The sequence below is a fragment of the Peribacillus sp. N1 genome (assembly GCF_054600815.1).
The window spans coordinates 1-56286 of the sequence record NZ_BAAHZO010000012.1; the positions used below are offsets into that span (position 1 = coordinate 1).

Annotated in this window: 72 protein-coding genes, 1 pseudogene and 2 other annotated features (1 of these 75 only partly in view); of the genes and pseudogenes, 3 read left to right on the forward strand and 70 right to left on the reverse strand. The window is 41.1% G+C overall.

Annotation, left to right across the window (positions count from 1 at the left end; all coding sequences use genetic code 11):
* Window positions 1-255: 255 nt before the first annotated feature.
* On the reverse strand, window positions 256-492 hold the full coding sequence (locus ACYP5M_RS25405) for a hypothetical protein (RefSeq protein ID WP_101225888.1): 237 nt from the start codon (window positions 490-492) through the stop codon (window positions 256-258).
* A gap of 132 nt (window positions 493-624) precedes the next feature.
* Here ACYP5M_RS25405 and pdaB point away from each other — a divergent pair, with 132 nt between their 5' ends.
* Complete coding sequence (pdaB, locus tag ACYP5M_RS25410) at window positions 625-1377, forward strand: polysaccharide deacetylase family sporulation protein PdaB (RefSeq protein ID WP_101225887.1); 753 nt, start codon at window positions 625-627, stop codon at window positions 1375-1377.
* A gap of 93 nt (window positions 1378-1470) precedes the next feature.
* Here pdaB and ACYP5M_RS25415 read toward each other — a convergent pair whose 3' ends face one another.
* Window positions 1471-2151 (reverse strand): KinB-signaling pathway activation protein, encoded by a 681-nt coding sequence (locus tag ACYP5M_RS25415; protein WP_459735690.1) that lies wholly within the window; start codon window positions 2149-2151, stop codon window positions 1471-1473.
* 137 nt (window positions 2152-2288) lie between these two features.
* Between ACYP5M_RS25415 and gerD the strand changes: the two genes are divergently transcribed.
* A complete protein-coding gene (gene gerD / locus ACYP5M_RS25420) occupies window positions 2289-2849 on the forward strand; it encodes a spore germination lipoprotein GerD (RefSeq protein WP_101225885.1) in 561 nt (186 codons plus the stop codon).
* A gap of 44 nt (window positions 2850-2893) precedes the next feature.
* On the opposite strand, the gene ACYP5M_RS25425 is transcribed toward gerD, so the two are convergent.
* The 5 genes from ACYP5M_RS25425 to ACYP5M_RS25445 form a co-directional block, all read right to left on the reverse strand.
* The gene (locus ACYP5M_RS25425; RefSeq protein WP_459735691.1) at window positions 2894-3952 is read right to left on the reverse strand and encodes an Mrp/NBP35 family ATP-binding protein; all 1059 of its coding nucleotides are present in this window, start codon (window positions 3950-3952) and stop codon (window positions 2894-2896) included.
* A 139-nt stretch (window positions 3953-4091) separates the two neighbouring features.
* Window positions 4092-4808, reverse strand: coding sequence for an N-acetylmuramoyl-L-alanine amidase CwlD (gene cwlD / locus ACYP5M_RS25430; protein WP_101225883.1), 717 nt, complete (start codon window positions 4806-4808; stop codon window positions 4092-4094).
* A gap of 82 nt (window positions 4809-4890) precedes the next feature.
* A complete protein-coding gene (locus ACYP5M_RS25435) occupies window positions 4891-5316 on the reverse strand; it encodes a DUF2521 family protein (RefSeq protein ID WP_101225882.1) in 426 nt (141 codons plus the stop codon).
* A gap of 451 nt (window positions 5317-5767) precedes the next feature.
* Entirely contained in the window at window positions 5768-6298 is a 531-nt protein-coding gene (locus ACYP5M_RS25440) for an ECF transporter S component (protein ID WP_101225881.1), read from the reverse strand.
* Window positions 6299-6506: 208 nt separating this feature from the next.
* Window positions 6507-7055, reverse strand: coding sequence for a TetR/AcrR family transcriptional regulator (locus tag ACYP5M_RS25445; RefSeq protein ID WP_459735692.1), 549 nt, complete (start codon window positions 7053-7055; stop codon window positions 6507-6509).
* Between the two features lie 155 nt (window positions 7056-7210).
* On the opposite strand from ACYP5M_RS25445, the gene ACYP5M_RS25450 reads away from it, so the two are divergent.
* Window positions 7211-8680 (forward strand): DHA2 family efflux MFS transporter permease subunit, encoded by a 1470-nt coding sequence (locus ACYP5M_RS25450; protein ID WP_459735693.1) that lies wholly within the window; start codon window positions 7211-7213, stop codon window positions 8678-8680.
* A 142-nt stretch (window positions 8681-8822) separates the two neighbouring features.
* On the opposite strand, the gene rpsI is transcribed toward ACYP5M_RS25450, so the two are convergent.
* The 63 genes and pseudogenes from rpsI to radA form a co-directional block, all read right to left on the reverse strand.
* The gene (rpsI, locus tag ACYP5M_RS25455) at window positions 8823-9215 is read right to left on the reverse strand and encodes a 30S ribosomal protein S9 (protein ID WP_034304957.1); all 393 of its coding nucleotides are present in this window, start codon (window positions 9213-9215) and stop codon (window positions 8823-8825) included.
* 20 nt (window positions 9216-9235) lie between these two features.
* Window positions 9236-9673: a 50S ribosomal protein L13 gene (gene rplM, locus ACYP5M_RS25460; protein ID WP_034304960.1), complete on the reverse strand. Its 438-nt coding sequence runs from the start codon at window positions 9671-9673 to the stop codon at window positions 9236-9238.
* A 267-nt stretch (window positions 9674-9940) separates the two neighbouring features.
* Window positions 9941-10681, reverse strand: a complete 741-nt coding sequence (truA, locus tag ACYP5M_RS25465; protein ID WP_230178747.1) for a tRNA pseudouridine(38-40) synthase TruA — start codon at window positions 10679-10681, stop codon at window positions 9941-9943.
* A gap of 14 nt (window positions 10682-10695) precedes the next feature.
* Entirely contained in the window at window positions 10696-11493 is a 798-nt protein-coding gene (locus ACYP5M_RS25470; RefSeq protein ID WP_101225877.1) for an energy-coupling factor transporter transmembrane component T family protein, read from the reverse strand.
* Window positions 11493-12359, reverse strand: a complete 867-nt coding sequence (locus ACYP5M_RS25475) for an energy-coupling factor ABC transporter ATP-binding protein (RefSeq protein WP_053537046.1) — start codon at window positions 12357-12359, stop codon at window positions 11493-11495. The genes ACYP5M_RS25470 and ACYP5M_RS25475 overlap by 1 nt, the downstream gene beginning before the upstream one ends.
* A complete protein-coding gene (locus ACYP5M_RS25480) occupies window positions 12335-13174 on the reverse strand; it encodes an energy-coupling factor ABC transporter ATP-binding protein (RefSeq protein ID WP_101225875.1) in 840 nt (279 codons plus the stop codon). Before ACYP5M_RS25480 ends, ACYP5M_RS25475 begins: the two co-directional genes overlap by 25 nt.
* Before the next feature lie 366 nt (window positions 13175-13540).
* Window positions 13541-13903 carry a 50S ribosomal protein L17 gene (gene rplQ / locus ACYP5M_RS25485; RefSeq protein ID WP_034304973.1) on the reverse strand — a complete coding sequence of 121 codons (363 nt, stop codon included), beginning with the start codon at window positions 13901-13903 and terminating at the stop codon, window positions 13541-13543.
* A gap of 83 nt (window positions 13904-13986) precedes the next feature.
* Window positions 13987-14931 carry a DNA-directed RNA polymerase subunit alpha gene (locus ACYP5M_RS25490; RefSeq protein ID WP_034304976.1) on the reverse strand — a complete coding sequence of 315 codons (945 nt, stop codon included), beginning with the start codon at window positions 14929-14931 and terminating at the stop codon, window positions 13987-13989.
* A gap of 177 nt (window positions 14932-15108) precedes the next feature.
* Window positions 15109-15498: a 30S ribosomal protein S11 gene (rpsK, locus tag ACYP5M_RS25495; protein WP_028390438.1), complete on the reverse strand. Its 390-nt coding sequence runs from the start codon at window positions 15496-15498 to the stop codon at window positions 15109-15111.
* A 22-nt stretch (window positions 15499-15520) separates the two neighbouring features.
* Window positions 15521-15886 (reverse strand): 30S ribosomal protein S13, encoded by a 366-nt coding sequence (gene rpsM / locus ACYP5M_RS25500; RefSeq protein ID WP_034304978.1) that lies wholly within the window; start codon window positions 15884-15886, stop codon window positions 15521-15523.
* Window positions 15887-15908: 22 nt separating this feature from the next.
* Window positions 15909-16022: a 50S ribosomal protein L36 gene (gene rpmJ, locus ACYP5M_RS25505; protein WP_003156543.1), complete on the reverse strand. Its 114-nt coding sequence runs from the start codon at window positions 16020-16022 to the stop codon at window positions 15909-15911.
* A gap of 40 nt (window positions 16023-16062) precedes the next feature.
* Window positions 16063-16281: a translation initiation factor IF-1 gene (gene infA / locus ACYP5M_RS25510; RefSeq protein ID WP_028390440.1), complete on the reverse strand. Its 219-nt coding sequence runs from the start codon at window positions 16279-16281 to the stop codon at window positions 16063-16065.
* A 42-nt stretch (window positions 16282-16323) separates the two neighbouring features.
* A pseudogene (locus tag ACYP5M_RS25515) lies at window positions 16324-16676 on the reverse strand (M24 family metallopeptidase); the annotation flags it as partial.
* 170 nt (window positions 16677-16846) lie between these two features.
* Entirely contained in the window at window positions 16847-17500 is a 654-nt protein-coding gene (locus tag ACYP5M_RS25520; RefSeq protein WP_101225874.1) for an adenylate kinase, read from the reverse strand.
* 58 nt (window positions 17501-17558) lie between these two features.
* Complete coding sequence (gene secY, locus ACYP5M_RS25525; RefSeq protein ID WP_034304981.1) at window positions 17559-18854, reverse strand: preprotein translocase subunit SecY; 1296 nt, start codon at window positions 18852-18854, stop codon at window positions 17559-17561.
* Window positions 18854-19294, reverse strand: coding sequence for a 50S ribosomal protein L15 (gene rplO / locus ACYP5M_RS25530; protein WP_034304982.1), 441 nt, complete (start codon window positions 19292-19294; stop codon window positions 18854-18856). Before rplO ends, secY begins: the two co-directional genes overlap by 1 nt.
* A 32-nt stretch (window positions 19295-19326) precedes the next feature.
* Entirely contained in the window at window positions 19327-19509 is a 183-nt protein-coding gene (gene rpmD / locus ACYP5M_RS25535; protein WP_034304984.1) for a 50S ribosomal protein L30, read from the reverse strand.
* Between the two features lie 16 nt (window positions 19510-19525).
* Window positions 19526-20026: a 30S ribosomal protein S5 gene (gene rpsE, locus ACYP5M_RS25540; RefSeq protein WP_034304987.1), complete on the reverse strand. Its 501-nt coding sequence runs from the start codon at window positions 20024-20026 to the stop codon at window positions 19526-19528.
* A gap of 22 nt (window positions 20027-20048) precedes the next feature.
* On the reverse strand, window positions 20049-20411 hold the full coding sequence (gene rplR / locus ACYP5M_RS25545) for a 50S ribosomal protein L18 (RefSeq protein ID WP_101225873.1): 363 nt from the start codon (window positions 20409-20411) through the stop codon (window positions 20049-20051).
* A gap of 32 nt (window positions 20412-20443) precedes the next feature.
* Window positions 20444-20980, reverse strand: coding sequence for a 50S ribosomal protein L6 (rplF, locus tag ACYP5M_RS25550; RefSeq protein WP_137016892.1), 537 nt, complete (start codon window positions 20978-20980; stop codon window positions 20444-20446).
* Between the two features lie 30 nt (window positions 20981-21010).
* A complete protein-coding gene (gene rpsH / locus ACYP5M_RS25555; protein WP_034304995.1) occupies window positions 21011-21409 on the reverse strand; it encodes a 30S ribosomal protein S8 in 399 nt (132 codons plus the stop codon).
* Between the two features lie 30 nt (window positions 21410-21439).
* Window positions 21440-21625, reverse strand: coding sequence for a type Z 30S ribosomal protein S14 (locus ACYP5M_RS25560; protein ID WP_034304998.1), 186 nt, complete (start codon window positions 21623-21625; stop codon window positions 21440-21442).
* Between the two features lie 25 nt (window positions 21626-21650).
* On the reverse strand, window positions 21651-22190 hold the full coding sequence (gene rplE / locus ACYP5M_RS25565) for a 50S ribosomal protein L5 (protein WP_034305000.1): 540 nt from the start codon (window positions 22188-22190) through the stop codon (window positions 21651-21653).
* Between the two features lie 29 nt (window positions 22191-22219).
* A complete protein-coding gene (gene rplX / locus ACYP5M_RS25570; protein ID WP_034305002.1) occupies window positions 22220-22531 on the reverse strand; it encodes a 50S ribosomal protein L24 in 312 nt (103 codons plus the stop codon).
* Window positions 22532-22574: 43 nt separating this feature from the next.
* Entirely contained in the window at window positions 22575-22943 is a 369-nt protein-coding gene (gene rplN, locus ACYP5M_RS25575) for a 50S ribosomal protein L14 (protein ID WP_034305005.1), read from the reverse strand.
* Between the two features lie 41 nt (window positions 22944-22984).
* Window positions 22985-23248, reverse strand: a complete 264-nt coding sequence (rpsQ, locus tag ACYP5M_RS25580) for a 30S ribosomal protein S17 (RefSeq protein WP_048677887.1) — start codon at window positions 23246-23248, stop codon at window positions 22985-22987.
* Window positions 23249-23266: 18 nt separating this feature from the next.
* Window positions 23267-23470, reverse strand: coding sequence for a 50S ribosomal protein L29 (rpmC, locus tag ACYP5M_RS25585; RefSeq protein ID WP_034305010.1), 204 nt, complete (start codon window positions 23468-23470; stop codon window positions 23267-23269).
* Window positions 23460-23894 (reverse strand): 50S ribosomal protein L16, encoded by a 435-nt coding sequence (gene rplP / locus ACYP5M_RS25590; RefSeq protein ID WP_034305012.1) that lies wholly within the window; start codon window positions 23892-23894, stop codon window positions 23460-23462. The genes rpmC and rplP overlap by 11 nt, the downstream gene beginning before the upstream one ends.
* Window position 23895: 1 nt before the next feature.
* Window positions 23896-24552, reverse strand: coding sequence for a 30S ribosomal protein S3 (gene rpsC, locus ACYP5M_RS25595; RefSeq protein WP_034305014.1), 657 nt, complete (start codon window positions 24550-24552; stop codon window positions 23896-23898).
* 3 nt (window positions 24553-24555) lie between these two features.
* Window positions 24556-24897, reverse strand: coding sequence for a 50S ribosomal protein L22 (rplV, locus tag ACYP5M_RS25600; RefSeq protein ID WP_034305017.1), 342 nt, complete (start codon window positions 24895-24897; stop codon window positions 24556-24558).
* Window positions 24898-24914: 17 nt separating this feature from the next.
* Window positions 24915-25193, reverse strand: coding sequence for a 30S ribosomal protein S19 (rpsS, locus tag ACYP5M_RS25605; RefSeq protein WP_034305018.1), 279 nt, complete (start codon window positions 25191-25193; stop codon window positions 24915-24917).
* Between the two features lie 60 nt (window positions 25194-25253).
* Window positions 25254-26084, reverse strand: a complete 831-nt coding sequence (gene rplB / locus ACYP5M_RS25610; protein ID WP_034305021.1) for a 50S ribosomal protein L2 — start codon at window positions 26082-26084, stop codon at window positions 25254-25256.
* A gap of 26 nt (window positions 26085-26110) precedes the next feature.
* Complete coding sequence (gene rplW / locus ACYP5M_RS25615) at window positions 26111-26395, reverse strand: 50S ribosomal protein L23 (protein WP_034305023.1); 285 nt, start codon at window positions 26393-26395, stop codon at window positions 26111-26113.
* A complete protein-coding gene (gene rplD / locus ACYP5M_RS25620) occupies window positions 26395-27018 on the reverse strand; it encodes a 50S ribosomal protein L4 (RefSeq protein ID WP_034305025.1) in 624 nt (207 codons plus the stop codon). Before rplD ends, rplW begins: the two co-directional genes overlap by 1 nt.
* A 25-nt stretch (window positions 27019-27043) precedes the next feature.
* Window positions 27044-27673 carry a 50S ribosomal protein L3 gene (gene rplC / locus ACYP5M_RS25625; protein WP_034305028.1) on the reverse strand — a complete coding sequence of 210 codons (630 nt, stop codon included), beginning with the start codon at window positions 27671-27673 and terminating at the stop codon, window positions 27044-27046.
* Between the two features lie 40 nt (window positions 27674-27713).
* Window positions 27714-28022 (reverse strand): 30S ribosomal protein S10, encoded by a 309-nt coding sequence (rpsJ, locus tag ACYP5M_RS25630; protein ID WP_019244375.1) that lies wholly within the window; start codon window positions 28020-28022, stop codon window positions 27714-27716.
* Window positions 28023-28441: 419 nt separating this feature from the next.
* Window positions 28442-29629 (reverse strand): elongation factor Tu, encoded by a 1188-nt coding sequence (gene tuf / locus ACYP5M_RS25635; RefSeq protein WP_054398381.1) that lies wholly within the window; start codon window positions 29627-29629, stop codon window positions 28442-28444.
* Between the two features lie 121 nt (window positions 29630-29750).
* Entirely contained in the window at window positions 29751-31829 is a 2079-nt protein-coding gene (gene fusA / locus ACYP5M_RS25640; protein ID WP_101225871.1) for an elongation factor G, read from the reverse strand.
* A gap of 44 nt (window positions 31830-31873) precedes the next feature.
* Window positions 31874-32344: a 30S ribosomal protein S7 gene (gene rpsG / locus ACYP5M_RS25645; protein WP_048677878.1), complete on the reverse strand. Its 471-nt coding sequence runs from the start codon at window positions 32342-32344 to the stop codon at window positions 31874-31876.
* A gap of 41 nt (window positions 32345-32385) precedes the next feature.
* The gene (gene rpsL, locus ACYP5M_RS25650) at window positions 32386-32808 is read right to left on the reverse strand and encodes a 30S ribosomal protein S12 (RefSeq protein WP_034305038.1); all 423 of its coding nucleotides are present in this window, start codon (window positions 32806-32808) and stop codon (window positions 32386-32388) included.
* Window positions 32809-32912: 104 nt separating this feature from the next.
* On the reverse strand, window positions 32913-33161 hold the full coding sequence (locus ACYP5M_RS25655) for a 50S ribosomal protein L7ae-like protein (protein WP_034305040.1): 249 nt from the start codon (window positions 33159-33161) through the stop codon (window positions 32913-32915).
* 294 nt (window positions 33162-33455) lie between these two features.
* Window positions 33456-37055 (reverse strand): DNA-directed RNA polymerase subunit beta', encoded by a 3600-nt coding sequence (gene rpoC / locus ACYP5M_RS25660; protein ID WP_101225870.1) that lies wholly within the window; start codon window positions 37053-37055, stop codon window positions 33456-33458.
* A gap of 184 nt (window positions 37056-37239) precedes the next feature.
* A complete protein-coding gene (rpoB, locus tag ACYP5M_RS25665; RefSeq protein WP_230178745.1) occupies window positions 37240-40809 on the reverse strand; it encodes a DNA-directed RNA polymerase subunit beta in 3570 nt (1189 codons plus the stop codon).
* Between the two features lie 238 nt (window positions 40810-41047).
* Window positions 41048-41653, reverse strand: a complete 606-nt coding sequence (locus tag ACYP5M_RS25670) for a class I SAM-dependent methyltransferase (RefSeq protein WP_459735696.1) — start codon at window positions 41651-41653, stop codon at window positions 41048-41050.
* A gap of 195 nt (window positions 41654-41848) precedes the next feature.
* A complete protein-coding gene (rplL, locus tag ACYP5M_RS25675) occupies window positions 41849-42208 on the reverse strand; it encodes a 50S ribosomal protein L7/L12 (protein ID WP_034305050.1) in 360 nt (119 codons plus the stop codon).
* A 62-nt stretch (window positions 42209-42270) separates the two neighbouring features.
* Window positions 42271-42771: a 50S ribosomal protein L10 gene (gene rplJ / locus ACYP5M_RS25680; RefSeq protein WP_101225868.1), complete on the reverse strand. Its 501-nt coding sequence runs from the start codon at window positions 42769-42771 to the stop codon at window positions 42271-42273.
* Window positions 42772-42810: 39 nt separating this feature from the next.
* Window positions 42811-42961 (reverse strand) — a sequence feature (ribosomal protein L10 leader region).
* 50 nt (window positions 42962-43011) lie between these two features.
* Window positions 43012-43704, reverse strand: a complete 693-nt coding sequence (rplA, locus tag ACYP5M_RS25685) for a 50S ribosomal protein L1 (RefSeq protein WP_048677868.1) — start codon at window positions 43702-43704, stop codon at window positions 43012-43014.
* A 104-nt stretch (window positions 43705-43808) separates the two neighbouring features.
* A complete protein-coding gene (rplK, locus tag ACYP5M_RS25690) occupies window positions 43809-44234 on the reverse strand; it encodes a 50S ribosomal protein L11 (RefSeq protein ID WP_034305057.1) in 426 nt (141 codons plus the stop codon).
* A 174-nt stretch (window positions 44235-44408) separates the two neighbouring features.
* Window positions 44409-44942 (reverse strand): transcription termination/antitermination protein NusG, encoded by a 534-nt coding sequence (nusG, locus tag ACYP5M_RS25695; protein ID WP_048677866.1) that lies wholly within the window; start codon window positions 44940-44942, stop codon window positions 44409-44411.
* 247 nt (window positions 44943-45189) lie between these two features.
* On the reverse strand, window positions 45190-45372 hold the full coding sequence (secE, locus tag ACYP5M_RS25700; protein WP_034305062.1) for a preprotein translocase subunit SecE: 183 nt from the start codon (window positions 45370-45372) through the stop codon (window positions 45190-45192).
* 50 nt (window positions 45373-45422) lie between these two features.
* Entirely contained in the window at window positions 45423-45572 is a 150-nt protein-coding gene (gene rpmG / locus ACYP5M_RS25705) for a 50S ribosomal protein L33 (protein ID WP_101225867.1), read from the reverse strand.
* Window positions 45573-45773: 201 nt separating this feature from the next.
* On the reverse strand, window positions 45774-46406 hold the full coding sequence (gene sigH, locus ACYP5M_RS25710; RefSeq protein ID WP_094246690.1) for an RNA polymerase sporulation sigma factor SigH: 633 nt from the start codon (window positions 46404-46406) through the stop codon (window positions 45774-45776).
* An 85-nt stretch (window positions 46407-46491) separates the two neighbouring features.
* Window positions 46492-47001, reverse strand: a complete 510-nt coding sequence (locus ACYP5M_RS25715; RefSeq protein ID WP_034305067.1) for an NYN domain-containing protein — start codon at window positions 46999-47001, stop codon at window positions 46492-46494.
* Window positions 47002-47005: 4 nt separating this feature from the next.
* Window positions 47006-47749, reverse strand: coding sequence for a 23S rRNA (guanosine(2251)-2'-O)-methyltransferase RlmB (gene rlmB / locus ACYP5M_RS25720; protein ID WP_063235788.1), 744 nt, complete (start codon window positions 47747-47749; stop codon window positions 47006-47008).
* Window positions 47746-48168 (reverse strand): Mini-ribonuclease 3, encoded by a 423-nt coding sequence (locus ACYP5M_RS25725; RefSeq protein WP_101225866.1) that lies wholly within the window; start codon window positions 48166-48168, stop codon window positions 47746-47748. Before ACYP5M_RS25725 ends, rlmB begins: the two co-directional genes overlap by 4 nt.
* A gap of 3 nt (window positions 48169-48171) precedes the next feature.
* Window positions 48172-49569, reverse strand: a complete 1398-nt coding sequence (cysS, locus tag ACYP5M_RS25730; RefSeq protein ID WP_101225865.1) for a cysteine--tRNA ligase — start codon at window positions 49567-49569, stop codon at window positions 48172-48174.
* A 1-nt stretch (window position 49570) separates the two neighbouring features.
* Complete coding sequence (cysE, locus tag ACYP5M_RS25735) at window positions 49571-50221, reverse strand: serine O-acetyltransferase (protein WP_101225864.1); 651 nt, start codon at window positions 50219-50221, stop codon at window positions 49571-49573.
* 85 nt (window positions 50222-50306) lie between these two features.
* Window positions 50307-50555 (reverse strand) — a binding site (T-box leader).
* A gap of 42 nt (window positions 50556-50597) precedes the next feature.
* Window positions 50598-52055: a glutamate--tRNA ligase gene (gene gltX, locus ACYP5M_RS25740; RefSeq protein WP_230178744.1), complete on the reverse strand. Its 1458-nt coding sequence runs from the start codon at window positions 52053-52055 to the stop codon at window positions 50598-50600.
* A 90-nt stretch (window positions 52056-52145) separates the two neighbouring features.
* Window positions 52146-52625 (reverse strand): 2-C-methyl-D-erythritol 2,4-cyclodiphosphate synthase, encoded by a 480-nt coding sequence (ispF, locus tag ACYP5M_RS25745; RefSeq protein WP_101225862.1) that lies wholly within the window; start codon window positions 52623-52625, stop codon window positions 52146-52148.
* A 14-nt stretch (window positions 52626-52639) separates the two neighbouring features.
* Entirely contained in the window at window positions 52640-53329 is a 690-nt protein-coding gene (ispD, locus tag ACYP5M_RS25750; protein ID WP_101225861.1) for a 2-C-methyl-D-erythritol 4-phosphate cytidylyltransferase, read from the reverse strand.
* Between the two features lie 21 nt (window positions 53330-53350).
* Window positions 53351-54448 carry a PIN domain-containing protein gene (locus ACYP5M_RS25755; RefSeq protein WP_459735694.1) on the reverse strand — a complete coding sequence of 366 codons (1098 nt, stop codon included), beginning with the start codon at window positions 54446-54448 and terminating at the stop codon, window positions 53351-53353.
* Window positions 54449-54669: 221 nt separating this feature from the next.
* Window positions 54670-55743, reverse strand: a complete 1074-nt coding sequence (gene disA, locus ACYP5M_RS25760; RefSeq protein ID WP_063595517.1) for a DNA integrity scanning diadenylate cyclase DisA — start codon at window positions 55741-55743, stop codon at window positions 54670-54672.
* 2 nt (window positions 55744-55745) lie between these two features.
* On the reverse strand, window positions 55746-56286 hold the 3' portion of the coding sequence (gene radA, locus ACYP5M_RS25765; RefSeq protein WP_101225859.1) for a DNA repair protein RadA. 848 nt of this gene lie beyond the right edge of the window; the window shows 541 of its 1389 coding nt (coding positions 849-1389); its start codon lies beyond the right edge, outside the window; the stop codon is at window positions 55746-55748.

Consider the following 56286-nt stretch of genomic DNA (forward strand, 5'->3'; position numbering starts at 1 on the left):
CTTTTTTGATAGTGTGTGCTCACTTAAAATTTAACGTTGGCGCTTTGTTTTGTTCAGTTTTCAAAGAGCAATTTGTTCGCCGTATCTCTTAGCGACTTTAATATCTTAACATCTTATTACTACTTCGTCAATAACTTTTTTAAAAAAGTTTTTTCATTCTTTTTCAAAAGCTTTTACGTTGCAGCAACTTTTATAATATACCAGCGTATAAATCAATAGTCAATAGATTTTTTGAATATAATTCACTTTTGAATCTCATGACTGATTCCACTTGGACAAATTCTTTTTTCCCCTCATATAGATTAGGCATTCCTCCTCGGTGCTCACCCTTTTAAACAGTCTGAAAAGGATGTTATATTTCTCGTTTATAGCCCTTTTGACCAAGTGATCGATTCTGTCATCCTGCAGATCGAATAGTATTTCATCCATCTCTCTTTTTAAAAGGTACTCCAATTCCATCTTTTCCTTGTCATTAATCAATAAACCGAGCATGGTTCACACCTCCATCAGACAGCATTCCCCATTGCCAGCATTTTTATGAATTTTCAACTGACTTTTTTGCATAACAATAATCCTCGCGCATAAATTTGAAGACAAGAGTACTTTGGACAAGGGGATGGATTAATGAAATTTTTCATGGTGCTTCAAGCCAAGAAGATCAAATATTATTCGTTAATATTACTTACGGCACTTTTTACCGCTTGGTTCCTTTTTGTACAAAACATTCTTCATGCTCCCGTTTTTTCTACAGATGATGGGCCGAAAGCTGTTTATAAAGGGGAAAAGAATGTTGCGATCACGTTCAATATCGGCTGGGGTGATGAGAAAGCCGCTCCGATAATAGAAACATTAAAAAGGGAAGAGATTAAATCCGCCACATTTTTCCTCTCGGGATCCTGGGCTGAACGTCATCCGGACATAGTAGCGGAAATTGTGAAAGAAGGATATGAAATCGGCATCCTTGGTTACGATTATAAGGATTATTCCGAAATGGAAGATCAGGAAATCATCCGGGATATTTCTAAAGCCCAGGAAGCATTTAAAAAACTTAATATAAAGAATATAGAACTTTTACGCGCTCCCACCGGACACTTTGATAAACGCCTCTTAAAAATCAGCGAGAAATTCGGATACACCGTTGTCCATTGGAGCATCGATTCAAAGGATTGGACCAATCCGGGTGTGGACCGGATCGTACAGAACATCACCAAGGCCCAAAAGGGTGATATCATCTTATTACATGCTTCAGACTCAGCAAAACAAACGAATAAGGCTTTACCGGAGTTAATAAGTGAACTTCGAACAAAAAATTTAAACTTCGTTAACGTTTCAGAGATGATTTCCAATTCATCAGCAAGCAGTGAGGAAATTCGCTGACTGAAAAAACTGCGTACTAATGGTCTCCTTGAACCTTTAGTACGCAGTTTTTATGTTTTGACTTCCTCAAGTATGGCCCGGCATACATATAGGTTATCTGCCTTCACCAAGTTCACCGGCTTTCATCTTTCCATTTGCCGGAGTTTGCTTACGCCCTCTTTTACTGGCCAATTCCTTTTGTGAAATTTCAATCAATTTGCTCAGGACCAATAATTGATAAGCATTGCAGACCAGCAATGGAAACAGCATGAAGTAAAGCCAGCTTTCATCATTGGCACTTAGGACAGGTATCCACTCCAACACCGTGAACACGACCATGAAAAACAAAGCCGGGATGAATGACTGTTTATTCGTTTGTTTCATTTTGAAATAAGCTGTAACAAGCCCCGAGGCCAATACAACCAATGCTAACACGATGTAGGAACTGATCCCCTCGCCTGAACCAAAGCTAAGGTATCGCAGGTAAACAAGATCGAAAACAACAAAAAGAATGAGTACAAGTTGAACGGCATTCCATAAGGAAGCGCTTTTAAATATTCCGAGACCAAAACGATGTATCGTTAAATAGGCAAAAAAGCCAGCTTGGCTTATGACACTGAAAATTAATCCAACACCGAATAACCAAATAAAAGTTGATAGGATGGCACTGACATCAAAAGAAGAGAAATAAGGCTTAAACTCATTCCACCGGGCCAAGAAACCTACAACTCCGCCCATTACACCACCTATAAGCAATGTTGTTAAAAACAATTTAACTAAATTACGGCTGTTCATTGTTTTCCTCCATACATTTCTATTTCATTTCCTTAATTGTACCAACCAAATTTGGAAAAATCCACTTATTCCACCAAGGAATAATATCGCCGATTGGAACCATATTAACAGTAAGAAGGATGAAAGGGGCCCTGCGTATGAGAGTGGGAGTTGCTTTGCTTTTCACGTCATTCTTACTCGTTTGTTCCGGTTGTGCTCAAAATGGAGCAGGCGCAGAAAAAATGGAGTATGAAGAGACAAAGAAGATGGTCGTAGATATCTTGAAAACAGATGATGGAAAAAAAGCCATCCAGGATATCATTACTGACGATAAAACGAAAGCTGAACTTATTATGGATTCGGATGACATTAAGAAATCCATTGAAGATATGGTCACTTCAGATAAAGGGAAGGAATTTTGGAAAAAGACATTTAATGATCCCGAATTCGCTTCCGCGTATGCTAAAGCATTAGAAGACGAACATAAAAAGGTATTGAAGGACTTAACTGCCGATCCTCAGTATCGTGGAATGCTCATGGAAATAATGAAAGAACCGGATATGGAAAAAGAAATGAATAAGTTATTAAAAACCAAGGAGATGCGGTCGGTCTACAAAGAGCTGATCATCGAAACCATGGAGAGTCCTCTCGTCCAGGCTAAAATGCAAGAGAAATTGGATAAAGCAGCCACTAAAGCGGCTGAGAAGGAGAAAAAGTAAAAAGAATGAAATAAGGCTGATTCCAATCGGAATCAGCCTTATTTTTATTGTAGTTTTTCAATGACTTTCTTAGCAATATCTTCGTAAATCCTGCCGAGCCTATGGTCCGCTGCGTAAATGGATGGAGCAAAGTCCTCTTCGTTCCAATCCGGCTGTTGCAGGGGAAGTTGACCTAAAACTTCTGTACGAAGCTCTTCTGCAAGCTTCTCTCCGCCGCCTTTTCCGAAGACATATTCTTTTTCACCCGTCGTCTTACTTTCGAAGAATGACATGTTCTCTATGACACCAATGACTTCGTGTTCTGTCTTGATGGCCATGGCACCAGCTCTTGCAGCAACGAAGGCTGCAGTCGGATGCGGTGTCGTAACGATGATTTCTTTACATGATGGGAGCATCGTATGAACGTCCAAAGCAACATCGCCTGTACCCGGCGGTAAGTCAAGGACCAAATAGTCCAAATCTCCCCATTCCACTTCATTAAAGAAACTGTTGAGCATTTTCCCCAGCATTGGCCCTCTCCATATGATCGGCGCGTTATCCTCTACAAAAAAGCCCATTGAGATAACTTGAACGCCAAACCGTTCTACAGGAATGATTTTTTCCCCGCGAACAACCGGTCTTTTTGTTATCCCCATCATATCAGGTACGCTGAATCCATAAATATCGGCATCAACCAGTCCGACCTTTTTACCTAAACGAGCAAGTGAAGTGGCGAAATTCACTGAAATCGTAGATTTTCCCACTCCGCCTTTACCGCTGGCGATCGCGATGAATTGTGTCTTGCTGTTAGGGCCAAGCAAGCCTTGGTCCGCTTCATCCTGAGGAATGCCTTCACGGTGCTTGGCTAACTCCTCTTCAGAAAGCTCCGCGAAACGGATGCCTACCGATTCCGCTCCGTTCGTTTTCAGTAAGTCCACAACTTCCGATTGCATTTGCATTTGCTCGGCGGTCCCCGTTTTCGCAATCGCAAGTTTAACGCTTACATGATTCTTTTCAGGTTTTATTTTGATTTCTATAATTCCATTTGTCTCTTCAAGGTTTTTATGTAGAAAAGGGTCTTTAAGATCCTTTAATAAATTCAGTACTTTCTCTTCTGTTAGCAAGTCGAGCACCCCTTTGAATTTTATTTTCCCATTTTTCAGTATAACATATTACGGAAAGAAAGATTATTATCTGCCCCGCATGAAAAACCTGATTATTTTCCCATAATAAAGAGGCCTTGTACCTTACAAGACCCAGACATCACTTTTCTTCTGATAGTTTTCCCTCTGTAAAGTACCGTAAAATCCCCATATAAATCGAGCTGGCAACCTTTTCTTGATACTTATCACTGACAAGGCGTTCCCTTTCCTCGGTATTGGAAAGAAAGCCAATTTCCACAAGCGCTCCCGGCTTCTTAGCATAATTCATCAAATACACATGATTAATCGTTTTTGCATCACGCTTTGTATTTTCCAGGTTCCTGATGATTTCAGTCTGAATGAATTTTGCCACCTGTTCATTTTCTTCAAACCTGCTTGTATAAAAGGTCTGGGCACCTTTCGATGACGCTGATGGAAAAGAGTTCAAATGAATGCTTAAGAATAAGTCCGCTTCCGAATCATTGATCATTTCAACCCGATTCCGTAAGTCCTCCTGTTTTCGCTGGCGGATCCCCTTTGTATTTCCCTGTGCCAAATCCTCATCTTTCTCACGGGTCATGATGACAAGGGCACCCTGTTCCTGCAAATAGTCCCTGACCTTTAATGAAACGGAAAGGGCAATTTCCTTTTCCATAATCTCTTGTACATTTGCCCCGCCGTCCATTCCTCCGTGACCTGCATCCAGAATGATGACCTTACCTGCCAACGGAAGGTTCCAGGAGTCCCAAGAATCATCTTCAACAAATTTAAAAGTTACAATTAAAAAAAGGACAAACAATCCCATAGCGATTCCTGTATATTTCAGCTTTCTGCGCATGACCGTTCCCCTTCCATGATCTCTCTACTAAAAAGTATGGGACAAACCATGGAAATAGAACAAGGAATGGGAATTTGCCTTCCTAATGCAGTTTCATTTTATATCGTTTTTCACCAGTCTTAAAGCCGTCCAGCCACCAATCCCCTACAAATCCTTCACAGCAATAAAACAAACCCTCATCAAAAGCATTATTCGCCGTAACTTCCCGCCAATACAAAATGAAGTTAAAAAGAGTATCCACCAAAAATTTCTCTTCCTTCCAGCACCTGGACCTAACATCTTCTTCCGACTCACCATAATAGCCAAACTTACTATAGTTGGCTCCTAATAAATAAGCCTCGATGGCAACATCAAAGTAGCCCTCCTCCAAAACATCCATCAAGTCCTGTCCGAAGTAACGCTGAATCCTTCCCTTCATATCCTCGATAGAAAGTTCCCTGAGCAGCCTGCGTTCGAACTTCAATTGCCTTTCCCTTTGCATCTCCTGTAAACCTAATATCACAGCCATAATTCACCTCCGGGGCAATTCCCCATTTCCCAAAATTATTTCCCAAGACATAATTTAGTTTTAGCCTTCTATTTTGAACCATTCATTTATTCCATTGGCAAAAAATAATAAGGATAGGTTTGGCAAGTAATTTAATAATGCGTATCGATATGCAAAATGCTATCTTCCATGGTCAAAGGGCAAACTGAACATTTCGGATGATGTTTAATGGCAGAAAACTCGGAACTATCACCCATAACTCGCCACTCAGGCCGCTACCCGAGGCTGACCTTGCCGACTTGGGTCGCTCACTGCGTGTGTCTCTTTGAACCTTGATCAATACTATTTGAGATCTATTAAGATAAAAGGACATCCATGGTAAACGGATGTCCTTTTATATAACTTTTAAACTGTCCTAAATTCAATCGGTGGCGCCTACACAATGTTTTGAAATGGTTTCCCATGTTTTACTTTATATCTGTCCAGCTCTTTTCTTTAATCTACCAGCAAGCGGCACTACAATTATACCAGCTATTACGACCTGCATCACGTTTCCGGGGATGGAGCCAAATGGCTGTATCCAGTTACCATAAAGAATAACCTCGACAAAATAGTAGCCGACGATTTTTATAACCAATGCAACGGCAACGGCCATAGTGTATACCCATTCTCTTTTGCCCGGTACCTTTTCGGATATAAGGCCGGCTAGAAAGCCCATTGTACCTACGATGACGAATGTAAACGGTGCCCACGCTGCCCAACCAGAGAAAAGGTCGAAGAAGGCCATACCGAAGGCGCCTGCTATCGCTCCTGTTTTTTTGCCATATACCAAGGCTGCTATAAAAAGGGGAACGTTACCAAGATGGATCAGGCCGCCGTTACCCATTATTGGAAGCTTGATGTTGATGAACATTGTCGCTACAAGAGTTAATGCAATGAATAGCGCATTGATGACCAAGGCTTTTGTTTTAGTTGTTTCAATTGGTGAGTATGTTGAATTCATATGAAGTCCTCTTTCTTTTTTAAGTATTATCATACTCCTAAACAGGAACTTAATAAATATGGATTTTACAAAAAATTCTGTATTACATAAATAAACTCAAGTGTAAACAAATGGAACACACCCGTCACCAACGCCGCCGCGGCCTTTTACTTGGATCTGATGCTGAAAATGGGACAAATCTTTTTCCGGACAAAGAACACCCCCAACATCATTGCACCTTGTACATTAAATATATTTGATTGGCAATATAATCTGAACTAAAATGAAGCCCCTTTCTTAACCACCATATTATAATGCCTACCAATGAGGCTGTTTTAATGTCAATGTCAACATATTCAGCAGGTAGATCCTTTTTGGTATTCTTCCTTCTAATTTCTACTAATTGCTTTAACAATGAAAACAACTGGTCCTCAAACTGATTCGTTTTAAATAAAATAAGTAAATAATCTCGATGAATATATAAATAATCAAGCAATTGTGTTAGCTGTTGTTTTTCTGATAAATCTTTTGCATGTATTAAAGCAAAAATTTTATCGGAAAGCTCATTTAAAATCTCATCGGTGATTTGCGTTAGTAAATCTTGAATATCCTGATAATGCAGGTAAAATGTTGTCCGATTTAATCCTGCTTTGTCTGCGATTTTCCGAACCGTTAAATTTGAAATTATGGGGTCCTCGCGTAAGAGAGCAATGACAGCGTCCTTAAACATTTCCCTTGACCGAATTGTACGAGGATCTTCTTTTTTTGGTATAGACATTTTTAACTCCTTTATAGATTTTTCCCTGACTTTCTCAACAGCATATATTTCTATGTCGATTAGTGAACATTTTCAAGAAAACTGTTCATGGTAAGCAACATATTTTTTTGTTACCATCGATTTTATCGACACGGTGTTGAGAATGCAAGTCAAAAATGAAGGGGTTGTCGACAGAAGTGGACATAACGGAAGGAAATAAAAAAGTTTTATTAATTGTATTGATCGCTGGGTGTTTTTTATCAACATTAAATCAGACACTATTAAATGTTGCATTGAGTGGTTTAATGGATGTATTTCATGTAACGGCCGCAACTGTACAATGGCTATCAACAGGATTTATGCTAGTGAATGGTGTGTTAGTGCCGATTACTGCCTTTTTAATGAAACGGTTTACAACAAGGCAGCTATTTATTAGCTCGATGTTCTTTTTGCTCATCGGATCTTTACTTTGTGCATGTGCAGGGAATTTTGGTGTGCTGTTAACGGGAAGAATGATTCAGGCAATTGGTGCCGGGATTATTATGCCTCTAATGATGACAGTTATTTTATATTTATATCCTAGCGAAAAGCGCGGAAGCATTATGGGGACAATTGGCTTTGCGATGATTTTCGCTCCAGCCATAGCCCCTACATTATCTGGTTTTATCATTGAATATGTTTCATGGAGATGGCTATTTATTGGGTTAATGCCATTTATATTAATCGTCATAGTTCTAGCGTTCAAATATTTAATGAATGTTGCCGAGACAACAAAAGCAAAATTGGATATCATAAGTGTCACTTTATCGACGATTGGTTTTGGCTGTGTATTATTTGGATTTAGTAGCGCAGGGAGCAAGGGATGGGATGATCCCGTTGTCATTACTGCAATACTCGTCGGAATGATCGTGTCGACTCTATTCTGTATACGACAAATGAAATCCAGCGATCCATTATTAAATTTATCTGTATTCAATTATAAAATTTTCACTCTCACATCTTTCATCAATGTACTAATTACGATGATCATGTATGCTGATTTAATTCTTTTACCCATTTACTTGCAAAACGGAAGAGGTTTTACAGCATTTGAAGCAGGTTTACTGTTATTACCTGGAGCTGTGATTAATGCCTTCTTATCCCCTGTCACAGGTAAAATGTATGATAAATATGGTGCTAAACCGCTCTTTATTACAGGTTTGGTATTTATCATTGTTTCGATGTGGGGAGTCATAGATATAAAAGAATCCACAACCTATAGCTATTTAATGGTTCGTACCATTATATTACGAATTGGCTTGAGCTTTATTACCATGCCATTAAATACAGCAGGGTTGAATGCTTTACCAAGAGAATTGGGTTCCCATGGTTCAGCTGTAAATAATACCATTCGCCAATTGTCAGGTGCTATTGGAACGGCAGTTGTCATCACAGTGTATACAATGCAGGCAACTTCGCATGCCTCAGAGCTATCAATGAAAAATGAAAATATTTCAGCTATTCAACTAAAGGCATTAGCTTCCATCTTTGGCTCAAGTGATGCCTATGTTTTCATGTTAATCTTATCTTTTGTGGCATTAATTTTTGCATGCTTCATGCCGGGAAAGGCCGTAATCAAAAAAAGCCAAGGTGAATCTCATAACTAAAATTATTAAATGGAGTATTGAAAATAAAGCATATCCGGGAGATCCCAGATATGCTTTTTAATATTTCCAGTGACACACTTTTCCGGGCATAAAAAAAGACTCCCAACCGAAATGGTTGAGAGTCTTTGAAACGGTAATAGAATTAACGTTTTGAGAACTGAGGTGCACGACGTGCGCCTTTAAGACCGTATTTTTTACGCTCTTTCATACGTGGGTCACGAGTTAGTAAACCAGCAGTTTTAAGAGATGGACGGTATTCTGGATCAACTTGAAGCAATGCACGAGCGATACCGTGACGGATTGCTCCAGCTTGACCAGTGTATCCACCACCGCTAACGTTTACTAGAACGTCGTAATTTCCAGTAGTTTCTGTTGCAACTAGTGGTTGGTTTACAACTTCACGTAATGCTGCGAAAGGAATATATTCATTGATGTCACGACCGTTAATAACGATGCGACCTTCGCCTGGTACTAAACGTACACGAGCTACTGAGCTCTTACGGCGACCAGTACCATAATATTGAACTTGTGCCAAGATAGTAACCTCCTTAGTAATTATCCGCGTAATTCGTATACTTCTGGTTGTTGAGCAGCGTGTGGGTGCTCAGCTCCAGCGTATACGTGTAATTTTTTGTAGATTTGACGACCAAGAGAATTCTTTGGAAGCATACCTTTGATAGCAAGTTCAAGCATTCTCTCAGGGTAGTTTGTACGCATTTCAAGAGCAGTTCTAGTTTTAAGACCGCCTGGATGCATAGTGTGACGGTAATAAATTTTGTCAGTCAATTTTTTACCAGTCAAGTGGATTTTTTCAACATTGATTAGAATTACATGATCACCAGTGTCAATGTTCGGTGTAAAAGTTGGTTTATGTTTACCACGTAAGATGGATGCTACTTCAGTAGAAAGGCGACCCAAAGTTTTGCCTTCAGCGTCAATCACATACCATTTACGTTCTACTTCATTAGCTTTCGCCATAAATGTCGTACGCATGGTTAACCTCCTAAAAAACTTTTTAATTTTTTATATTTATTTTCAATCACAATAAACTTCCGGGGCTTATCGTGGGATTAAAATACATACCATATTATATTAACTTCTCCCAGATTCATTGTCAAGGGAATGTTACACTAGGATAAGTTGTCTATAAAACACTCTCTGCAACTCCATAAAAAGGTCAGTGTAGCGTCAAACCGCTCCATTACTGAGTTCATCTCGTTTCCCAGTTGTAAAAAAACTGGTATCACTTCGAAAATAATTTTATTTGTAAAAAACTTTCCATAAATATAAGCCTTGGGCTGGTGCTGTTTTCCCTGCAAAACTGCGGTCCTTTTTGGCCAAAATCCCACTCATATCATGGGGTGACATCTTGCCGCTGCCGACATCCAGGAGCGTCCCAACCAAGATACGCACCATGTTATACAAAAAACCTTCGCCAACGAAGCGGAAAACCATGTAACCATCGCTCTCTTCAAAATCCATCACTTGTATCGTTCGAACTTTATCGACCACTTCCGTTTTAGCCGAACAAAAACTTGTAAAGTCATGTGTCCCGATCAAGTAGGAGATTGCTTCCCTCATCGCCTCCCCATCTAATGGGTAGGGATAATGATAAGCGTAATTTCGCTGGAACGGATCCCGCAGTTTAGAGCGGGCTATGATATAACGGTACTCTTTCCCAGTCGTATGGAACCTTGCATGAAAATCGTCAGGCACGATGTCGACTTCCAGAACGATGATATCGGTCGGAAGAAGGGCGCTGAACGCCTTTACCCAATTTTCCGTAGGGAATGTAAGGGGCGATTCAAAGTGAAGTACCTGCCCCTTTGCATGGACCCCTGAATCTGTCCTGCCAGAAGCTGTCACTTTTATAATTGTGCCTTTATGCATTTGGGCCAAGACTGCCTCGAATTCACTTTGTATGGTGCGCTTCTCAGGCTGCACCTGATAACCAGCAAAATCCGTGCCGTCATAAGCGATCACACATTTATATTTTGGCATAGTTCTCTTCCTTATTATGAACGTAATAAAAATAACATGACCGTAAGAACACCGATTGAGACCATCAAAAGACTATCACTCATCTTCCAGTTCAATTGGCGATATTTCGTGCGGCCTTCCCCGCCACGGTATCCTCTTGATTCCATGGCAGTTGCCAATTCCTCAGCCCGTTTGAACGAACTAACAAATAAAGGAACAAGCAGCGGTACAATCGATTTAACCCTGTCCTTTATCGGGCCAGATGAAAAGTCAACGCCCCTTGCAGTTTGAGCCTTCATGATTTTTTCCGTTTCCTCCATTAGCGTTGGAATGAAACGAAGGGCAATGGACATCATCAATGCCAGTTCATGTACAGGCATCTTCCACTTTTTCAAGGGCCCCAACAGCTCTTCCATCCCATCTGTAATGGATATCGGGGATGTCGTCAAAGTTAAAAGTGACGTAACAAGGATTAATAAAGTAAATCTTACTGATATGAAAAAACCTTGAATCAGACCGCCTTCATAGATTTCAAACCAACCGTATTCAAAAAGCAAATCCCCTTCTTTCGTAAAAAATATATGGAGAAGGAATGTAAATACGATCAAGAAAAAGATTGGTTTTAACCCATTGTAAAGATAACGAAGCGGTATTTTGGAAAGAATGATCAATAGGATGGTGAATACAGCAAGCAAACCGTAAGAAACGACATTATTCGCCAAAAAGACGACACAAACAAACAGGAACACGAGGAGCAATTTAGCCCTTGGATCCATCTTGTGAATCAGTGAATTTGCAGGGACATAACGCCCGATAATCATTTTATCCAGCATCAGCGGTTCCCCCGTTTCATGGCTTTATCTATTTCTATCGCTAAATCACCGATATTAAGACATGGGTGATCAAATCGAACACCAAGTTCCTTCTGGAGCTTTAGTTGAAAACGGACCGTATCGGGAACATCCAGGCCAAGCTCCATTAATTGTTCCGGCTCTGAGAAAATTTCCTGGGGGGTTCCTTTTTTGAACACCGTACCCTTATGCATGATAATGATGTCATCCGCGTACTTGGCTGCATCCTCCATGCTATGAGTCACCAGAATCGTTGAAATGCCTCTTGCTTTATGCAGATCATAAAACATATCCATGATTTCTTTGCGTCCTCGCGGATCCAGACCCGCTGTAGGCTCGTCAAGCACCAATACTTCCGGCTCCATGGCAAGGACCCCAGCGATGGCCACCCGTCGCATTTGTCCGCCGGATAAGTCGAATGGAGATTTTTCAAGAACTTCCTCATTCAAACCGACTTGCGCGATGGCTTTCCTGGCCAGTTTCTTCGCATCAATTTCAGAAACGCCAAAGTTCATAGGACCGAAACATATATCCTTTTCAACCGTTTCATCAAATAACTGATGTTCCGGAAACTGAAAAACAATTCCGACCTTTTGTCTTATTGGCCGCAAAGCCTTTTCTTTTCTTCCGGCTTCAATCGTCCGATCCCCAATGAAAACCCGACCCTTCGTCGGTTTTAAAAGAGCATTTAAATGCTGCAGTAGCGTGGATTTCCCGGACCCTGTATGCCCGATGATTGCGGTATAGGTTCCCGGCTCCATTGAAATATTGACATCATGCAGGGCTAGATGTTCAAAAGGAGTATTCACCTGATAGCGGTATTCTACATCATCGAGTGTAATTCGCATAAATCCTTCACCAACTCTTCCTCTGTCAAATGCCCATCAACTACACGAACACCATTTTTTTGTAACTCCTTGGTTAGTTTCACTGAAAAGGGAATATCCAGACCAAGAGCAATCAATTCTTCCTCTAATTCAAAAATATCCTGAGGCGATCCTTCACGATATAGCCGACCTTGGTTCATGACTATCATTCGATCAGCTTTCGCAGCTTCCTCAAGATCATGGGTTATTGATATGACAGTAATATCGTTTTCCTGCTTTAATTCCCTAACTGTTTCAAGCACTTCTTCACGGCCTCTTGGGTCAAGCATGGAGGTTGCTTCATCTAAGATGATTATGTCTGGCTGCAGGGCTATTACACCTGCTATTGCCACTCTTTGCTTTTGACCGCCGGATAGATGGTGCGGCTCTTGATTAAGAAAGGCATTCATTTTAACCTTATTTAACGCACCATGAACACGCTCCACCATAACCTGCTGAGAAACACCGGCGTTTTCTAAACCAAAAGCCACATCATCCTGAACTGTAGTGCCTACAAATTGATTATCTGGGTTTTGAAAAACCATGCCAATTTTCTGGCGTACATCCCAAACGGATTCTTCTGTCAATAGTTGATCATTAATCGTAATGGTACCTGAGTTAGCGAACTGAAGACCATTCAGTAACTTCGCTAATGTCGACTTGCCAGAGCCATTATGTCCGACAATCGCAAGCCACTCCCCCTGATGAATATCAAAAGAAACATCATCCAAGGCGTTTCGAGACTGACCCTCATATTTAAAAACAATATTATTTAAAGAAACCAGCTTCTTCACCATGTGGCCCTCCTCATTCTCGACTGCACTCGTCTAAACTAAACTCTGCTCACTCAATATAAATATAGTAATTTTCCTTCTGAAAATATAAAAAAACGCTGCACCCCTTCCACCGAAAGAATTTTCGGTAAATTAAGAGCAGCTAATAGCGGGCCTGTTACGAAAAACAGGTTATCTTATAATCGCTTATCAAAAGCGGGAAGGGATGCTTGAGCTAGACGTGAAGGCTCCCTGCATGATACAGGTTCCGCCAGCCATCGTAACACTCAATGCGAATTTCTAAAGTACAGAATTTCTATTTTAAAAAAAGAAAAAGGGCATAGAACAAGTGAGTATATTCATTTGTCCCGCCCTTTTTCATCGTTGTTATTAAACTAATTCAATAACCACGACTGGTGCACCGTCACCGCGGCGTGGACCAACTTTCATGATACGAGTGTATCCACCTTGACGTTCTTCATAACGTGGAGCCACGTCACTGAATAGTTTTTGAAGGGCATCTGTGCCATTCTCAGCGTCAGCGATTTCGTTACGGATGAAAGATGCAGCTTGACGGCGTGCATGCAAGTCACCACGTTTACCAAGAGTGATCATTTTATCTACTACAGAACGTAATTCCTTTGCACGTGCTTCAGTAGTTTCAATGCGCTCATGGATAATAAGATCCGTAGCTAAATCACGAAGTAATGCTTTACGTTGTGCGCTAGTGCGTCCTAACTTTCTGTAACCCATTAGAGATTCCCTCCTTTGTTGAAGTTCTATATTGTGTGTCTATAACAAGGCTCACAACATAATGGATTGATTCCGCCATGTTATCAGTCGTCTTTACGAAGACCTAAGCCTAATTCTTCTAGTTTCGCTTTCACTTCTTCAAGTGATTTACGTCCTAGATTACGTACTTTCATCATATCTTCTTCCGTTTTATGAGCTAGCTCTTGAACGGTATTGATTCCAGCACGTTTCAAGCAGTTGTAAGAACGAACAGAAAGGTCTAATTCTTCGATCGTCATCTCAAGAACTTTTTCTTTTTGATCTTCTTCTTTTTCAACCATGATTTCAGCATTTTGAGCTTCATCGGTTAAACCAACAAAGATATTTAAATGCTCTGTTAAAATCTTAGCTCCAAGTGCTACCGCTTCTTGCGGACCAGTACTGCCATCAGTCCAAACATCGAACGTTAACTTGTCAAAGTTAGACAACTGTCCAACACGTGTATTTTCAACTTGGAAAGATACGCGTGAAACTGGAGTGTAAAGAGCATCGATTGGTATTACACCAATTGGCTGGTCTTCTCTCTTGTTTTGAACAGCAGGAGTGTAGCCGCGGCCGCGACGTGCAGATAAACGCATACGCATATGACCGTTTTTACCAATTGTAGCAATATATAAATCCGGATTAAGAATTTCTACATCACTATCATGAGTGATATCAGCAGCCGTGATGACTCCGTCACCTTGAACGTCAATTTCCAGCGTCTTCTCTTCATCAGAGTAAATCTTAAGAGCTAGTTTTTTCACATTAAGAATGATAGATGTTACATCTTCCACGACGCCTTCAATTGTTGAGAACTCATGTAGCACTCCATCAATTTGTATAGCTGTGACAGCAGCACCTGGGAGTGAGGATAAAAGGATACGACGTAAGGAGTTACCCAATGTAGTACCATACCCACGCTCTAGTGGCTCTACGACGAATTTACCGTATTTGGTATCGTCGTTGATTTCAACCGTTTCGATTTTTGGTTTTTCTATTTCGATCATCAATAAACCCTCCTTCAAAACGTCAAAACCCCGGCAAGTAAACGAATTCACTTAAACCGAAATTCCCCATGTATACGTTCCCGCTGTGCGCAACAACTGAAAATTAATCCTCTGTAAGAACGCAAACTCAGTATTATATCCCATTATTGACAGGAATACAAAATCTATACAGAAAAATTAAACACGGCGACGTTTTGGTGGACGGCATCCGTTATGTGGAACTGGAGTTACATCTTTAATTGCAGTTACTTCTAGGCCAGCAGCTTGAAGTGCACGAATAGCAGCCTCACGTCCAGCACCAGGTCCTTTAACTGTAACTTCAAGAGTTTTCATACCATGTTCAATTGATGTTTTAGCAGCTGTTTCAGCAGCCATTTGTGCAGCGAACGGAGTGGATTTACGAGATCCACGGAATCCTAGAGCTCCAGCACTTGACCAAGAAATAGCATTACCATGAGAGTCAGTGATCGTAACGATAGTGTTATTGAATGTTGAACGAATATGTGCAATACCAGTTTCTATATTCTTTTTCACACGACGTTTACGTGTATTAGTTTTACGTGCCATGAAAAGTAACCTCCTTTACTAATTATTTTTTCTTGTTAGCTACAGTACGACGAGGTCCTTTACGCGTACGAGCATTGTTTTTTGTATTTTGACCGCGGACAGGAAGACCACGACGGTGACGTAAACCACGGTAAGAACCGATTTCCATTAAACGTTTGATGTTTAGGGAGATTTCACGACGAAGGTCGCCTTCTACTTTAAGCTTGTCAATGATATCACGAATTTTGTTCAATTCGTCTTCCGTTAAGTCACGAACGCGAGTTTCTTCAGAAACGCCTGCTTCTGCAAGAATCTTGATCGCTGTTTGTTTTCCAATACCATATATATATGTTAATGAGATAACAATACGTTTGTCACGGGGAATATCTACTCCAGCAATACGTGCCATGCTTGAGTGCACCTCCTTCTATTTAGCCTTGTTTTTGTTTATGTTTAGGGTTTTCGCAAATAACCATAACTTTACCTTTTCTGCGGATAACTTTACACTTTTCGCAGATTGGTTTGACTGATGGTCTGACTTTCATTGCTATCTAACCTCCTTATACAGATCGGAGCGAAACCGGATTATTTGAACCGGTATGTGATTCTGCCGCGAGTTAGATCATACGGGGAAAGCTCAACCGTAACTTTATCTCCAGGCAAAATGCGAATAAAGTGCATACGAATTTTACCGGATACATGAGCTAAAACAGTATGACCATTTTCTAATTCTACCTTAAACATTGCATTTGGCAAAGTCTCTTGTACTGTGCCTTCTACTTCAATTACATCATCTTTCGCCATTAAAGTGATTCTCCCTTCTCTATGCGTGAACCTATTAAAGGTACACATCTTTCCGTCAACATTACTACAGTCCAATCATCCTCATAAGTCTTACAATTCTGCATCAAGTATTCACCATTTTGTAGAACCAGGCTTTAACTGAGGACCTTTATCAGTTGGACCGAAATGAGGATTTTATGGGTCCTCATGTAAGTCTTGACCGATTCCGTGACCGACATACTCTCGAAATAGAGAAGCAATTAGTCTCGACATAGGTTTGAATAGCATGGGAGATGTTTGAAAGGCGCACGCCTGACATAGCTTCTTTCAACCCTCTATATCACGACTCTTTAGGAATCCCAATAGAGTCACTGCATTTCTTCATCAATTTTGCCGACCGGATATGTCCATGAAGATCACTTAAAAAGTAATCGCCCAATTCAGGGAATACCAAGTACAAGAACCTGATTAATAAATGTGCGAATGCTCTCGCGAAATCCATTATACCCTTTGTATTATAGGAATGCACCAAGTTTAACTAGTAAGTTAGAAAAATGGTATGAATTTCATAAATCAATACGAATGATTAATTTTGTAAAGCACCAAGCAACACATCGATATCTTCAAATACCTTATTAATATCTTGCTGTCCGTTAATGTTCACCAAGTATCCTTTATCTCCGTAGAAATCAAGAAGTGGCTTGGTTTGTTTCAAATTCACATCTAAGCGATTTTGAACCGTTTCTGCATTATCGTCGGCACGTTGATATAATTCTCCGCCGCAACGGTCGCATACATCATCTTTAGCAGGAGGATTGAATACAAGATGGTATGTCGAACCACAAGATTTGCAAATACGACGTCCTGTCAATCTTTCCATTAAGATGCTTTTATCAACATCGATATTAATGACAAAATTCATTTTGCGATCTAAATCAGTAAGAATGCCCTCAAGTGCTTCTGCCTGTGCCACAGTACGTGGAAATCCATCAAGCAAAAATCCTTTGAGACAGTCTTCCTTGCTTAACCGTTCGCGTACGATGCCAATGGTAACTTCATCAGGTACCAATTCGCCTTTGTCCATGAATGATTTCGCCTTTAGACCTAATTCTGTTCCATCTTTGATAGCTGTTCGGAACATATCTCCAGTAGAGATATGAGGGATATTATATTTTTCTACGATTTGTTCAGCTTGAGTGCCCTTACCAGCACCCGGCAGACCCATTAACACTAGATTCAATTTTCTTCCCCCTCAAACTCTATAATGGGTAAAGGGAACAAGCCGTTCCCAAAACTCATTACTTTATAAAGCCTTTATAGTGTCTCTTCACAAGTTGTGATTCCAGCTGCTTCATCGTATCAAGGGCAACCCCCACTACGATCAGCAAACTGGTTCCACCAATCTGTGCAGATTGAGGAAGATCAGCAAGCTTAATGAAAAATACCGGTAAAACGGCAATGATGGCTAAAAATATAGAGCCTACAAACGTCAGACGGTATAAAACACGTGTTAAATATTCTTGTGTACTCTTACCTGGACGAATCCCCGGCACATAGCCACCTTGCTTTTTCAAATTCTCAGCCATTTGTTCAGGGTTAACCTGAATGAATGCATAAAAATACGCAAAAGCAATGATAAGAGCAACATATATGATCATACCAATTGGCTTGGTGTAATCAAGATTTGTTGATATCCAACTAGTCACGCTGTTCTTTCCAAAGAAAGAAGCGATTGTAGTGGGAGTAATGATAAATGCCATTGCAAAGATTACCGGAATAACCCCCGCAGCATTTACTTTCAATGGTAAATGAGTAGACTGGCCACCCATTTGTGTACGACCTACCGCAGCACGTTTCGCATACTGAATAGGAATTTTACGTAATGCCTGCTGAATGAAGATAACAGCAACCACGATTGCTAATACTGCTAAAACAATGAGGATAATCGTTATGATTCGTAAGAATAATTGATCACCGGCATTTTCAAATTGTTGGGCGTAAATCTGATTTGCCGTAGTTGGCAAACTAGCTACGATACCAGCAAAGATAATGATGGAGATCCCATTACCCACACCCTTAGCAGTGATCAGCTCCCCTAACCACAGAAGAAAAGCTGTTCCTGCCGTTAAGACAGTCGCAATAAGCAAGTATGTTGCAATTCCAGGATTTTCAATCAACTGTCCACCTGACATATTATTGAACCCATAAGACATACCAACTGCTTGGATAAATCCTAGGATAATAGTGAAGTAACGAGTGAATTGTGCTAATTTACGGCGCCCTGCTTCCCCTTGTTTAGACCATTCAGTGAACTTAGGAACAACATCCATCTGTAACAGCTGAACGATGATGGATGCCGTGATGTAAGGCATGATACCCATCGCTAAAATCGAAAAGTTTTGCAGTGCTCCGCCGCCAAAGGTATTTAAAAGACCTATGACGCTCAGCTGGTCCTGTTCAGCGAGAAAATCGGCATTCACATGCGGTACAGGTATAAATGTACCGATGCGATAGACGATTAACATTAGAAGGGTAAAAATAATCTTATTCCTTATTTCACCCACGCGCATAAAATTGGAGATCGTGCGAAACATTAGATCACCTCTGTATTACCGCCAGCAGCTTCGATAGCTTCTTTAGCAGTAGACGAGAATTTGTGAGCTTTAACAGTAAGCTTTTTCTCAATGCTTCCTTTGGCAAGAATTTTGATTCCTGCTTTTTCTTTACTTACAACCCCAGTCTCAAGTAAAAGAGCTGGTGTTACTTCAGTACCGTCTTCGAAAAGATTTAACGTATCAAGATTCACGATAGCATAGTCTTTACGGTTGATGTTGGTAAATCCACGTTTAGGTAAACGTCTGAATAGAGGAGTTTGACCCCCTTCAAATCCAAGACGCACACCGCCGCCGGAGCGAGCGTTTTGTCCTTTGTGTCCTTTACCTGCTGTTTTACCGTTACCAGATCCAATACCGCGACCTTTACGTTTACGTTCTTTACGAGAACCTTCTGCAGCTTTTAACTCATGAAGTTTCATGTTGGCACCTCCTTGTTAAGTTAAAAATTATTTTATTGTTCTTTTACAGTAACAAGATGAGCAACTTTGGTAATCATACCGCGAATCGCAGGGTTATCTTCTTGAACAACCGTTTGATGCATTTTGCGTAAACCCAAAGTGTTAACTGTAACACGTTGATCTTCAGGACGACCAATCAAGCTGCGAGTGAGGGTGATTTCTAATTTATTAGCCATAATTCGATTTCCCTCCTTATCCTAACAGTTCTTGTACTGATTTTCCACGTAACTTAGCTACGTCTTCAGCACGTTTCAATTGCTTCAATCCTTCAATTGTTGCGCGAACCATATTAATAGGTGTATTAGTACCTAGTGATTTAGACAAGATATCGCTAACTCCGCCTAATTCAAGTACCGCACGAACAGGACCACCAGCAATTACTCCTGTACCTTCAGAAGCTGGTTTCAATAGAATGTGACCTGCGCCATAGCGACCGTTCACAAGGTGAGGAATAGTAGTACCAACCATCGGTACAGTAATTAGATTTTTCTTAGCATCCTCAATAGCTTTACGGATAGCATCCGGAACTTCTTGAGCTTTACCAGTACCAAATCCAACATGACCATTTTTATCACCAACTACAACTAGTGCAGTGAAACGGAAACGACGTCCGCCTTTAACAACTTTAGCTACACGATTAACTGTAACTACGCGTTCTTCAAGTTCTAATTTATTAGGATCAATGCTACGCATCTGTTATGTCCCTCCTTATCCATTAAAATTCTAAGCCGTTTTCACGAGCAGCGTCAGCCAATGCTTTTACACGACCATGGAAGAGGTAACCACCGCGGTCAAATACCACAGCTTTGAAACCTTTTTCAACAGCACGTTTCGCAATAAGTTCGCCAACTTTTTGAGCTGCTTCAGCATTGCTACCTGCTTCGATATTGATCTCTTTATCAAGAGTTGAAGCACTTGCCAATGTTACGCCTTTTGCATCGTCAATTAATTGTGCGTAAATGTGTTTGTTTGAACGAAACACATTTAAACGAGGACGAGCTTCTGTTCCAGAAAGCTTAGCACGTACACGCGCATGTCTTTTCTGACGAGTAGCATTTTTATCAAGCTTCGTAATCATTTACGTCACTCCTTTCGTTTACTTATGCGGCATTACTTACCAGTTTTACCTTCTTTACGACGAACGAATTCGCCTTCGTAACGGATACCTTTACCTTTATACGGCTCAGGCGGGCGAACATCACGGATATTAGCTGCTAGAGCTCCTACACGTTCTTTGCTTGCACCTTTTACGATTACTTTTGTATTAGAAGGAACTTCGACTTCAACGCCAGCTTCTGGCTCTATTTCTACAGGGTGGGAATATCCTACGTTAAGGACAAGCTTGTTACCTTGCTTTTGTGCACGGTACCCAACCCCAATAAGTTCAAGTGATTTTACGAAACCTGTTGATACACCTTCAACCATGTTAGAGATAAGTGCGCGAGTAGTACCGTGTAAAGAACGGTGAGTCTTCTCGTCAGACGGACGTGTAACAGTTAACACGTTCTCTTCAACAACGATTGAAAGGTCAGGACTGAATGATCTAGTTAATTCACCTTTAGGACCTTTAACAGTTACTTCACTTCCAGTAACAGTAACTGTTACGCCTGCAGGGATTTCAATAGGTTTTTTACCTATACGAGACATAATGTGCACCTCCATTCTTGTGAAAATGTATTACCAAACGTATGCTAAAACTTCTCCGCCAACTTGTTTAGAGCGAGCTTCCTTGTCTGTTAAAACTCCGTGAGAAGTAGAAACAATTGCGATACCTAAACCGTTAAGAACGCGTGGTACCTCTCCAGTTTTTGCATATACACGCAAACCAGGTTTGCTGATACGTTTTAGACCAGTGATAACACGTTCGTTGTTTGCACCGTATTTTAAGAAGATACGGATGATACCTTGTTTGTTGTCTTCGATTAATTCAAAGTCACGTACGAAGCCTTCACTTTTTAAGATCTCAGCAATTTCCTTTTTGATCTTTGAAGCAGGAACTTCCAGTTTTTCGTGACGAACCATATTCGCATTACGGATGCGAGTAAGCATATCTGCAATAGGATCTGTCATGACCATTATATTTTACCTCCTTCCCAAACTCGGGTTTTACCAGCTAGCTTTTTTAACGCCAGGAATTTGTCCTTTATATGCAAGTTCGCGGAAACAAATACGACAAAGTTTAAATTTACGTAGTACTGAATGTGGACGTCCGCAACGTTCGCAACGTGTATATTCTTGTACTTTAAACTTCTGTTCGCGTTTTTGCTTTACGATCATAGACTTTTTAGCCACGATTTCGCCTCCCTTTATTTAGAGATTACTTTTGGAACGGCATTCCAACTTGAGTAAGTAGTTCACGAGCTTCTTCGTCAGTGTTGGCAGTCGTTACGATAACGATGTCCATACCACGAACTTTGCTCACTTTATCGTAATCAATCTCAGGGAAGATAAGTTGTTCTTTAACGCCTAATGTATAGTTCCCACGTCCGTCAAAGGATTTCTTTGAAACGCCGCGGAAATCACGTACACGCGGTAAAGATACAGATACTAGCTTATCAAGGAATTGATACATACGCTCTCCACGTAATGTAACTTTCGCTCCGATAGGCATACCTTCACGCAAACGGAAACCTGCGATTGATTTTTTTGCTTTTGTTATAACTGGTTTTTGACCAGTGATCAATGTAAGTTCTTCAACAGCTGTATCTAAAGCTTTCGAGTTAGAAACTGCGTCACCCACACCCATGTTAATAACGATTTTCTCAATGTTTGGTACTTGCATTACTGATTGATAGTTGAATTTACCCATCAATGACGGTGTAATTTCACTTCTGAATTTTTCTTTAAGGCGGCTCATTGCTTAGTGTACCTCCCTTCATTTATGACTTATTTATCTAAAGATTCACCTGATATTTTAGCTACGCGTACTTTTTTACCATTTTCGATCTTATATCCAACACGAGTCGGTTTACCTGATTTAGGATCAAGTGGCATTACATTGGATACGTGAATAGCAGCTTCTTTGCTTATAATTCCACCTTGTGGATTAAGTTGAGATGGCTTGGAATGCTTTTTCACGATGTTAATTCCTTCAACAAGCACACGATTTTGTTTCGGATATGCAGAAAGAATTGTTCCTTGTTTGCCTTTGTCCTTACCAGAGATGACTACGACTTTGTCACCTTTTTTAACATGCATTAGCTTGGCACCTCCTTGAAAGGCTTTATACAAATTTTACATATTATAGAACTTCTGGAGCAAGAGAAACGATTTTCATGAAACTATTGTCACGTAATTCACGAGCAACAGGTCCAAAAATACGCGTTCCACGTGGGCTCTTATCGTCACGGATAATTACACATGCGTTTTCATCGAAACGAATGTAAGAACCGTCAGGACGACGCATACCACGTTTTGTACGGACAACAACAGCCTTAACGACTTCACCTTTTTTAACAACGCCTCCTGGTGTTGCCTGTTTGACTGTACAAACGATGATATCACCGATGTTTGCAGTTTTACGGCCAGAACCACCTAGGACTTTAATTGTTAGCACTTCACGAGCACCAGAATTGTCAGCGACTTTTAAACGAGATTCTTGTTGAATCATGTACGGTACCTCCCTTCGGAATTAGCTTAATCCGAACTATATTAAATGATTACTGCTTTTTCTACTACTTCTACAAGACGGAAGCGTTTTGTAGCTGAAAGTGGACGAGTTTCCATGATACGTACTACGTCGCCTGCTTTAGCTTCGTTTAGCTCGTCATGAGCTTTAAACTTTTTAGAGTATTTCACGCGTTTACCGTATAAAGAATGCTTTTTATAGGTTTCTACAACAACTGTAACTGTTTTATCCATTTTATCGGATACTACGCGTCCAGTGTAGATTTTGCGTTGGTTGCGTTCGCTCATTCTGCAAACCTCCATTCATTATCGATTAGTGACACCGATCTCTCTTTGACGAACAACTGTTTTCATACGAGCAATCGATTTGCGAACTTCACGGATGCGAGCTGTATTTTCAAGTTGTCCAGTAGCTAACTGGAAACGAAGATTAAATAGTTCTTCTTTAAGAGATTTTAGTTTTTGTTCAATTTCAGCAGTGGTTAGATCTTTGATTTCATTAGCTTTCATTTGTTTCACCACCAATTTCCTCTCTTTTTACAAACTTGCATTTGATTGGAAGTTTGTGTGCTGCAAGGCGCAATGCTTCTCTTGCCACCTCTTCAGATACACCAGAGATTTCAAACATAACTTTGCCCGGTTTAACTACTGCTACCCAACCTTCAGGAGCACCTTTACCGGAACCCATCCGTACTTCAAGCGGCTTAGCTGTGTAAGGTTTGCTTGGGAAGATTTTGATCCAAACTTTCCCTCCACGTTTCATATAACGAGTCATCGCAATACGAGCTGCTTCGATTTGACGGTTCGTGATCCAGGAAGCTTCTTGAGCTTGAAGTCCAAATTCTCCGAAATGAACTTCAGTGCCGCCTTTAGCCATCCCTCTCATCTTACCGCGGTGTTCACGACGGTATTTTACGCGTTTTGGCAATAACATATTATTTTCCTCCTTCCTCAGATTTCTTCTTAGTAGGAAGAACTTCTCCACGGTAGATCCAAACTTTCACGCCTAGCTTACCGTAAGTAGTATCTGCTTCAGCATGAGCATAATCTATGTCTGCACGAAGTGTGTGAAGTGGAACTGTTCCTTCGCTGTAATGTTCAGCACGAGCAATATCAGCACCGCCAAGACGACCAGAAACTTGTGTTTTGATTCCTTTTGCTCCAGAACGCATAGTACGTTGGATAGCTTGCTTTTGAGCACGACGGAATGAAACACGGTTTTCTAATTGACGAGCGATGTTTTCTGCAACCAATTTTGCATCAAGATCTGCTCTTTTAATTTCGATGATATTGATATGAACTCTTTTGCCAGTCAACTGGTTCAAAGCTTTACGAAGTGCTTCGACCTCAGTACCGCCTTTACCGATAACCATTCCTGGTTTAGCAGTGTGGACAGATACATTGATACGGTTAGCTGCACGCTCGATTTCAACTTTTGAAACAGAAGCATCATTTAGACGTTTCGCGATATATTCACGAACTTTGATGTCTTCATGCAAAAGAACTGCGTAGTCTTTATCAGCGTACCATTTGGATTCCCAGTCACGGATTATCCCGATACGCATACCGATTGGATTTACCTTTTGACCCACAGATTACCCCTCCTTCTTTTCTGATACAACGATTGTAATATGACTAGTACGTTTGTTAATTGCACTCGCACGACCTTGAGCGCGAGGACGGAAACGTTTTAATGTTGGTCCTTCGTTAACGTATGCCTCTGAAACGACTAGGTTATTAATATCCATTTCGTAGTTATGTTCTGCATTTGCGATAGCAGATTTCAGAATTTTTTCTACGACTGGAGAAGCAGATTTTGGTGTTAAGCGAAGAATCGCTACTGCTTCACCTACTTGTTTTCCTCGAATTAAATCTGCGACTAAACGCACTTTACGAGGAGCAATACGAACTGTTTTAGCGACAGCTTTAGCTTGCATGAGATGCCCTCCTCTCATTAACGTCTTGTTTTCTTGTCATCACTTGCGTGACCTTTATAAGTGCGTGTAGGCGCGAATTCGCCTAGTTTGTGACCTACCATATCTTCTGTTACATAAACCGGCACATGCTTACGACCGTCATAAACGGCGATTGTGTGTCCGATGAATTGCGGGAAGATTGTTGAGCGACGAGACCAAGTTTTTACTACCTGTTTCTTGTCAGCTTCATTTAATTTTTCAACTTTTACCAATAAATGATCATCAACAAAAGGCCCTTTTTTTAAGCTACGACCCATGCGAGTACCTCCCTTCGTGACTGTTCTACGGTTCTATATATGAACCGTAGCTCAATCCCGTTATTTTTTACGACGACGTACGATAAATTTATCGGATTTGTTTTTCTTCTTACGAGTTTTGAATCCAAGAGTAGGTTTACCCCATGGAGACATTGGTGATTTACGTCCGATTGGCGCTTTACCTTCACCACCACCGTGTGGGTGATCATTCGGGTTCATTACAGATCCACGAACTGTTGGGCGTTTACCTAACCAACGGTTACGGCCAGCTTTACCAATGTTGATAAGTTCATGTTGTTCATTACCAACTTGACCGATTGAAGCACGGCAAGTAGCAAGAATCATACGAACCTCACCTGAGTTTAAACGTACAAGTACATAACGACCTTCTTTACCAAGTACTTGAGCAGATGTTCCTGCTGAACGGACTAATTGTCCACCTTTTCCTGGTTTAAGTTCGATGTTATGAATTACTGTACCAACTGGGATGTTAATAAGAGGAAGTGCGTTACCCACTTTGATGTCAGCTTCTGGACCTGACATAACTTCCAAACCTACTTCTAGGTTTTTCGGAGCTAGGATATAACGTTTTTCTCCATCAACGTAATTAATTAATGCAATGTTTGCAGAACGATTTGGATCGTACTCAATAGTAGCAACGCGTCCTGGTATACCATCTTTATTCCGTTTGAAATCGATGATACGGTATTGACGCTTGTGGCCGCCACCTTGATGACGAACTGTTAACTTACCTTGGTTATTACGGCCGCCTTTGCTGTGTAAAGGAGCAAGTAATGATTTTTCCGGTTTGTCTGTAGTGATCTCAGCAAAATCGGAAGTTGTCATATTACGTCGACCGTTAGAGGTAGGTTTATACTTCTTAATCGCCATTTGTATTTCCCTCCTTCTCTAATGAATTAAGCCTCGAATAGCTCGATTTCTTTGCTGTCAGCAGTTAATTTAACAATAGCTTTACGGCGCTTGTTAGTATAGCCTGCATGTTTGCCCATGCGTTTGAATTTACCTTTGTAGTTCATGATGTTTACTTTCTCAACTTTAACGCCGAAAATTTCTTGAACAGCATCTTTAACTTGAGTTTTATTAGCTCTAACATCAACTTCAAAAGTATATTTCTTTTCAGCCATTATGTCTGAAGAGCGTTCAGTGATTACGGGGCGCTTAATGATATCGCGTGCATCCATTATGCAAGCACCTCCTCTACTTTTTCGACAGCTGATTTAGTCAAGATCAATTTGTTGTGTGAAACAACATCAAGAACATTAAGACCATCAGCTTCAACTACAGTAACACCAGGGATGTTACGTGCAGAAAGAGCAACTTTCTCATCTAAACCGTCAGTAACTACTAACGTTTTAGTATCAACAGAAAGGTTTTTAAGTACAGCTACAAACTCTTTTGTTTTTGGAGCTTCGAAAGACAAGCTTTCAAGTACCAAAATGTTCTCTTCCAATGCCTTTGCAGACAATGCAGATTTAATAGCTAAACGACGTACCTTTTTAGGTAGCTTGTAAGCGTAAGATCTTGGAGTTGGTCCAAAAACAACGCCACCGCCACGCCATTGTGGAGAACGGATAGAACCTTGACGCGCACGTCCAGTTCCTTTTTGTTTCCAAGGTTTACGTCCACCGCCTGCAACTTCAGAACGGTTTTTAACTTTATGAGTTCCTTGACGTAAGGAAGCTCGTTGCATGATGATTGCTTCAAATAATACGTGATTATTAGGTTCGATACCAAAGATGGATTCATTTAGTTCGATGTCGCCAACTTGTGAACCTGTTTGGTTGAACAATGTAACTTTTGGCATTCTATTGCTCCTCCTTTCTCAGAAATTACTTTGCTTTAACAGCAGTTTTAACTTTGATCAATGCTTTTCTAGCACCAGGTACATTACCTTTGATCAATAGTAGGTTACGTTCAACATCAACTTTAACGATAGCTAAGTTTTGAACAGTGATTTGCTCTCCACCCATACGTCCTGGTAAAAGTTTACCTTTGAATACGCGGTTTGGAGCTACAGGACCCATTGAACCTGGGCGACGGTGGTAACGAGAACCATGAGACATAGGTCCGCGAGATTGTCCATGACGCTTGATAGAGCCTTGGAATCCTTTACCTTTTGAAATTCCTGATACATCTACTAAATCGCCTTCAGCGAAAATACTTACATTGACTTCTTGACCGATCTCATATTCAGTAAGATCCGTTCCGCGGAATTCGCGAATGAAGCGCTTAGGAGTAGTATTTGCTTTTTCAACATGGCCCTTTTCAGGTTTGTTAGAAAGCTTTTCACGTTTGTTTTCAAAACCAACTTGAACTGCTTCATAGCCATCAGTTTCAACAGTTTTCTTTTGAAGAACCACGTTATTAGCAGCTTCGATAACTGTTACCGGAATAAGTTCACCGTTTTCAGCAAAAACTTGAGTCATACCGATTTTTCTTCCTAAGATTCCTTTGGTCATAAGTCACACCTCCTAGAGTAATTGTTCATATTTATATGAATTATAATTTGATTTCAATGTCAACGCCTGATGGTAAATCTAAACGCATCAATGAATCAACTGTTTGTGGAGTTGGATTAACGATGTCGATTAGACGTTTATGCGTACGCATTTCGAATTGTTCACGAGAATCTTTGTATTTATGAACCGCACGTAGGATCGTATATACCGATCTTTCAGTAGGTAATGGAATTGGACCAGATACAGCCGCACCAGAACGTTTTGCAGTTTCAACAATTTTCTCAGCAGATTGATCAAGAATTCTGTGATCATATGCTTTTAAACGGATACGAATTTTTTGTTTTGCCATAATTTTCCCTCCTTTTCGCCTATTTTGAAATAGACCTTCTCAATGGAAATTTCCCACACACTCGCCATGGCAAAGCGGCCGGGTGTGTCAGCAACCTTCCATATCATCGCAGTCAAAGACCAACATTGTCTATTATACATAAAACACAAGCTGAATGCAAGTTAAACTTGAATATTTCTTGTGCAGCACACTTTTATTATTATACATACTATCACAAGTATTTACAAGTACATTCTATGAGGTCTTTCATATCCATTTTCTTCAATTCAATAATCCTCATGATACCCATTAAATACACTTCATTATTTACAGGTATTATAGAAGAAAGATTCAATATTAATAAGAAAAAAAAAGAAGCAGATGGCGTCCCATCTGCTTCTCCCGGAAGGCGTCCCTTCCAATATTGTTTTATGAATCAATTATTCTTGGATTGTAGCAACTACGCCAGCGCCTACAGTACGTCCACCCTCACGGATAGAGAATTTAGTACCTTCTTCGATAGCGATTGGAGCGATAAGTTCTACAGTCATTTCGATGTTGTCTCCAGGCATAACCATTTCTACGCCTTCAGGAAGGTTACAAATACCAGTTACGTCAGTTGTACGGAAGTAGAACTGAGGACGGTAGTTTGTAAAGAATGGAGTGTGACGTCCACCTTCTTCTTTAGAAAGAACATAAACTTCAGCTTTGAACTTTGTGTGTGGAGTGATTGTGCTTGGTTTAGCAAGAACTTGTCCACGTTGGATATCTTCACGGGATACACCACGAAGAAGTGCACCGATGTTGTCACCAGCTTCAGCATAGTCAAGAAGTTTACGGAACATTTCAACACCAGTTACAGTTGTTGGTTTAGACTCTTCGTTGAAACCGATGATGTCAACAACGTCACCGACTTTAACTTGTCCACGCTCAACACGACCAGTAGCAACTGTTCCACGACCAGTGATTGAGAATACATCCTCAACTGGCATCATGAATGGTTTGTCAGTGTCACGAGTTGGTTCTGGGATGTACTCGTCAACAGCTGTCATTAATTCATGGATTTTTTCTTCCCAAGCAGCTTCTCCTTGAAGAGCTTTTAAAGCAGATCCTTTGATAACTGGAATGTCATCGCCAGGGAATTCGTATTCAGATAAAAGATCACGGATTTCCATTTCTACTAATTCAAGAAGTTCTTCGTCATCTACCATGTCGCATTTGTTCATGAATACTACTAGGTATGGTACACCAACTTGACGAGAAAGAAGGATGTGCTCACGAGTTTGTGGCATTGGGCCATCAGCAGCAGATACTACTAGGATTCCGCCGTCCATTTGTGCAGCACCAGTGATCATGTTTTTAACATAGTCAGCATGTCCTGGGCAGTCAACGTGTGCATAGTGACGAGTAGCTGTTTCATACTCAACGTGTGCAGTAGAGATTGTGATACCACGTTCTCTTTCTTCTGGAGCACCATCGATTTGGTCATAAGCGCGAGCTTCTGCGCCACCAGATTTAGCAAGTACAGTTGTGATTGCAGCAGTTAGAGTTGTTTTACCATGGTCAACGTGACCAATTGTTCCAACGTTAACGTGCGGTTTTGAACGATCAAATTTAGCTTTTCCCATTAGGAATTCCTCCTTAAAATTATAAATAAAAGATTAAGTATATAGGGGCTGTGAAAGAAGACTAATTCTTCCATCACAGCTTACATAAGATAGTTATACTTTAATAAGAGATGAAAATCAATTATTCACCTTTATTTTTTTTGATGATTTCTTCAGAAATGCTCTTAGGTACTTCTTCATAATGATCGAAGTGCATAGAGAATGTTCCGCGTCCTTGAGTGTTAGAACGTAAAGATGTAGCATATCCGAACATTTCAGATAGAGGAACCATCGCTTTAACCATTTGCGTGTTACCGCGAGCTTCCATACCTTCTACACGACCACGACGAGATGTGATATCTCCCATGATGTCGCCTAGGTAATCTTCTGGAATAACTACTTCTACTTTCATGATTGGTTCAAGGATGACAGGACTACATTTAGATGCTGCATTTTTAAGTGCCATAGATGCAGCGATTTTAAATGCCATTTCATTGGAGTCAACGTCATGGTAAGATCCGTCAAATAATTTTGCTTTGATGTCGACTAGCGGGTAACCAGCAAGTACACCACGGTCAAGTGAATCAACTAATCCAGCTTGTACAGCAGGGATATATTCACGTGGTACTACACCACCGACGATAGCATTTTCAAATTCGAATCCTTTACCTTCTTCGTTTGGACCGAATTCGATCCATACGTGTCCGAATTGTCCACGACCACCAGATTGGCGAACGAATTTACCTTCAACTTTAGCTGAACCACGGAAAGTTTCACGGTATGCTACTTGAGGAGCACCAACGTTTGCTTCCACTTTGAATTCGCGACGCATACGGTCAACAAGGATGTCCAAGTGAAGTTCACCCATACCAGCGATGATTGTTTGACCAGTTTCTTGGTCAGTATGCGCACGGAATGTTGGATCTTCATCTTGAAGCTTTTGTAAAGCTTGAGACATTTTGTCTTGGTCTGCTTTTGATTTCGGTTCAACTGATAGTGAGATAACTGGCTCTGGGAATACCATGGACTCAAGAATTACTTGATTCTTGTCATCACATAGAGTATCTCCAGTTGTAGTATCTTTCAATCCAACAGCAGCTGCGATATCTCCTGCATATACAGTTGAGATTTCTTCACGGCTGTTTGCGTGCATTTGAAGGATACGTCCAATACGTTCACGTTTTCCTTTAGTTGAGTTGATTACATATGATCCTGATTCTAATGTACCTGAGTACACACGGAAGAATGTAAGTTTACCAACGTAAGGGTCAGTCATAACTTTAAACGCTAAAGCAGAGAACGGTTCAGAATCGTCTGAATGACGTTCCACTTCTTCTTCTGAATCCGGTAATGTACCTTTGATAGCTGGTACATCCAATGGAGATGGAAGGAAGTCGATAACGTTATCAAGCATTAATTGAACACCTTTGTTTTTGAAAGCTGATCCGCAAATAACAGGGAAGAATTCAACATTAACGGTTGCTGTACGAATAGCTGCTTTTAATTCAGCAATGCTGATTTCTTCGCCGCCAAGGTATTTTTCCATTAAGTCTTCATTAACTTCCGCTACTGCTTCAATTAGCTTTTCACGGTATTCTTCAGCTAATTCCCGGTGTTCTTCAGGAATTTCACCGATAGTGATGTCAGTTCCTAGGTCATTACCATAGAAATGAGTTTTCATTTCAATAAGGTCAATGATTGCAGAGAATTGATCCTCTGCTCCGATTGGTAACTGAACTGGGTGAGCGTTAGCTTGTAAACGATCGTGGATTGTTCCAACTGAATACAAGAAATCTGCACCGATTTTGTCCATTTTGTTTACGAATACGACACGTGGTACGCCGTAAGTTGTAGCTTGGCGCCAAACTGTTTCAGTTTGAGGCTCAACACCTGATTGGGCATCAAGTACAGCTACAGCTCCATCAAGTACGCGCAAAGAACGTTCAACTTCAACTGTGAAGTCTACGTGTCCTGGTGTATCGATGATGTTTACACGGTGACCTTTCCACTGTGCAGTTGTTGCAGCGGAAGTGATCGTGATTCCGCGTTCTTGTTCCTGTTCCATCCAGTCCATTTGTGATGCACCTTCGTGCGTTTCACCAATTTTATGGATTTTACCAGTGTAATATAGAACACGTTCTGTTGTTGTCGTTTTACCAGCATCGATGTGAGCCATGATACCGATATTACGAGTGTTTGCTAAGGAGAACTCTCTTGCCATTTGTCTTTCTCCTTCCTTCTATAAGGATTTTATAGTGATTAATCTTACCAGCGATAATGTGCGAAAGCTTTGTTGGCTTCAGCCATTTTGTGTGTATCTTCACGTTTCTTAACTGCTGCTCCAGTATTGTTTGCAGCATCCATGATTTCATAAGCTAAACGCTCTTCCATCGTTTTTTCTCCACGAAGGCGAGAGTAGTTTACTAACCAACGAAGTCCTAGAGTCGATTTGCGATCTGGACGCACCTCAACTGGTACTTGGTAGTTAGCTCCACCCACACGGCGTGCTTTTACTTCTAGTACAGGCATGATGTTTTTAAGTGCTTGATCGAAAACTTCGATCGGCTCATTGCCAGTACGTTCTTTGATTAAATCAAATGCAGAGTAAAGAATTTTTTGTGATTTACCTCTTTGTCCATCAACCATTAATTTGTTGATTAAGCGAGTCACAAGTTTTGAATTATATATTGGATCTGGTAATACGTCTCTTTTCGTTACAGGTCCTTTACGAGGCATTGTATTTCCTCCTTTCAAGAAAGTTCAATTTTTGTTTAAGATTATTTTTTTGCTGCTTTCGGACGCTTAGTACCGTATTTAGAACGGCCTTGCATACGATTGTTAACTCCAGCTGTATCAAGAGCACCACGTACGATATGGTAACGTACCCCTGGTAAATCTTTTACACGACCGCCACGGATAAGAACCACGCTGTGTTCTTGTAGGTTGTGACCGATACCTGGGATATAAGCTGTTACCTCGATACCGTTTGTTAAACGTACACGCGCATATTTACGTAACGCGGAGTTTGGTTTTTTCGGTGTCATAGTACCCACACGAGTGCAAACACCACGTTTTTGCGGAGATGATACGTTAGTTTGTGCTTTTTTAAAGCTGTTGTAGCCTTTGTTAAGTGCTGGAGATTTTGAATTAACCTCTTTAGACTCGCGTCCTTTACGCACTAATTGATTAATAGTAGGCATTACATTTTTCCTCCCTTCACGTTTTCATTTCTAGTACCACACATCCAGGTGGTTCATAAATGGGTAAAAACAAAGTCTTTGCAAATACATTTGCAAAAACATCTTTACTTTTTGATGGCAACAGTTGCTGCTCCGACATCAATACCACATGCTTTGCCAAGCATTCTCATCGAATCAACATATGTGATAGGAACATCCAATTCTTTGGCAGTCTCAACGACACGCCCAGTCAAGTATATATCTGCATCATCAGCGATGATAACTTCTTGAATTAAATTGTTTTTAAGAGCTCTAACTGCTTGCTTAGTCCCTATAATCACTGACTTTGCCTGTATTACTTTTTCATAAGACATGGTCCATATCCTCCAAAGTTACAGGGTAACATAGGAGCACCTTTGCTATAGTATCATTATTAGTCGGATACTGTCAACTTCTTTCAAAAAAATAATTCAAGCAAAAGGTTTTCCTTACAAAATTCTATTAAGATTATCAATTTGCCTAAACGGAATATATCAAATTCTCATAGTGCCTTTCAGCCGGTCATGAGTAATAAGAGAGACCAGCTCAATAACCTTCTGATCCATCAGCTCCTATAGGAAACAGGAGCGCGGTTTTCAGTTTAAATTATTGAGCTGGTCCTTTTCCCTTTAATCCACTGTTACTGCATCAGCATTTTCGTCTCCAACAACGACAGGGTTTGCTTTTCTGTATCTAAGCATTCCCGTTCCTGCAGGGACAAGTTTACCGATGATGACATTTTCTTTAAGTCCAAGCAATTCATCACGTTTTCCTTTTATTGCTGCATCAGTCAAGACCCTAGTTGTTTCTTGGAATGACGCGGCGGACAAGAAGGAATCCGTTTCTAGAGATGCTTTTGTGATACCTAGCAATACAGGGCGGCCTGTTGCTGGTAATTTATTGGTCAGCAATGCATCAGTGTTTGCAGTAGTGAACTGGTTAACATCCAATAATGTTCCTGGAAGCACTTCAGTTTCTCCTGCATCAAGCACACGGACTTTACGCATCATTTGTCTAACCATTACCTCGATATGTTTATCTCCGATTTCAACACCTTGCATCCGGTATACTTTTTGAACTTCATGAAGCAGGTATTCCTGAACAGTAAGCACGTCTGTAACCTTCAGCAATTCTTTCGGATCGATGGAACCCTCTGTCAACTCTTCACCACGACGGACAGGTGTATCAACAGTTACTCTTAGACGCGCTGTGTACGGCGCAGTATACGTGCGTGATTCAACAGCACCCTGAACGACGATTTCCTGTTGTTTATCGCGAATTTCATTGATCGAAACAATCGTTCCTTCAATTTCAGAAATGACAGCTTGACCTTTAGGATTTCTCGCTTCAAATATTTCTTGGATACGAGGAAGACCTTGAGTGATATCGTCCCCGGCAACCCCACCTGTATGGAATGTACGCATCGTCAACTGTGTACCAGGTTCTCCGATGGATTGAGCGGCAATAATACCGACTGCTTCGCCCACTTCAACTTCTTGACCGGTAGCCAAGTTGCGTCCATAACATTTTTTACATACACCATGGCTGGTGTTACATGTAAAGGCAGAACGGATCCATGCTGTTTCAATTCCAAGTGATTCAATATAATTAGCAAGATCTTCAGTAATAAGATCGTTTTCAGCCACGATTACTTCATTTGTTTCTGGATGTCTGATCGCTTTTCTTGCATAACGGCCCACTAGGCGCTCTTCAAGATGCTCGATTATTTCAGTACCTTCTCTTAAGGCTGAAATTTTCAAGCCGCGGTCCGTTCCACAATCGTCATCACGGATGATGACATCTTGGGCAACGTCAACAAGTCGACGCGTAAGGTAACCGGAATCGGCTGTTTTAAGGGCTGTATCGGCAAGACCTTTACGCGCACCATGTGTAGAGATGAAGTACTCCAACACTGTTAAACCTTCACGGAAACTTGATTTGATCGGTAATTCAATGATTCGTCCAGCCGGGTTGGCCATCAAACCACGCATACCCGCAAGCTGCGTAAAGTTGGAAGCATTACCACGGGCACCGGAGTCACTCATCATGAAGATCGGGTTGCGTCGGTCCAGTGAGTCCATAAGTTTGGACTGGATGGTATCCTTGGCAGCACTCCAGATGGAAATGACGCGATCATAACGCTCATCCTCTGTAATTAGACCACGTCTGAACTGTTTCAAGACGTTATCCACTTTGGTTTGAGCCTCAGTAATGATTTCTTGTTTTTCTTTTAAAACGACAATATCAGCCACACCAACGGTAATACCGGCTTTTGTCGAATATTTGAATCCAAGATCTTTCATCCGGTCAAGCATTTTGGATGTTTCGGTAATTTTAAAGCGTTTAAAGACTTCTGCGATGATATTTCCAAGAATTTTTTTCTTGAAAGGATCGATAGCAGGTTGAGCCTTAATCAATTCAGGGATATTAGCGCCTTTTTCCACAAAATATTTCTCTGGAGTTTTGGTTTCCAAATTATATCGTGTCGGCTCGTTAATATACGGGAATGATTTTGGTAAAATTTCATTGAAGATCAATTTACCGACAGTGGTAATAAGCAGCTGGCGGTTTTGTTCTTCAGTGAATGTTTCATTATTCAGTGATGATGCATGTACGGCACAACGGGAATGTAAGTGTACATATCCGTTTTGGTATGCAAGCAATGCTTCACTTGTATCTTTAAAGATCATACCTTCGCCGATAGCGCCTTCTCTTTCCAATGTTAAGTAATAGTTACCTAATACCATATCTTGAGAAGGTGTAACGACAGGTTTACCATCTTTAGGGTTCAAAATGTTCTGTGCTGCAAGCATAAGCATGCGAGCTTCGGCTTGGGCTTCAGAAGATAGAGGAACGTGGACCGCCATTTGGTCACCGTCAAAGTCAGCGTTGTAAGCTGTACATACGAGCGGATGCAAACGAATTGCGCGACCTTCAACCAACGTTGGTTCAAACGCCTGGATACCAAGTCTATGAAGAGTCGGTGCACGGTTCAATAGTACTGGGTGTTCTCTAATAACTTCTTCAAGCACATCCCATATTTCAGGAGATAAACGTTCAATTTTGCGCTTAGCGGATTTGATGTTATGCGCTAGGCCTCTTTGAACAAGCTCCTTCATAACGAATGGTTTGAATAATTCAATCGCCATTTCTTTAGGAAGACCACATTGGTACATCTTTAAGTTTGGTCCTACTACGATAACGGAACGGCCAGAGTAATCAACACGTTTACCAAGAAGGTTTTGACGGAAACGACCTTGTTTACCTTTTAACATGTGAGATAACGATTTTAACGGACGGTTACCAGGACCAGTTACCGGACGGCCGCGACGGCCATTATCGATAAGCGCATCGACAGCTTCTTGCAGCATACGCTTCTCATTTTGAACGATAATGCTTGGTGCTCCAAGATCCAGTAATCTTTTCAAACGATTATTACGGTTGATAACACGGCGATATAAATCATTTAGATCAGATGTGGCAAAACGTCCTCCATCAAGTTGAACCATAGGACGAAGTTCCGGTGGAATGACCGGAAGCACGTCAAGGATCATCCATGAAGGCTCATTTCCGGAGTTACGGAATGCTTCAAGCACTTCCAAGCGTTTGATTGCACGGGTTCTGCGTTGTCCTTGAGCTGTTTTAAGCTCCTCTTTCAACGACTCTACTTCCTTTTCCGTATCAATATCTTGTAAAAGTTTTTTAATAGCTTCCGCACCCATGGCAGCTTGGAATTTCTTACCGTATTTTTCACGGTATGTACGATATTCTTTTTCAGAAAGAAGCTGTTTCTTTTCTAAAGTTGTATCGCCCGTTTCAGTTACGACGTAAGATGCAAAGTAAATAACTTCTTCCAAAGCCCGTGGAGACATGTCAAGTACAAGTCCCATACGGCTAGGAATTCCTTTAAAATACCATATGTGTGAAACTGGAGCTGCCAGCTCAATATGACCCATACGCTCACGACGCACCTTAGCACGAGTGACTTCAACGCCACAACGGTCACAGACTACGCCTTTATAACGAACACGTTTATATTTTCCGCAATGACATTCCCAGTCCTTTTGAGGTCCAAAAATTCTCTCACAGAATAAACCGTCTTTTTCTGGCTTTAGCGTACGATAGTTGATTGTTTCTGGTTTTTTAACTTCTCCATGTGACCAAGAACGAATCTTGTCTGGTGAAGCAAGACCAATTTTCATATACTCAAAATTATTAACGTCTAACAAGGGGCCTACCTCCCTTTTAATCTCCAGGTTTAACCCTTGATTGCCGTCAAATATCAGGCAATCTTACACCGGATGATGGTTGATTGAATCAATAAGGCTCTAACAAGGCAGCATGATCTTCAAATGAACATCTTGCTGCCAGTCAGAGCGGGTGATATATAACTAGATATGTTTATATTTAATTTTATTCTTTGACAGGTGCCCCTACTTCGGAAGCAACCATATCTTTAGTTTCTGAATCAAGGCTTAATTTGTCTGCTTGGTTGGCTTCATCTTCATCTTCCAAATCACGCATTTCGATTTCACGATCTTCGGCATTGAGGATTTTAACATCCAATCCTAAACTTTGAAGCTCCTTAATCAATACTTTGAAGGACTCAGGAACGCCTGGTTCAGGGACATTTTCACCTTTGACAATCGCTTCGTACGTTTTCACACGACCCACGACATCATCTGATTTAACGGTTAGGATTTCTTGTAATGTATAAGCAGCACCATAAGCTTCAAGTGCCCATACTTCCATCTCACCGAAACGCTGACCACCAAATTGCGCTTTACCACCAAGTGGTTGCTGCGTAACAAGGGAGTAAGGACCAGTTGAACGTGCATGAAGTTTATCATCGACCATATGTGCCAGTTTGATCATATACATGACACCAACTGATACACGGTTATCGAACGCTTCACCTGAACGGCCATCATAAAGGACGGTTTTTGCATCACGGGACATCCCGGCTTCTTCAATCGTACCCCAAACATCTTCCTCAGTAGCGCCATCGAATACAGGAGATGCCACATGGATGCCAAGTGCGCGTGCAGCCATACCTAAGTGAAGCTCCAGCACCTGACCGATGTTCATACGTGAAGGTACACCCAATGGGTTTAACATGATGTCGACTGGAGTGCCATCCGGTAAATAAGGCATATCTTCTTCAGGAAGAATCCTGGAGATTACCCCTTTATTACCATGTCGTCCAGCCATTTTATCGCCTTCATGGATTTTACGTTTTTGAACGATATATACACGCGCGAGTTGGTTTACACCAGGAGGCAGTTCATCGCCGTCTTCTCTGTTGAATACTTTAACATCAAGAACGATTCCTCCGCCGCCGTGAGGTACACGAAGTGATGTATCCCTTACTTCACGTGCTTTTTCACCGAAGATTGCATGTAATAGACGTTCCTCGGCAGTCAGTTCCGTTACACCTTTAGGCGTTACTTTACCAACGAGGAGGTCTCCGTCTTTCACTTCAGCACCAACACGGATAATTCCGCGCTCATCAAGATTACGAAGCGCATCTTCCCCTACGTTAGGGATATCGCGGGTGATTTCTTCAGGCCCTAATTTTGTATCGCGTGATTCAGATTCATATTCTTCAATATGAATGGAAGTGTACACATCATCTTTAACCAATCGTTCACTCATGATGATGGCATCTTCATAGTTATATCCATCCCATGTCATGAAGGCAACCAATACGTTACGTCCAAGTGCCAACTCACCTTTTTCCATTGAAGGACCATCAGCAAGAATTTCACCTTTTACGACGTTGTCGCCAACACTGACGATAGGGCGTTGATTATAGCACGTTCCTTGGTTGGAACGGATGAATTTTAATAGACGATATTTATCAAGATTTCCTTTTACTTGCTGTCCATCTACTTCACTTACCCTACGTACCCATACTTCACGTGATTCAACGTGCTCTACGATACCAGGGTGTTTACAGATTACAGCAGCACCGGAGTCTTTCGCTGAAACATACTCCATACCCGTTCCGACTCGAGGGGCTTCCGGTTGAAGCAAAGGAACTGCTTGACGTTGCATGTTCGCTCCCATAAGGGCACGGTTGGAGTCATCGTTTTCCAAGAAAGGAATACATGCAGTCGCAGCTGATACAACTTGTTTAGGAGATACATCCATGTAATCTACGCGGTCACGCGGAACAACGGTATTTTCACCGCGGAAACGTGCAACAACATCATTATCAAGGAATGAGCCGTCATCTGACAGTCGTACATTCGCTTGGGCAACTACATAATTATCTTCCTCATCAGCTGTTAAGTAATCGATTTGGCTTGTAATTTTACCTGTTTCAGGGTCCACACGACGGTATGGTGTTTCAATGAAGCCATATGGGTTAACCTTTGCAAAACTGGATAACGAGTTAATCAAACCAATATTCGGTCCCTCAGGCGTTTCAATCGGACACATGCGGCCATAGTGGGAATAATGAACGTCACGCACTTCAAAGCCAGCACGCTCACGTGTCAGACCACCAGGTCCCAATGCAGATAGACGACGTTTATGCGTCAATTCAGCCAACGGGTTCGTTTGATCCATGAATTGGGAAAGCTGCGAGCTTCCAAAGAACTCTTTAATTGATGCAATGACCGGGCGAATGTTGATTAGTTGCTGCGGAGTGATTGTATTCGTATCCTGAATGGACATTCTTTCACGAACAACTCGCTCCATACGGGATAAACCAATTCTAAATTGGTTTTGCAGCAATTCACCAACGGAACGCAGACGACGGTTACCTAAATGGTCAATGTCATCCGTGATTCCCACACCATGCAATAAGTTAAAGAAATAACTTATGGAAGAAATGATATCAGCCGGTGTAATGTTTTTGACCTGGTCGGTCACATAGGCATTACCGATGATATTGATCACTTTTTCGCCTTCAGCATCGTTTGGTGCAAACACTTTAATAGGTTGAAGAAGAGTTTCCTCCTCCACTACACCGCCTGATGGATGGAATGTCTTGAAGCCGATTCCAGCTTCGATATGAGGCAGAATCCTATCAAGGGTCCGACGATCAAGCATTGTACCTTTTTCAACGATGATTTCACCTGTTTCAGGATCAATCAAAGTCTCTGCAATACGTTGTCCGAATAAACGGTTCTTGATATGCAGTTTTTTGTTTATTTTATAACGGCCTACATTAGCTAAATCATAACGTTTTGGATCAAAAAAGCGTGATACTAAAAGACTTTTCGCGTTTTCGACAGTAGGCGGTTCACCTGGGCGTAGACGCTCATAGATTTCCAGTAATGCTTTTTCCACACTCTCGGTGTTATCCTTTTCAAGAGTGTTGCGAAGGTATTCGTTGTCTCCGATCAAATCGATGATTTCTTGATCTGTTCCGAATCCAAGGGCACGCATCAATACCGTGATCGGTAATTTCCTGGTGCGGTCGATTCGAACATACACAACATCCTTGGCGTCTGTTTCATATTCGAGCCATGCGCCACGGTTAGGAATAACGGTCGCAGAGAATCCAAGCTTACCGTTTTTATCCATTTTCCCATTGTAGTAAACACTCGGTGAGCGCACTAATTGGGATACAATTACCCGTTCAGCACCATTGATGACGAATGTACCTGTTTCAGTCATCAGCGGGAAGTCACCCATAAATACATCCTGGTCCTTCACTTCCCCTGTTTCTTTGTTAACAAGGCGCACTTTCACACGAAGTGGTGCAGAATACGTAACATCGCGTTCTTTTGTTTCTTCCACAGAATACTTCGGCTCAGCTAAGCTGTAATCGATGAATTCTAACGATAAATTACCTGTAAAATCCTCAATAGGAGAAATATCCTGGAACATTTCCTTTAAACCTACATCTAGAAACCATTGATAAGAAGCTGTTTGAATTTCAATCAGATTCGGAAGGTCCAAAACCTCACTGATTCTTGCATAACTTCTACGTTGGCGGTGTCGTCCATACTGAACAAGTTGACCTGTCAACTGATTCACCCCTTAAATCAAGCGTTATAAGGATCCATTTGCCTCGGAAAAGGAATCATTTCCATAGACAAAAAGAAAATGGTTTTTATTTTAAAAACCACTATTTCTCATAAAACGAACTATTATTTATATATTTTTCCCATATTATCCATTGATTATACACCAATGGTATAAAAATTGCATAGTTACGGAATTATATATATGCATTTTATAATACTAACATAGCGAAAATTTAGAGTCAAACCTTTTTGGATAATAGTATATAGTAACCTTTTTTCTTAACGGGCACTTCAACATTTCCAAATAATTGCTCCATTTTATCCATTGCGGATGGAGCCCCTTGTTTTTTTTGAATGACAACCCATAATTCTCCACCAGCTACCAAACTGCGATAGCCTTCTTCTAAAATTTCGTGGACTACACTTTTACCTGCGCGAATGGGAGGGTTCGTAAGAATCGCCGCGAATTGATTGGAGGCAACTTTGTCAAAACGATCACTTTCGTATATCTTCACATTTGCGATCCCATTAGAAGCCGCATTCTCTTTTGACAATTCAACTGCCCGGCTATTTATATCAATCATTTCTATCGCTCTATCGGGATAAGCTGCCGCAATCGATATTCCAATTGGTCCATAACCGCAACCAACATCGAGAATATTTCCTTCCACAGCCTCATTAAGGTTAAAACTCTCAACCAAAAGACGCGATCCGAAATCAACTTCCTTTTTCGAAAAAACACCATTATCACTTTTGAAGCGAAATGTACGTCCCTTTAATGTGAAATCCCAAAATTTCGGATTGCTTACGACATCCGGTTTTTGTGAGTAGTAATGCTCTGTCAGAGTCATCTCCCCCTATCAGAAAGGAATATTGAAGATTTAATGAGAGAAGAGAATTGAAGAATGGATGCTTGCATGCCGGAATGTTGGAATAACGAAGTCCTCGTTATCAAACCATTAACGGCTAATTTCCGTCATTTCTTTAAAAATGAAGAAAAAAAGCCCGCCAGTGATAGCGAGCTTTTTGTTTATGCAAGATTACTTAACTTCAACGCCAGCTCCAACTTCTTCAAGTTTAGCTTTGATTTCTTCAGCTTCTTCTTTAGAAGCAGCTTCTTTGATTGCTTTTGGAGTGTTGTCAACAAGTTCTTTCGCTTCTTTAAGTCCAAGACCTGTAACTTCACGTACAGCTTTGATAACTTTGATTTTTTGATCTCCAGCAGATGTAAGGATTACATCAAACTCAGTTTTTTCTTCAGCAGCAGCGCCACCAGCAGCAGCTACAGCTACAGGTGCAGCAGCAGTTACGCCGAATTCTTCTTCGATTGCTTTTACAAGGTCGTTTAATTCTAAAACAGTCATATTTTTAACTGCTTCAATGATTTGATCTTTAGTCATTTTTATTTCCTCCTCGAAATGGTTGTTTTTTTTTGAATCAGCAGGCTAAATAAGCGGTCAGCTTACGCGCCTTGTTCTTCTTTTTGCTCTGCAACAGCTTTTGTAGCAAGAGCCAGTCCGCGCATAGGTGCTTGTAGCACGCTGAGTAGCATTGAAAGTAGGCCTTCGCGTGAAGGTAGTTCTGCAAGAGCTTTAATTTCTTCAGCAGTTGCAACATTTCCTTCGATAACTCCAGCTTTGATTTCTAAAGCTTCATGTTTTTTCGCAAAATCGTTAAGGATTTTTGCTGGCGCAATAACATCTTCAGTTGAGAATGCAATTGCGTTTGGACCTGTTAATGCTTCGTTTAAAGCGCTAAGTTCAGCACTTTCAGCAGCACGGCGAGTCATAGAGTTTTTGTAAACTTTAAACTCAACGCCAGCTTCACGAAGTTGCTTACGAAGTTCTGTTACTTCAGCAACAGTCAATCCACGGTAGTCAACAACTACTGTTGATTGGCTTGAAGTTAACTTATCAGAAATCTCAGCAACGATTTTTTGCTTTTGTTCAATAATTGCGTTCATCCTTACACCTCCTGTAGATTTGCTTGAAAACATTTATACCGTTTCAAAGAAAAAGCCTTCATCTCTATTGCAGACATGAAGGCAGTAATTTCAAAAGTCATAGTCCAGGACTATTATTATCGAATTACCTCGGCAGGGAATTAAGCTCGTAATGAGCACCTACTGTCTACGGTACAAATAGTATTCATTTATTCACAACAAAACTTATTATAACAATAATAGTTTTGGTATGTCAATTATTTATTTGAAAGAAGAAGGATCAACTTTCACACCAGGGCCCATTGTAGTTGTTACAGAAACGTTTTTCATGTAAGTTCCTTTAGCAGCCGCAGGTTTAACTTTCAATAATGTATCATAGATAGTAGTGAAGTTTTCCACTAGTTTAGCATCTTCGAAAGATACTTTACCGATTGGAGCGTGGATGTTACCAGCTTTATCTACGCGGTACTCAACTTTACCAGCTTTGATTTCATTAACAGCTTTCGTTACATCGAAAGTTACTGTGCCAGTTTTAGGGTTAGGCATTAAACCTTTAGGTCCTAATACACGTCCAAGTTTACCAACTTCACCCATCATGTCTGGAGTCGCAACGATTACATCGAATTCGAACCATCCTTGTTGGATTTTGTTGATGTAGTCAGATTCGCCAACGTAGTCAGCACCAGCAGCTTCCGCTTCTTTTGCTTTTTCGCCTTTTGCGAATACTAATACGCGTTGAGTTTTACCAGTACCATTCGGAAGAACAACTGCTCCACGAATTTGTTGGTCGGCTTTCTTAGGGTCTACGCCTAAACGGAAAGCAACTTCAACAGTCGCATCGAATTTTGCGAAGTTTGCTTTTTTAGCAACTTCGATTGCTTCAGTTACAGCATAAGCCTTAGATACTTCTACAAGCTTAGCTGCTTCAAGATACTTTTTACCTTTTTTAGCCATGATATAAATCCTCCTAAATTGTGGTTTTAACGGAATGACCTCCCACGAATAAAGGTTGCGAGTATCAATCGCAACCCCGTAGAAACAAATAGCAATTACATGGATTAGTCTTCGATGACAATACCCATGCTGCGAGCAGTACCTTCAACCATACGCATTGCAGCTTCAACACTTGCAGCGTTTAGGTCAGGCATTTTAGTTTCAGCAATCTCGCGCACTTGATCACGCTTGACTGTAGCAACTTTATTACGGTTAGGTTCACCAGAACCAGACTCGATACCAGCTACTTTCTTAAGCAATACTGCAGCCGGTGGAGTTTTTGTAATGAATGTAAATGAACGGTCTTCAAATACCGTGATTTCAACAGGAATAATTAGACCAGCTTGATCTGCTGTACGAGCGTTGAACTCCTTACAGAATCCCATGATGTTTACACCAGCTTGACCTAATGCAGGACCGACTGGCGGTGCCGGATTCGCTTTACCAGCAGGAATTTGCAATTTAACCATTTTAATTACTTTTTTAGCCACGAGACACACCTCCTTATAAGTCCGTGATGTGGTAATAGGGTAATACCCTCCCACTCATCTTGAATTCTTTATATATTAATAAAGAATGCTTGTATCGTTGAGGCCTAAAAATTGAAACATACTGACCTTTGAAATTTTACCACTTTCAAAAGGCAATTTCAAGTTTTTTTCCGTTTATAATTTTTCCACTTGATTAAAATCAAGTTCAACCGGTGTATCACGGCCGAACATATTGACTAGAACCCTTACTTTACCTTTATCTTTATCAAGTTCTTCAATAGGTCCTGCAAATGTTGCAAATGGCCCTTCCTTAACTTGAACCGTATCACCGATTTCAAAATCAACCTCGATTTTGCTTTCATCTACGCCCATTCGCTTAAGAACGACTTCAATTTCTTCCGGCAGCAATGCAGTCGGTTTTGACCCAGCCCCAGATGAACCTACGAAACCTGTTACTCCAGGCGTATTCCGGACAACATACCATGAATCATCAGTCATGATGATCTCAACCAATACATATCCTGGGAATACTTTCTTTTTGGTCACTTTCTTTTTGCCATCTTTCACTTCTGTTTCTTCTTCTTCTGGAACTACTACGCGAAAGATCTTGTCTTCCATCCCCATAGTTTCAACACGTTTTTCCAAGTTAGCCTTAACTTTGTTCTCATAACCTGAATAGGTGTGAACTACATACCAATTCTTTTCCATGTGTTAGGACTTTAACGTCCTTCCCTCCCTGCAATCAATCATTTTCTTTATTAATCTTTATCTTTGAACGTTTTAGCCAAAAAACCATACGGCGTCATTCCGACTTAACTAGAATATATTGTGATGAACATATTACAGCAGTGCTCGATTTTGAAGTTACTAAAAAAGACAAATTAAAAAACCCGTTTCCGGGCTTTTCTGCTGACACATATTATTCTATCACTATTATACCTTATTTTCGAATCTCTTATTCAATAACTAAGCGAATTAATTCGGAAATGCCCAAATCCACCACTGTAAAGAATAAAGCCATAAATACTACAGTCGTTACCACCACGATTGTATATTTGGTAAGTTCCTTGCGTTTCGGCCAGCTTACCTTTTGCATTTCGCGAGCGACTCCGCTGAAAAATTCGGTAAAACGTTTCATGAATGTACCTCCAAGCATTAGAAGCTTCTGTCAATCTATTTATAAAACGGTTATTTCGTTTCTTTATGAATCGAGTGTGAGTTGCACGTACTGCAAAATTTCTTGATTTCCAGTCGTTCGCCGCTTGTCGATTGTTTGCTCTCATAACTATAATTCCTTGTACCGCAATCAGTGCAGGCAAGAACTATTTTTTTTCGCATTAGATACACCTATCCTATCTACTATATCCATAAAACCTTATCACGGCTGTTTTTTATTGTCAATATCAAAGCAGGTTTCGACGATTATGGACACCGGAAATCAGAATATCGGTTTACTTGACAACCATTAAAAATCTTTGTGAATAATAAACTTCCATGTGGAGAAGGGACAGATGAAATTAAGCGGAAAAAGCGGAGGGATTATAAACTGATTTCCCTTACTTCCAGATAGCGCTCGAGCTTTCTTTTCACCCGCTGAAGGGCGTTGTCGATTGACTTAACATGCCGGTTCAACTCTTCCGAAATTTCTTGGTAGGTTTGTCCATCCAGGTAAAGAGCTAACACTTTTCTCTCAAGATCACTCAGGAGCTCGGCCATCTTTAATTCGATATCGTCAAACTCTTCTTGGTTGATGATCAGTTCTTCCGGGTCCAAAACTTTCGTACCCGATATAATATCCATTAGAGTTCGATCCGATTCCTCATCGTAAATGGGCTTGTCCAGGGAAACATAGGAATTGAGCGGAATATGTTTTTGACGTGTTGCTGTTTTGATAGCTGTAATGATCTGCCTTGTAATGCATAGTTCTGCAAATGCTTTAAAAGAAGATAACTTATCCCCTTTAAAATCACGGACGGCTTTATATAAACCAATCATACCTTCTTGCACGATGTCTTCCTTATCGGCACCAATCAAGAAATAAGTCCTTGCCTTAGCTCTTACAAAATTACGATACTTTTGGATCAAATAATCCAGCGCTTCACTGTCACCAGTGTGCACCAACCCTATCAATTCATCATCCTCAAACTGCAGATACTTTTCGTTCAGCTTCATTCCGAATTTGAGACCCACATTATATCCCCCTGACCTGACTCAGATAGAAATATTATACAGCAGGTAAAATTTACCCGTCAATGGTTCATATTTTACCCCGGCGCCATTTTTCGAAAATTTCTGCCACTTCTTCACTTAAAGGAATTTTAGCCACGGGTCTTATCGTCGTTGTTTTTCTTACATCTTTCTTGATTTCGCCTTGAATTTCTTCCATTTCAATAAGCAGTTCACGAGCGGATTTCCTTAGGGCCCCTTGGCCGAAGATCACCCACTGTTCCGTGAAGTCCGAGGTTGCCACTTGAATTTGTGTTTTGACATTATTCAGTTCAATGGCCATCTTTTCAATTCTTTCATCCGCAGTTTCATTTTCTTTTGTAAAAATTACGTCAACTTTGTGATTTTTGAATATGCGGGCAATTCCCTGAACATATTGAGCGTCAAATACGACAATTACACGGTATCCGGTAAATGCTTGATATTCCGCCATCATTTCTATCAACCGGTCCCTTGCAGCAGCAAGATCCCGTTCCTTTAATTCTCTCAGTTCCGGCCAAGCTCCAATAATGTTATAACCGTCCACCAACAGAATATTCATTTCATCATTGCCCTAGGGGATTTCTTTTTCTATAAACCTCATACATCAATAAACCGGCTGCTACCGATGCATTTAACGAAGTTACTTGACCTGCCATAGGGAGACGGATGAGAAAATCACATTTATCCTTCATTAATCGTGCCATGCCTTTTCCTTCGCTGCCGATAACAAGTCCGATAGGCATCTTTCCATCCATGTTACGGTAATCATCGCTGCCTTTCGCATCGGTACCGACTATCCATACCCCGCGCTCTTTCAACTCTTCCACCGCTCTCGCCAAATTTGTAACGCGAGCTACCGGAATATATTCAATTGCACCCGTCGAGGCTTTTGCCACTGTTGCCGTCAAGCCCACAGCTCTCCTTTTTGGAATGATGATTCCATGGGCACCGACAGCATCAGCCGTCCTCATGATCGACCCTAAATTATGCGGATCTTCAACTTCATCAAGAATCATGAAAAAAGGTGCTTCGTCCCGTTCAGCCGCTTTTGCGAATAAATCATCCAGTTCCACATATTCATATGCAGCCACTTGTGCGATAACGCCTTGATGGATACCTTCAGCCATTTGGTCAATTTTTTTCTTCGGTACGATTTGCACGAATACCTTCTTTTCCTTCGCCAGACCGATGAGTGGCTGCATTGAGCCTTTTTGCGAGCCTTCGGCTATCCAAATTTTATTAATATCCCGTTCGGAGCGAAGAGCTTCCAATACGGGGTTTCTGCCAATGATATATTCTTCGCTCATGGGTTACTCCCCTTTTCTTCTTCAATGTATTCAATGGATTTTTTGATGAGTTCTTCCATTCTTTCTATTCGGCCGGATAAATACAAAAATCCCATAAGTGCCTCGAAGGCTGTACTGTAGCGATACGTTTGCACATCTGTATTCTTCGGTACCGTACCGGATTTTGCATTTCGGCCGCGCCTAACGACTGCGGATTCCTCTTCCGATAACCAACCTGACTCCAGGAAAAAGTGGATGACTTTATTTTGTGCTTTAGCCGCTACAAAAGATGTAGCCTTTTTGTGAAGTAGATTTGGCTTGACCGATCCTTTTTGAATGAGGTGATGCCGTATATACGTTTCGTATACGGCATCACCTATATATGCTAAAGCAAGACTGTTCAGCATTTTTGCATCTACCTTACTATCGTAATGAAGCATTAATTACCCTCTTTTCCATCTTGTACCTTGAGGGGTATCCTCTAATATGATATTCATGTTTTTCAAGCGATCACGAATTTCATCAGATAACCCAAAATTGCGGTCTTTCCGCGCTTGAATTCTCTGCTGTATCAACCCTTCAATTTCTTCATCCAAAAGCCCCTCTTCTTCAAGGGATAAACCGAGGACAGAAAATAAGATGTTGAATTTATCAAGGAAAGCATTAATCACTTCCTTGTCTGTGTTTTTCTCCATCAAGTAATAATTCGCCTGTTTGGATAGTTCAAAGAGCATGGATATTGCATTAGCTGTGTTGAAATCATCGTCCATTTCCTTAATGAATTGTTCATGTAATTCATTAAGCTTCTCCAACCAAACATCATTATTCTCAGTCAATCCATCACTTACTTGAAGGCGATGCTTTAAGTTTTGATAAGATGTCCTTAAGCGTTCTAGGGACGCTTTTACATTTTCAAGCACTTCTTCGCTATAATTGATGGGATGACGGTAATGTACAGATAACATGAAGAAGCGTAACACTTGTGGATCATGCTTCTGTATGATGTCATGCACAAGGACGAAATTGCCTAAGGACTTAGACATTTTTTCATTCTCAATATTTATATACCCATTATGCATCCAATAATTCGCAAAGGTCTTACCCGTCAATGCTTCGGATTGTGCAATTTCATTTTCATGATGCGGAAAAGCCAGATCTTGACCCCCTGCATGAATATCGATCGTATCGCCCAAATACTTTTTGACCATTGCGGAGCATTCGATATGCCAGCCAGGACGCCCCTTACCCCATGGGCTCTCCCAAGATATTTCATCATCCTTGGCCGTTTTCCAAAGGGCAAAATCAAGGGCATCTTGTTTTTTCTCCCCTATTTCAATACGGGCCCCCACTCGCAGCTCATCGATGGACTGATGTGAAAGCTTTCCATATCCCTCAAACTTACGAGTGCGGTAATACACATCCCCTTCAGATTCATAAGCGAATCCTTTCTCAATTAATGCCGAAATGAATTCAATGATTGCATCCATATTCTCCATTACGGTTGGGTGAGCATCCGCTTTTTTGCAGCCCAATGCCGATACGTCTTCAAAATAAGCCTTGATGAAACGCTCTGAGATGGTCGGGACATCTTCACCCAATTCTTTTGCCGCGCGAATCAGCTTATCATCCACATCCGTAAAGTTCGAAACGAATTGCACATCATATCCACGGTAATCCAAATACCTACGAACGGTATCAAATACGATTGCCGGTCTTGCATTACCTATATGAATGTAATTATAGACAGTGGGCCCGCATACATACATCTTCACCTTTCCCTCTTCAATCGGGACGAAGGTTTCCTTTTTTCTTGTTGCTGTGTTATATATTTTAATCGCCATATTATAGACTCCTTTCTTCCTGCTTCTGTTCAGCCAGCTTCTCTCTTAAGGCCCTGAGTTCACTATCCAATTCCTTAAAGCGATCAGCGATTGGATCAGGAAGATCACAATGATTTAGGTCTTTGTTGATTTTGATACCATCTTGAATGACCACTTTACCTGGAATGCCCACCACTGTAGAATTAGGTGGCACTTCCTTTAAAACAACCGATCCTGCACCGATTTTTGAGTTTTCCCCAACAGTGATGGAACCAAGCACTTTTGCTCCTGTAGCAATCAGGACATTATCCTTTATCGTAGGATGACGTTTTCCCTTTTCCTTTCCTGTTCCCCCAAGGGTTACACCTTGAAAGACAGATACATTGTCGCCAATTTCACAAGTTTCGCCAATGACGATCCCCATTCCATGGTCAATGAAGAAACGACGGCCAATCGTAGCCCCTGGATGAATTTCAATTCCGGTAAAAAACCGACTGATTTGAGATATACTTCTTGCCAGGAAAAAGAATTTCTTCTTGAATAGTGCGTGAGCCATCCTATGACTCCAAATTGCATGTAAACCCGCATACGTCAATATGACTTCCAAATAGCTGCGCGCAGCAGGATCTTGATCAAAAACCACTTCGATATCCTCTTTAAACATCTTTAACAAAATGATTCCCCCCTATGTTCCGTCCTTTTCCAACATCCCCTTTTGTAGCTTTTAAAGCATATAAAAAAGCGTCTCTGTCCAAATAGACAGAGACGCTTGAAGCGCGGTTCCACTCTGTTTGGAATGTAAAAACCAGATAAAGCTTTTTCCTGTTTTTTCATCCCCAACTTTAATCCCTGTAACGGAGGAAATTCCGCCTGTGCCTACTATAAGTTAGTTCAGCAAAGGACTCAAGGGTGCATTTCAGAAAACGAGAGGCTTGAACCACTTTCAGCAGGTTATGGTTCTCTCTAAAAAGCTTCGTTTACTTACTTCTCCCCATCTACGCGTTCTTTTGTAAGATTATTAAATACTATATTACATTTTCGACAAATTGTTAATATAAAATACTCTGAATACGCTGTTTAATTTTTTCCTTGCCCAGTAATGAAATCGCCTTAGGCAAGTCAGGACCATGTGTTTGACCCGTGACGGCAGCCCTAATCGGCATGAATAATTTTTTCCCTTTATGACCTGTGCCTTTTTGTACGGCTTTAATCGACTTCTTGATTTCATCCGCGTTAAATTCTTCAAGCCCTTCAATCTCCTGAAGGAAAGCTTTCATGACTTCCGGTACCTGTTCTTCAGCCAGCACTTCCTTAGCTTCTTCCTCGAACACGACCTCATCCTTGAAAAACAGTTCAGATAGCTCGACTATTTCCGCTCCATAGCTCATCTGCTCTTGAAAAAGGGAAACTAGCCCATGTACCCACTCTTCTTCTTCGGCGGTCAGTGTCTCTGAAACCTTCCCGGCTTTAATTAAGTGAGGCATTGACAATTCCACTGCACGATTGAGGTCCAATTGCTTAACATATTGGTTATTCATCCATGTAAGCTTTTGTTTATCGAAAAGTGCAGGTGACTTAGAAAGACGGTCAGCATCGAAAATATTAATGAATTCTTCCTTCGTGAAAATCTCTTCCTCCCCGACCGGAGACCACCCTAGTAATGTAATGAAATTGAATAACGCTTCAGGTACATAACCAAGCTCTTCATATTGCTCAATGAATTGAATGATCGACTCATCACGTTTACTCAGTTTCTTCCTGCTTTCGTTTACAATCAGCGTCATATGTCCGAATACCGGCGGTTCCCAGCCGAAAGCTTCATAAATCATCAATTGTTTTGGAGTATTGGAGATATGATCATCACCGCGAAGGACATGGGAAATCTTCATCAAATGATCATCGACGGCCACTGCAAAGTTATAGGTTGGAATGCCATCTTTTTTAACGATAACAAAATCACCAAAGCCATCTGTTTCAAACGAAACCTCATCCTTGACCATATCTTTGAAAGTAAGGACCTTCCCAGCCGGAACGGCAAAGCGAATGCTCGGTTTTCTTCCTTGAGCCAATAGCTCCGCTTGCTCTTCCTCAGTTAAATGCTTGCACTTCCCTGAATATTTTGGCGTTTCATTGCGTTCGACCTGTCCTTCACGCTCTGCTTCAAGCTCTTCTTCCGTACAATAGCATTTATATGCCAAACCCTTATCTAAAAGCTCTTGATACAATTCCTGATAAAGGTCGTTCCTTTCGGATTGACGATATGGCCCGTATTCACCGCCAACATCAACACCTTCATCCCAATCCATACCAAGCCATTTTAAATATTTAAGCTGACTATCCTCTCCGCCTTCAATATTTCTCTTTTGGTCGGTATCTTCAATACGAATGATGAATTTCCCGCCTTTATTTCGTGCATATAAATAATTAAATAAAGCAGTCCGTGCATTACCAATATGTAAATGTCCAGTCGGACTCGGTGCATAGCGAACTCGAATATCACTGCTCATGATATATATAGACCTCCCAGTCGTTCTATTCTATTGTATATATTATCATTTAAATACATTGGGATAAAGGCATCCACCCTAAAAATGAATTTAGTTTGATTTAACCAATAAGACTACAGCCTGTGCCGCGATTCCTTCGCTCCTGCCTGTAAATCCAAGTTTCTCGGTAGTGGTCGCCTTTACATTAATTCTGTCTATCGACGTATCTAAAAGTTCAGCAATCCTGCCTCGCATCTCCTCAATATACGGTGCCATTTTCGGGCTTTGTGCAATGATTGTACAGTCCGCATTGCCCAGGGAATATCCTTCTTTTTTTACAATTGCCCAAATATACTGCAGCAGTTTTGCCGAATCGGCATCTTTAAATTCAGGATCGGTATCCGGAAAATGCTTACCGATATCCCCTGCACCAATTGCACCCAAGCAGGCATCAGCAACAGTATGCAGAAGGACATCCGCATCAGAATGCCCTAGCAAACCTTTCTCATACGGAATCGTAATCCCGCCAATAATCAAAGGTCTGCCCTCTACAAGCTGATGAACGTCATATCCTTGTCCTATTCTAAACATATCATTCTCCCCAATCATCTTTTTCCATGTTGTTGTTTATGTAAAATCGCTTCTGCAAAATAAAGGTCTTCCTGAGTCGTAATTTTAATATTATCATAATTGCCCTCAATAATAACTACCTGTTCATTGATCCGCTCTAGCAAACTTGCATCATCCGTCCCTAAAAACGCTTCAGCTTCTGCCTGTTCATACGCACTTTTTAATATGGATACACGAAAAGCTTGTGGAGTTTGCACCGCCCACAAGCTTGATCGTTCCACTGTTTCCACTACCTCTTTGTTTGCCGCTTTTTTAATCGTATCCTTAACGGGCACTGCAATTACGGCACCTCCATGCAGGGAGGCGGCAGCAGTCAATTCACTGATTTGCCCAAGATTGATAAAAGGGCGGGCACCGTCATGGACCAAGATGATGTCTTCTTCTGCATGTTGCAGTCCATTATACACGCTTTGTTGGCGCTCCTTGCCACCCATGACCAGTTTCTTGACCTTTTTAAGCCCATACGCTGCTATCAATTGATTGAAATAATCCTTTTCTGCCGGGTTTATCGAAAGGATAATCCCCCGACAGTCAGGATCTTCTTCGAAGACACGCAGTGTATAAACAATGATCGGGATACCCGATAGTTCAATAAAAAGTTTATTCTTGCCCGCCTTCATTCTTTTGCCTTGTCCAGCTGCAGGTATCACTACTTCATAAAACATAACGGTTTCTCCTACTCTTCTTTATAATGCTTTTTCTAATAGTTTCGGTTTAGCGAATATCATCCGGCCTGCAGAGGTCTGCAATACACTTGTGACAAGTACATCGATTCGTTTCCCGATATGATCACGGCCACCCTCGACTACGATCATGGTACCGTCATCCAAATAAGCGATGCCCTGGTTCTGCTCTTTCCCATCCTTGATGACTTGAACATTCATCTCTTCCCCAGGAAGTACAACAGGTTTAACGGCATTGGCCAGGTCATTGATATTAAGGACCGCCACGTTTTGAAACTCGCATACTTTGTTTAAATTGAAATCATTGGTAACGACCATTCCGCCCGATATTTTGGCAAGCTTCACCAGTTTACTGTCCACTTCCTGAATGTCTTCAAAATCACCCTCGTACATCTCCACTTTAATCGGCAGGTCTTTTTGAATTCGATTCAAGATATCCAAACCGCGTCTTCCGCGATTCCTTTTCAATGCATCAGATGAATCGGCAATGTGCTGCAGTTCGTTTAAAACGAATTGAGGAATGACTATGGTACCCTCCAGAAAGCCCGTCTGACAGATATCCGCAATTCTACCATCAATGATGACGCTAGTATCGAGAATCTTAAGTCGCTTGCTATACCTCTCTTCATCCTCTTCGTTCGCTTCACCATCAGTATTCTTTTTCTTATTGCTTTTCATGAATAAACTCAATAGCTCATCACGTTTTTTAAAGCCCACCTGAAAACCAAGATAACCAAATAAAAGCGTAAGGATGATAGGTACCACTGTATTTAAAATAGGAACCTTGATGGCACTGAAGGCGGAGCCAACCAAGAACGCCGCAAGCAGTCCCACTAAAAGGCCGACGCTGCCAAAGATTATATCCGTAATCGGTATCTTAACAAGCTGTTCCTCCAGCCACTTCATAAAATAGATCACATGATCTACTGCCCAAAAAGTTATAAGATAAAAGATAATGGCACCCAACAGTACACTTACATAAGGATTGTTTAATAAAGCAATATCGTCTGCATGTAAAACAATTAATAATTCAGGAATTAGTAACATACCAAGTGTTCCGCCGACTATTAAGAAGCATGCTTGTATAATGCGTTTTAACATCCCTTTCACCTCCCTCTACTCATTATTGACCAATAAAATAAAATGAAACCTTCGAAAATTCGTTTTCATTATATACGTTAAATTCACTTAAGTTGGATTTACAAATACGACTTCTTCTCTTTTTCGTAATATTAGCCTAGCACCCTGAGTTTTGAGTGTCAAAAATAAACACCAACCAATTTCAAGCTGGTTCAGGTGAATGTTAAAAGGCCAGCTGCTCCTTACATCCTTCTATTTGTGACCAGCTGATTTTTTAAAATGCGGAGTCCTTCTTTGATTTTATTGGCGCGGACTTCGCCTATACCCTCCACATCGTCAAGGTTTTCAACCGTAGCTTTATTGACTTCACTAAAGCTTCCGAACTGTTTTACTAAATTTTCGATGATCAAACCCGGCAGGCGTGGGATTTTATGAAGAATACGGTAACCACGGGGATGTACTGACTCATCAAGATGTATGTATCCATGATAGCCCAGCACCTTCAGAAGAATGCTTTCATCCAGTTTTTCCTGCATGGCCAACTCTTGAAGCCTAAAAATGATTTCCTCGGGATTTTCATCATTACTGGAGGTATAATCCTTGATAAGCCATTTTCCTTCCGTTTCAATATCTGCCAGGATTTCATTCATTTGCAAACGGATCAATCTTCCTTCCGTACCAAGCTCATTAAGGTACGTTAGTAGCTCCGCCTTGATTCTGAGCACCATTACATAACGGTGAAATACCTGCAAAAGGTCGGCATAGGTCACGATTTCCTCAAACTCGAGCGCTCCTAAAACCGATATGCTCTGCTGCAGGACCACCTTGTATTTTTCCAGGGTCTGGATGGCCAAATTAGCCTTAGCAAGTATGACTCCTATATCTTTAAGGGCATACCGGAAATTGCCCTGATATAAAGTGATGACATTCCGACGTTGTGAGATTGCGATGACCAACGACTTGGTCTCCCTTGCCACACGTTCCGCTGTCCTATGCCGCATTCCCGTTTCAGTGGAAGGTGTGCTATTGTCCGGCACTAATTGGGCATTTGCGAAAATAATCTTATCGGCCGTTTCATTTAAAATGATGGCCCCGTCCATCTTCGCCAACTCATATAATGTGCTGGGGGTACAGCTGCAGTTGATTTCGAAGCCGCCATCCACGATCGTTCGCACCTTCTCGTTATATCCGACCACTATCAAACCACCTGTATTTGCCCTCAGGACATTTTCAATACCCTCACGAAGCGGGGTACCCGGTGCTACAATTTGCAGAATTTCCAATTTAGTTTTCTCATACCCTTTTTTATCTGTCATACTTAACCCCCTAACGATTGTTTAAGAGCCTCCGAAACCGATGAAACACCAACGATCTTAATACCTTTCGGCGCAGTCCATCCCCCTATATTATTAGCCGGTATGATAACCCGCTCAAACCCTAATTTCGCCGCTTCCTGCACCCTTTGTTCTATCCGTGACACCCTTCTCACTTCCCCAGTCAGCCCCACTTCACCAATGATGCAATCGGCAGGGTTTGTTGGTTTATCTCGGAAGCTTGATGCAATGCTTATTGCAACAGCGAGGTCAATTGCCGGTTCATCAAGCTTGACCCCACCAGCAACCTTTAAATACGCATCCTGGTTTTGGAGCAGCAAGCCCACTCTCTTTTCCAAAACAGCCATTAAAAGCGAAACTCGATTGTGGTCAATTCCCGTGGCCATTCGCCTTGGGTTTCCAAAACTCGTAGGTGAAATCAATGCTTGAATTTCGACAAGCACCGGCCTTGTGCCCTCCATGGATGCGACGACTGTGGAACCCGAGGCTCCTTGCGAACGTTCTTCAAGGAAAATTTCCGATGGA

Coding starts and splice junctions, on each gene's coding strand:
- disA (WP_063595517.1), bottom strand. CDS start 55,743: ATGACAGATAAAAAAGGGTATGAGAAAACTAAATTGGAAATTCTGCAA.
- ACYP5M_RS25470 (WP_101225877.1), bottom strand. CDS start 11,493: ATGCTGGATAAAATGATTATCGGGCGTTATGTCCCTGCAAATTCACTG.
- ACYP5M_RS25725 (WP_101225866.1), bottom strand. CDS start 48,168: ATGCTTCATTACGATAGTAAGGTAGATGCAAAAATGCTGAACAGTCTT.
- tuf (WP_054398381.1), bottom strand. CDS start 29,629: ATGGGAAAAGCTAAATTTGATCGTTCAAAACCGCACGTTAACGTTGGA.
- rpsE (WP_034304987.1), bottom strand. CDS start 20,026: ATGCGTAGCATTGATCCTAATAAATTAGAACTTGAAGAACGCGTAGTT.
- rpmC (WP_034305010.1), bottom strand. CDS start 23,470: ATGAAAGCTAATGAAATCAAAGATCTAACCACTGCTGAAATTGAACAA.
- cwlD (WP_101225883.1), bottom strand. CDS start 4,808: ATGCGCAGAAAGCTGAAATATACAGGAATCGCTATGGGATTGTTTGTC.
- rplP (WP_034305012.1), bottom strand. CDS start 23,894: ATGTTATTGCCAAAACGCGTAAAATACCGTCGTGAACACCGCGGTAAG.
- rplV (WP_034305017.1), bottom strand. CDS start 24,897: ATGCAAGCTAAAGCTGTCGCTAAAACAGTTCGTATTGCTCCTCGTAAA.
- ACYP5M_RS25440 (WP_101225881.1), bottom strand. CDS start 6,298: ATGAATTCAACATACTCACCAATTGAAACAACTAAAACAAAAGCCTTG.
- rplX (WP_034305002.1), bottom strand. CDS start 22,531: ATGCATGTTAAAAAAGGTGACAAAGTCGTAGTCATCTCTGGTAAGGAC.
- pdaB (WP_101225887.1), top strand. CDS start 625: ATGAAATTTTTCATGGTGCTTCAAGCCAAGAAGATCAAATATTATTCG.
- fusA (WP_101225871.1), bottom strand. CDS start 31,829: ATGGCAAGAGAGTTCTCCTTAGCAAACACTCGTAATATCGGTATCATG.
- ACYP5M_RS25715 (WP_034305067.1), bottom strand. CDS start 47,001: ATGAATATTCTGTTGGTGGACGGTTATAACATTATTGGAGCTTGGCCG.
- ispF (WP_101225862.1), bottom strand. CDS start 52,625: ATGTTTAGAATAGGACAAGGATATGACGTTCATCAGCTTGTAGAGGGC.
- rpmD (WP_034304984.1), bottom strand. CDS start 19,509: ATGGCTAATAAATTAGAAATCACCCTCACTCGCAGCTTGATTGGTCGT.
- rpmG (WP_101225867.1), bottom strand. CDS start 45,572: ATGCGAAAAAAAATAGTTCTTGCCTGCACTGATTGCGGTACAAGGAAT.
- rpsQ (WP_048677887.1), bottom strand. CDS start 23,248: ATGAGCGAACGCAACCAACGCAAAATCTACACTGGACGCGTAGTATCC.
- rpsS (WP_034305018.1), bottom strand. CDS start 25,193: ATGGGTCGTAGCTTAAAAAAAGGGCCTTTTGTTGATGATCATTTATTG.
- rpsG (WP_048677878.1), bottom strand. CDS start 32,344: ATGCCTCGTAAAGGACCTGTAACGAAAAGAGACGTATTACCAGATCCA.
- gltX (WP_230178744.1), bottom strand. CDS start 52,055: ATGAGCAGTGATATTCGAGTTCGCTATGCACCGAGTCCGACTGGACAT.
- infA (WP_028390440.1), bottom strand. CDS start 16,281: ATGGCGAAAGATGATGTAATTGAAGTAGAAGGCACAGTACAAGAGACT.
- rpmJ (WP_003156543.1), bottom strand. CDS start 16,022: ATGAAAGTCAGACCATCAGTCAAACCAATCTGCGAAAAGTGTAAAGTT.
- truA (WP_230178747.1), bottom strand. CDS start 10,681: ATGCCAAAATATAAATGTGTGATCGCTTATGACGGCACGGATTTTGCT.
- rplJ (WP_101225868.1), bottom strand. CDS start 42,771: ATGAACGCAATTATTGAACAAAAGCAAAAAATCGTTGCTGAGATTTCT.
- rpsL (WP_034305038.1), bottom strand. CDS start 32,808: ATGCCTACTATTAATCAATTAGTGCGTAAAGGACGCGAGTCTAAAGAG.
- ACYP5M_RS25755 (WP_459735694.1), bottom strand. CDS start 54,448: ATGTTAAAACGCATTATACAAGCATGCTTCTTAATAGTCGGCGGAACA.
- secE (WP_034305062.1), bottom strand. CDS start 45,372: ATGAAACGTTTTACCGAATTTTTCAGCGGAGTCGCTCGCGAAATGCAA.
- ACYP5M_RS25445 (WP_459735692.1), bottom strand. CDS start 7,055: ATGTCTATACCAAAAAAAGAAGATCCTCGTACAATTCGGTCAAGGGAA.
- gerD (WP_101225885.1), top strand. CDS start 2,289: ATGAGAGTGGGAGTTGCTTTGCTTTTCACGTCATTCTTACTCGTTTGT.
- ACYP5M_RS25655 (WP_034305040.1), bottom strand. CDS start 33,161: ATGTCTTATGAAAAAGTAATACAGGCAAAGTCAGTGATTATAGGGACT.
- rplE (WP_034305000.1), bottom strand. CDS start 22,190: ATGAGCCGCCTTAAAGAAAAATTCAGAAGTGAAATTACACCGTCATTG.
- ACYP5M_RS25490 (WP_034304976.1), bottom strand. CDS start 14,931: ATGATCGAAATAGAAAAACCAAAAATCGAAACGGTTGAAATCAACGAC.
- rpsM (WP_034304978.1), bottom strand. CDS start 15,886: ATGGCACGTATTGCTGGAGTAGATATTCCCCGTGACAAACGTATTGTT.
- rlmB (WP_063235788.1), bottom strand. CDS start 47,749: ATGAGCGAAGAATATATCATTGGCAGAAACCCCGTATTGGAAGCTCTT.
- cysS (WP_101225865.1), bottom strand. CDS start 49,569: ATGGCGATTAAAATATATAACACAGCAACAAGAAAAAAGGAAACCTTC.
- sigH (WP_094246690.1), bottom strand. CDS start 46,406: ATGAAGCTGAACGAAAAGTATCTGCAGTTTGAGGATGATGAATTGATA.
- rplA (WP_048677868.1), bottom strand. CDS start 43,704: ATGGCTAAAAAAGGTAAAAAGTATCTTGAAGCAGCTAAGCTTGTAGAA.
- rplL (WP_034305050.1), bottom strand. CDS start 42,208: ATGACTAAAGATCAAATCATTGAAGCAGTTAAAAATATGACTGTTTTA.
- ACYP5M_RS25450 (WP_459735693.1), top strand. CDS start 7,211: ATGAAGGGGTTGTCGACAGAAGTGGACATAACGGAAGGAAATAAAAAA.
- secY (WP_034304981.1), bottom strand. CDS start 18,854: ATGTTTCGCACGATCTCCAATTTTATGCGCGTGGGTGAAATAAGGAAT.
- ACYP5M_RS25435 (WP_101225882.1), bottom strand. CDS start 5,316: ATGGCTGTGATATTAGGTTTACAGGAGATGCAAAGGGAAAGGCAATTG.
- rplQ (WP_034304973.1), bottom strand. CDS start 13,903: ATGGGTTACAGAAAGTTAGGACGCACTAGCGCACAACGTAAAGCATTA.
- rplB (WP_034305021.1), bottom strand. CDS start 26,084: ATGGCGATTAAGAAGTATAAACCTACCTCTAACGGTCGACGTAATATG.
- rplR (WP_101225873.1), bottom strand. CDS start 20,411: ATGATTACGAAGCTTGATAAAAATGCTACTCGTCAGAAAAGACATGCG.
- rplF (WP_137016892.1), bottom strand. CDS start 20,980: ATGTCTCGTATAGGTAAAAAACCTATTGAAATCCCTGCAGGCGTAACA.
- ACYP5M_RS25405 (WP_101225888.1), bottom strand. CDS start 492: ATGCTCGGTTTATTGATTAATGACAAGGAAAAGATGGAATTGGAGTAC.
- rpsJ (WP_019244375.1), bottom strand. CDS start 28,022: ATGGCAAAACAAAAAATTCGTATCCGTTTAAAAGCATATGATCACAGA.
- rplD (WP_034305025.1), bottom strand. CDS start 27,018: ATGCCAAAAGTTACATTGTTCAACCAAACAGGTTCACAAGTTGGCGAC.
- rplN (WP_034305005.1), bottom strand. CDS start 22,943: ATGATTCAACAAGAATCTCGTTTAAAAGTCGCTGACAATTCTGGTGCT.
- ACYP5M_RS25475 (WP_053537046.1), bottom strand. CDS start 12,359: ATGCGAATTACACTCGATGATGTAGAATACCGCTATCAGGTGAATACT.
- rpsH (WP_034304995.1), bottom strand. CDS start 21,409: ATGGTCATGACAGATCCTATTGCAGATATGCTTACTCGCATCCGTAAT.
- rplM (WP_034304960.1), bottom strand. CDS start 9,673: ATGCGTACGACATTTATGGCGAAAGCTAATGAAGTAGAACGTAAATGG.
- nusG (WP_048677866.1), bottom strand. CDS start 44,942: ATGGAAAAGAATTGGTATGTAGTTCACACCTATTCAGGTTATGAGAAC.
- ACYP5M_RS25415 (WP_459735690.1), bottom strand. CDS start 2,151: ATGAACAGCCGTAATTTAGTTAAATTGTTTTTAACAACATTGCTTATA.
- rplW (WP_034305023.1), bottom strand. CDS start 26,395: ATGGATGCACGCGATATCATTAAGCGCCCCGTAATCACTGAACGCTCT.
- ispD (WP_101225861.1), bottom strand. CDS start 53,329: ATGTTTTATGAAGTAGTGATACCTGCAGCTGGACAAGGCAAAAGAATG.
- rplO (WP_034304982.1), bottom strand. CDS start 19,294: ATGAAACTTCATGAGTTAAAAGCTGCAGAAGGTTCTCGTAAAGAACGT.
- ACYP5M_RS25480 (WP_101225875.1), bottom strand. CDS start 13,174: ATGGTGAAGAAGCTGGTTTCTTTAAATAATATTGTTTTTAAATATGAG.
- rplC (WP_034305028.1), bottom strand. CDS start 27,673: ATGACCAAAGGAATCTTAGGAAGAAAAATCGGTATGACTCAAGTTTTT.
- rpsK (WP_028390438.1), bottom strand. CDS start 15,498: ATGGCACGTAAAACTAATACACGTAAACGTCGTGTGAAAAAGAATATA.